The organism is Bifidobacterium sp. SO4 (assembly GCF_018555355.1).
Classification (GTDB): Bacteria; Actinomycetota; Actinomycetes; order Actinomycetales; family Bifidobacteriaceae; genus Bifidobacterium; species Bifidobacterium miconisargentati.
Genome location: NZ_JAFEJP010000002.1, coordinates 173,015 through 230,685, shown reverse-complemented (window position 1 = coordinate 230,685; position 57,671 = coordinate 173,015). Strand labels below are relative to the sequence as shown.

Here is a 57,671-nt window from a genome sequence, read left to right as displayed (position 1 = left end):
GTGGTGAGTACTCCCCTCTCGGAGGGAGCGGAGAGGGGAGCCACGAAAAACAAAGCTCTGTTATAAAACCAAGATTGACATGAATTCCATTGGGCTACCCCTCAGTCTCGCTTCCGCGAGCCAGCAAGAATAAGAGCCATGTCAATCTTGGTTGAACAGAGCCACAAACAGACTACTTGTTGAGGATGCTGGTGGCTTCGATGTCGGCGGCGATGGCCTTGGCCTCGGCCTCGTCCGGGCCGGGCACCGGGGCCATGAAGGCCTTGCGGTAGTAGCGCAGCTCGTCCAGCGACTCGATGATGTCCGCCAGCGCGCGGTGGCCGCCGTTCTTCGGCGGGCGGTTCTCATAGACCGCCGGGTACCAGCGGCGTGCGAGCTCCTTGAAGGTGCTCACGTCCACGCTGCGGTAGTGCAGGTGGCTCATGAGGCCCGGCATGTAGTGGTCGAGGAACTTCTTGTCCGAGCCGATGGTGTTGCCGGCGAGCAGCGGCTTGACGCCGTCCGGGGTGAAGCGCAGCACGTATTCGGTGACCTTCTGCTCGGCTTCGGCAAGGCTCAGACCGTGCTCCCATTCGTTGATGAGGCCGGAACGGGTGTGCATGTTACGCACGAAGTCGTTCATGTGGGCCACGGCGGCCTCGGAAGGCTTGATGACGAAGTCCACGCCCTCGTCCAGCACGTTGAGGTCGAAGTCGGTGGGCACCACGGACACCTCGACCAGCTCGTCGCCGCCGAAGATGTCGAGTCCGGTCATCTCGCAATCGATCCAGATCAGGCGCGAGTCCTTCGCGCTGTACGTTTCCGCGTCATGTGCATCCACCATCGTGGGCCGCCTTCCGTAACTATCGCTCGTAATCAGAACAGTTCAGACTATACCGCGGGGAATACATTGAATCTCAGGAACTGGGTGGCACTCCGGGAGACTCCCCTCAGTCGGCTTCGCCGCCAGCTCCACTCAGACAGGGGAGCCACAGTGAGGGAACGGCGCATACAATACAAAGGCTCCCTTTCCGTGGAGGAAAGGGAGCCTCAAGTATGGGACGCGGCGAATCACCTGCTATGTCGGTGAATCACCGGCCGTGACCGGCATCAGTTGTTGTGGAAGCCGGAGTAGTTCGGGGCCTCGGCGGTCATCACGATGTCGTGCGGGTGAGATTCGCGCAGGCCGGCATCGGTGATGCGGATGAAGCGGCCCTTCTCGCTCATCTCGGAGATGTTGTGGGCGCCGATGTAGAACATGGACTGGTGCAGGCCGCCGAGCATCTGGTAGAGCACGGCGTTGAGCGGTCCGCGGTACGGAACCTCGCCTTCCACACCTTCCGGCACGACCTTGTCGTTGGAGGTGACGTCGGCCTGGAAGTAACGGTCCTTGGAGTAGGACTTCTTGCCGCGCGGGGCCATGGCACCGAGGGAGCCCATGCCACGGTACAGCTTGTACTGCTTGCCGTGCAGGAGCACCTTCTCGCCCGGGGCTTCCTCGCAGCCGGCGAGCGTGCCGCCGAGCATCACGGAGGAGGCGCCGGCCACGAGGGCCTTGGCGATGTCGCCGGAGTAGTGGATGCCACCGTCGGCGATGCACGGCACACCGGCGGCCTTGCAGGCCTGGGCGGCTTCGTACACGGCGGTGAGCTGCGGGACGCCGACGCCGGCGACCACGCGGGTGGTGCAGATGGAGCCGGGGCCGATGCCGACCTTGACGGCGTCCGCGCCGGCGTCGATCATGGCCTGGGCACCGGAACGGGTGCCGACGTTGCCGCCGATGATCTGCACGCCGTCGAAGGCGGAGTCGTGCTTCAGGCGGGAGATCATGTCGAGGGCGAGACGGGCCTCACCGTTGGCGGTGTCGACCACGAGCACGTCCACGCCGGCCTCCATCAGGGCGGAGGCGCGCTGCCAGGCGTCGCCGAGGAAGCCGACGCCGGCGGCCACGCGCAGGCGGCCCTGCTCGTCCTTGGTGGCGTCCGGGTACTGCTCGGTCTTGACGAAGTCCTTCACGGTGATCAGGCCGGTCAGGTGGCCTTCGGAATCGACCAGCGGCAGCTTCTCGACCTTGTGCTGGGCCAGCAGACGGTGGGCGTCGTCCTTGGAGATGTTGGACGGGCCGGTGACCAGGTTGTCCTTGGTCATGACGTCCTTGACCTTGAGGGTGTCGTAATCCTCGGAGGCGATGAAGCGCATGTCGCGGTTGGTGATGATGCCGACGAGCTTGTTCTCCTTGTCCACCACCGGCAGGCCGGAGATGTGGAACTTGCCGCACAGCTTGTCGAGATCGGCCAGGGTGACCTCGGGGTTCACGGTCAGCGGGTCGGTGATCATGCCGGACTCGGAACGCTTGACCACATCGACCTGGGCGGCCTGGTCATCGATGGAGAGATTGCGGTGCAGCACGCCGATACCACCGTTGCGGGCCATGGCGATGGCCATCTCGGACTCCGTCACGGTATCCATGGCGGCGGAGAGAACCGGGGCCTTCATGGTGATCTTGCGGGTCAGCTGCGTGGTGGTGTCCACTTCGGAGGGGATGACGTCCGTCTCGTTCGGCAGCAGGAGCACATCGTCATATGCAAGGCCGAGCTTGGCGAAAATCGGGGGAAGGGGGGCGTACGCCGACTGGGCGTTCAATTCATCAAGGTTTGTAGCCATGTAAACACTATATGAATACACGCTGACCTTCACGACACGCATGGTCTATACTGCCCCGCGCAATCCGGTATTATGCCGGGTTCTTCTTACGCCGGTCGGAGTAGACCGGCTTCCGTAAGCTGCCTCCCAGTCGCCATTCTTGCCGGTTTCGGGCAGCGTTTCAGACTCCGACGCGGCAACGGCTCTCGGCATATCCGGTTCCTTCGGAGCGGCCTCGTTCTCCCCCGGCACGAGTCCGGTGGGCTGGCCCGACTCGGCCGTGGCGTGGTGGGCCTTCTTGCGCGCGGCCTCCATCGCCAGGTTCTCCGCACGCATCTCCGGGATGCGGTGCTTGAGATACGGGTACATGGTGGCGATGGTGAGCACCACTACCGCGACCGTCATGCCGATGGCCACGTGCTGTGCCTTGAAGAACAGGATCATCAGCGAGCCGAACGCGATGAGCGCCGCCCAACCCCACAGGATGAGCACGGCGGCACGCACCGAATGGCCGATCTTGAGCATGCGGTGGTGCAGGTGCATGCGGTCCGGATGCATCGGCGACTGACCCTTGGCCAAACGTCGCACGATGGCCAGGCACATGTCCAGCACGGGCAGGAACAGTACCAGGATCGGCAGCAGGATCGGCATGAAGACGGGCAGGTAGATGCTGGCGTGAATCGAGGCCGGGTCAAGGCGACCGGTCATCACGATGGAGGCGCAGGTGATGAGGTAGCCGAGCAGCATGGAGCCGGAATCGCCCATGAACAGTTTGGCGGGATGCCAGTTATGCAGGATGAAGCCCACGCAGATGCCCACGAGGCCCACGTCGATGAGTGTGGCGAGCGAGGCGTAGCTCGGCGAGGAACGGGCGATGATATAGGAGTACGCGGCGAACGCGATGCCGCCGATCGCAACGATGCCCGCGGCCAGACCATCCAGGCCGTCCACGAAATTGACCGCATTGATGGAGGCCACGATGAGGAACGCCGTGATGGCCATGGACAGGCTGGGGCTTGCGGTGACCAGCTGGCCGCCCAATGGCAGCGATATGATCTGCAGGCCGCCCCATGCCACGAACACGGAGATGAGCAGCTGTCCGGCAAGTTTGAGCATCCAGTCGAGGTCCCACAGGTCGTCCGCCATGCCGAGCAGGCTGATCATCACGCCACCGGCGAGAATCACCCACATCTGATAGCTGCCGGCGAACAGGCCGGACAGGAACGGCAGGCGGCTGGCGAAGACCATCGCCGCCACGAAGCCGATGAGCATGCCGAGACCGCCCATGCGCGGGGTGGGCACGGTATGCACGTCGCGTGCGCGGACCTCGCCCACCGCGCCGATTTCGATGGCCACATGACGGATCAGCGGGGTCACGAGCCAGGTCACACCGCCGGCGATGGCGGCCACCAGAAGATAGATTCTCATGCGCCCAGTCCCCCGCCGTTGAGGTGGAGGGCCTTGCGAATCACGTTTTGGGCGATGACGCCCTCACGCAGGATCTCGATGCCGTCACGACCGTACGGATCGGCGCGCACCACGGTGCTGGAGACATGGCCCGGCGTGGGGCCGCCGTCCAGATACAGGTTGACTTCATCTCCGAACGCGGCGATGGCTTCCTCGACGCTCTGGGCGCTCTCCTCGCCGGAACGGTTGGCGCTGGAGGCCGCGACCGGACCGGTCGCCTTGAGGATGCGCAACGCCAGCGCGGAATTCGGGATGCGGATGCCCTGCGTGCCGGGACGACCGTCGGCGGTGTCGGCCAACGTCTTCAGCGTGCAGTCCGGACGGGCCACGGCGATCGGCGAGAACGCGCCAGGCAGGAACGCGGCGGAAAGTCGGTTCAGCGGGGATGGCAGGTCAAGTCCGAGCTCGTCCAACTGGTCGACGGAGGCGAGCAGCACCTGCAGCGCCTTGTAGCGCGGGCGACGCTTGAGCCGGTAGATGCGATCGATGGCATCCGTGTTGCGTGGATCGCACGCCACGCCGTACACCGTGTCCGTGGGGATGACGACCAGGCCGCCCTCGCGTATGACGCGCGCGGCCTCGGCCAATGATTCCTCCGTGACCTTCAGCGCTGCTCCCCTACTCACGCCCTTGCCTCCGTTCGCCTGTTGATTCACAATCTATCATTGCACCATTGCGCCCGGACGGGTACGGTCGCCGGAGATGGAAGTCAAATCGTCGAACCAAATGCGAGCGACGCAGGCCCGTATGCGGTGCGGGTCATTACAATGGAGCCCGGTTTTTGTTTCCTTACGCAATAATATGGAGGACCTCCCATGAGCGACATCGCCGCCGCAACCGCCAATGCAGCCGAACCCAACGGTTCCGATTCCATCAATCCCGCCGCCGAGCTGCCGCCCGTGGAACTGCGCACGCCTCGCGCCAGCGAACACGAGGAGATGCTCGCCGGCCGCCTGTACAACCCGGCCGATCCGGAACTCGTCGCCCTGCGCGACAAGTCCGCCGACCTGTGCACGCGCTTCAATGCCACCTCGCGCGCCGACCACGCCACCCGCAACGCCATCCTCGACGAACTGCTGCCGGGTCACGGCAAGCACCTTGACATTCTGGGCCCGGTGTTCTTCGACTACGGCTGCCACACCACCATCGGTGACCGCGTGTTCGCCAACTTCAATTTCACCGTGCTCGACTGCTGCCCGGTCACCATCGGCGATGATGTGCTGTTCGGACCGAACGTCTCGCTTCTGCCGCCGATGCACCCGCTTCGTTGGCAGGACCGCAACGTGCGCGAGGCCGCGGACGGTTCGATGTACGACTACGAGTACGGCAAGCCGATCGTGATCGGGCCGAACTGCTGGTTCGGCGGTAACGTGACGGTGATCGGCGGCGTGACAATCGGCGAGGGCTGCGTGATCGGCGCCGGTTCGGTGGTCACGCGCGACATTCCGCCGCACACCGTGGCCGTGGGCAACCCCGCCCGTCCGATTCGCGAAATCACCGACAAGGACGCCTCCGCGCTGCAGTATTACGCGCTGTAGTCGTTCCTCTGGCTCCCCTCCTTGAGGGGAGCTGTCACCGCAGGTGACTGAGGGGAGCTCCATGTGGAGTTACTCCCCTCAGTCTCACTTCGTTCGACAGCTCCCCTCAAAGAGGGGAGCCAGCAGAACGATCCCGCGGATTCTGGCAAACAGAGTCAGAAAAAGCTATTTCTCCGCGAAGAGGTAACGGTCGCGACCGGTCCAGTCCTGGCCGGTCATGGCGGTGGCGAAGCCGGTGGCCTTGGCATAGGCGACCAGACGGCCGCCCTGGGTCACGTCGTGCTCCATCACCAGCGCGCCACCAGGCTTCAGCAGGCGGAACGCACGTTCGATGATGCGCTCGGGAATCAGCGTGCCGTCAGCCGAACCGCCATACAGGGCCAGTTCCGGGTCCCAGTCGCGTACTTCGGGCTGTTCGGGCACGTCCGTTTCGGGTACGTACGGCGGATTGGTGATGACCATGTCCACCGTGCCGTCCAGTTGGGCCAGCGTGGTCAGCGACGTGGCGTCGCCCAGTTCCAGCTGGTAGTTGGAGGCGATGGACGGGTATCGTTTCGCGGTTTCCGCCAGGTTCCGGCGGGTCCATTCGGCCGTGCGGGCCGACAGTTCCACGGCCCACACCTGGCTGCCGGGCACTTCGGTGACCACGGCGAGACCGATGGCGCCCGAACCGGCGCACAAATCCACCACACGCGGGTGCATGAGCCCGTGACGGGTCATCCAGTCAAGTCCGGCCTGTACCACGGTTTCCGTCTCCGGACGCGGAATGAACACGCCCGGACCAACCTTCAAATCGAGGTAGCGGAAGGGCACATGACCCACGATGTATTGCAGCGGCTCGCGCTTGGCACGGCGCTCCAGCATGGCCCCGAATCGGGCCTCATCATATTCAAGCGCGGTTCCCATGAGCAGCGCCTTGTCCACGTCACGCAGCTCCACACCAGCCGCTTCGGCCAGCAGCAGCTTCGCATCATGGTCGGGCGTTTCGATGCCGGCCTCGCGCAGTCGCGCCGCCGACTCACGAATCACATCGGAAATGATCATTGCTGGTTGGCGAGGCGTTCGGCTTCGTCGGCCTGGATGTCGGAATCGATCACGGCCTGCAGGTCGCCGTCGAGCACGGCGTCCAGATTGTAGGCCTTGTAGTTCGTGCGATGGTCGACGATGCGGTTCTCCGGGAAGTTGTACGTGCGGATGCGCTCGGAGCGGTCCAGCGAACGGACCTGCGAGTGGCGCATGTCAGCGGCCTCGGCGGCCTCCTGCTCATGCTTCATGGCCAGCAGTCGGGACTTGAGCACGCGCAGGGCGGCCGCGCGGTTCTGGATCTGCGACTTCTCGTCCTGCATGCTCACCACGATGCCGGTGGGGATGTGGGTCATGCGCACGGCGGAGTACGTGGTGTTCACGGACTGGCCGCCGGGGCCGGAGCTCATGAAGATGTCGATCTTGAGGTCCTTCGGATCGATCTCGATCTCGTCGTCGTCCTCGTCGGCCTCGGGGAACACAATCACGCCGGCGGCGGAGGTCTGGATGCGGCCCTGCGATTCGGTGACGGGCACACGCTGCACGCGATGCACACCGCCCTCGTACTTCATGGAGGCCCACACGCCGTCCTCCGGGGCGGGCGTGCCCTTGGCGCGGATGGCGATCTGCACGTCCTTGACGCCGCCAAGCTCGGTGGTGTTCTCGGACTGCACGTTCACGGTCCAGCCGCGCTTCTCGGCGTACCGGGTGTACATGCGCAGCAGGTCGCCGGCGAACAGCGCGGCCTCCTCGCCGCCGGTGCCGGCCTTGATCTCCATGATGGTGTCGCGCGCGTCGTCCGGGTCGCGCGGGATGAGCGCGGTGCGCAGCTTCTCCTCGGCGGCCGGCAGCTCCTCCTCCAGTCGCTTGGCCTCATCGGCGAAATCGGGGTCCTCGTCGGCCATCTCGCGTGCGGCCTCGAGGTCGTCCTTCACCTGCAGCCAGGACTTGTAGGCGCCCACGATGGCGCCGAGTTCGGCATGGCGGCGCCCCAGCTTGCGCAGCTTGTCCGGGTTGGACACGATTTCGGGGCTTGCCATCTGTTGTTCGATGGATTCATACTCCTCAAGCGCGGTCGCCGCCGCCGGGAACTGTTCGTCTGCCATGACGCTTCTTTCGCTTCTTTCCGTGGATGGAACCTGAACTGGAATACGTGATGAATGGTGAAGGGTGAAAAGAATACAAAAACGCCAGTCCCACGGCGGACATGCCGAAGCATGCCGGACCGAGATGGACTGGCGTGAAGAATGCTACTTGCTCCTCTTGCCGTAGCGCTTCTCGAAGCGAGCAACGCGGCCACCGGTATCGAGAATCTTCTGCTTGCCGGTGTAGAACGGGTGGCACTGAGAGCACACGTCAACGAACATGTGATCTTCCTTGCCAGCGGTGCGGGTCACGAAGGTGTTGCCGCACGAGCACGTCACCTCAACGGGGTGGTAATCAGGATGGATACCCTGCTTCATTTGCGTCTCCTAATGATTCGGGGGACCCGGGTCGCATGCCCCTATGGTATGCGTGAACCGGAACCTTTGGGATTGTACTCGCATGGGCGGACGGGCGCGCCGAAAACAGCATAAGTGGGGCCACTGGGGCTTGAACCCAGGACCGGCGGATTATGAGTCCGATGCTCTAACCGACTGAGCTATGGCCCCACGCTGGCCTTTCACCCGCGAAGCGCCGCGGAAGCCAACCTGTTCAGTGTAGCACGGGCCGCACGGAACCACACGCCCCGCATATCCGCGGGCCATCGGCAATCCCCGCACCCCGGACCGTACGGTCCAGGGTTCAACGGTCATCGTACGCACCAGACATGCGTCCGCTACTGCCCGATGTAGGCGAGCGGATTCTCGATGAACCGACGCAGGCCCATTTCGGCGGCGCCGTACAGCGAGGGATGCTCGGACACCGGCGGCACGAACACGCGGATCTTCACGTTCGGATAGCCTAGGATCTCGGAACGCAGCCGCCCTTCGAGCACGGTGGCCAGCTCGTCGCCGAAGTGCGTCCACAGGCCGCCGAGCAGCACCGTATCCACGTCCACCATGTTCACGGCGGAGGCCATGGCGGAGACCAGCGCATCGGCCGCCTCGTCCACCACGGCAGCCACCTTCGGATCGCCGGAACGCCAACGCTGCAGGAACTTCTCGATGGCTTCGGAACTGGTGGCCTCCTCGTTTTCGGCGATGCCGGCCGCCTCCACCAGCGCGCGTCGGCCGGCGAACGCCTCCAGGCAACCGTGCCGACCGCACAGGCACAGCGGCCCATCCATCGAGACGGACATGTGACCGATCTCGCCGGCGAACCCGTGCGAGCCGGTCACCACCTCGCCGTCACGCACCACGGCGCCGCCGATGCCGATGTCGGTGGACAGGTAGATGAACGAATCCGTGCGGTCCACCACGTTCAGGAAGCCCGCGCGCTCGGTGGCGTATCCGGGAATCTGGGCGATGGCGGCCATCTTGGCCTCGTTGCCGGCCACCACGTCCAGCCTGCGCACCACGTTGAACCGGGTCAGGTTCACGTTCTCCCAGCCGAGGTTGCGGGCCACGAGCAGCCACATGTCGTCAGTCACGATGCCCGGCAGGGCGAGGCCGGAGCCCACCACCTTGCAGCCGCGGCGCTTGAGCCGGCTTTCCAACGGGAAGGTCATGGCATCCAGTTTGGCGAAGATCTCGTAGGGGTTCGTGTCGGTCATGTCCGCGCTGACCCACTCCTGACCGAGCGTGTCGCCGTTGAGGTCGAGCGCCAGACAGCCATAGCCATCGGTGTTGATCTGCAGTCCGATGCCGGCGATGGTACCGCCGCGGATCTTCAGCGGCGTGCTGGGGCGGCCGTAGGTGGTGAGCACCACCGGATCGTCCTCCTGGATCACCCCGCCGTCCAGCAGCATCGAGGCCAGCAGCGACATGGTGGCCTTGGTCAGCCCGGTCTCCTTGGCGAGGTCCGCACGGCTCATCGGCCGTTGCGCGCGCAGCAGGGTGTCGAGCGTGACCGAAAGGTTATGGTTGCGCAAATCTTCCTGATTGATTCTGCGTAGTCCCGCCATGCCGCCCTGCCTTTCCGTGATTCCGCTCCCCCAGCGTCACCGAGAGCCCCTCACAAACAATACCGTCTTACGCACGCCCGACGATTGCCATCGCACGCTTCTTCGCGTGTTTCCGTTTGCAATCGCGGCTTGGAATACAGTATAGTTTAATCGTCTAACTTATTCAGCATGGCGCGTCGAATATCCGGATATATCAGTGGATATCAGGCGCACGAACCTCACCGAGGAGGAATACATGGCGAAAGTACTGGTTGCCGGCGTCGATACGTCAACCCAATCAACCAAGGTCCGCATCACGGACGCCGAGACGGGCGAGCAGGTTCGCTTCGGCCAGGCCAAGCACCCGGACGGCACCTCCGTCAACCCCGAGTTCTGGTGGGAGGCCTTCCAGCAGGCGGCAGAGCAGGCCGGCGGCCTGGATGACGTGGCGGCCCTCGCCGTGGGCGGCCAGCAGCACGGCATGGTGATTCTGGACAAGCAGGGCAATGTGATCCGCGACGCCATGCTGTGGAACGACATCAGCTCCGCCCCGCAGGCCGCAGCCCTCATCGACAAGCTCGGCGAGGCCCCGGCCGAGGACAACGAGCCCGAGGATGTGACCGCCCGCGGCAAGCAGCGCTGGGTCAAGGCTGTCGGCTCCTCCCCCGTGGCCTCCTACACGCTGACCAAGGTGGCGTGGGTGGCCGAGAACGAGCCCGAGAACGCCAGGAAGATCGCCGCCATCTGTCTGCCGCACGACTGGCTGAGCTGGCGCATCGCCGGCTACGGTCCGGTGGCCGAGGGCGAGGACGCCCATCTCGAGGCCCTGTTCACCGATCGTTCCGACGCCTCCGGCACCATCTACTACGACGCCGCGCATGACGAGTACCGCCGCGACCTCATCGCCATGGTGCTGGCCCCGGCCGAAGGCGAGGAGGCCGCCAAGGCCCATGCGGACGCCATCGTGCTGCCCACCGTGCTCGGCCCCACCGAGTCCGCCGCGGTCAAGGCCTCCCCCGCCATCGCCGGCAAGGACGTCGAAGGCGGCTGCATCCTGGGCCCCGGCGGCGGCGACAACGCCATGGCCTCGCTGGGCCTGGGCATGGCCGTGGGCGACGTCTCCATCTCGCTGGGCACCTCCGGCGTGGCCGCTGCCATCGCCGAGAACCCGGTGTACGACCTTTCCGGTTCCGTCTCCGGCTTCGCCGACTGCACCGGCCACTATCTGCCGCTGGCCTGCACCATCAACGGTTCGCGCATCCTGGACGCCGGCCGTGCGGCGCTGGGCGTGGACTATGACGAGCTGGCCGAACTGGCGTTCAAGTCCGAGCCGGGTGCGGGCGGCATCACGCTGGTGCCGTACTTCGACGGCGAGCGCACGCCGAACCGTCCGGACGCCACCGCGTCCCTGACCGGTCTGACGCTGCACAACACCACCAAGGAGAACCTGGCCCGCGCGTTCGTGGAGGGCCTGCTGTGCTCCCAGCGCGACTGCCTGGAGCTCATCCGCTCCCTGGGCGCGCAGATCAGCCGCATCCTGCTCATCGGCGGCGGCGCGAAGTCCGTGGCGATCCGCACGCTGGCCCCCTCGATCCTGGGCATGGATGTGACCCGTCCGGCCACCGACGAGTACGTGGCCATCGGCGCCGCCCGTCAGGCCGCTTGGGTGCTGTCCGGCGAGGCCGAGCCTCCCGCGTGGGAGCTCAGCATCGAGGGCGTGGAGACCGGCGAGCCCACCGAGGCCGTGTACGCCGCCTACGCCAAGGCCCGCGGCTGAGGCAGCCTTAGGCGTACGCCGATAGGATTTCCGCCATAGATACGCATCAGGCCGTCGGTCAGGCCGGCACGCGCGCATGAATATGCGACGATGTCCGACTTGGCCGGCGGCCTTCCTGTCGCCAAAGAATCGCAACGTTGAGATGCGGTGGCGGCAGTGGTCATGCCGGCGACTGACAGACACCGAACCGGCCTGCCGATCGCCGTCGCGTAAGGCGACGGCCCGCCATGGCAGCCCCGTTATAATCGAATGGTTTGCACTATTTTGGAGAACGCTTATGAATGATCGCTCACGTATGATGCTGTACGCCCTGACCGCTTTGGCCTGTGTGGTCTGGATCTGGCAGTCCGTCCAGGAATCGATGGCCGATGGCACGATGATCAGCACGTCGAACATCATCTTCCTGGTGTGCATCGGCATCGCGGCCGTCTACTGCGCGGCCAATGCGCTGATCCTGTGGTGGCGTCAGCCCGGAAAGCACGATGACGAGGAGCCGGGCGACGACGATGCCGAGGACGTCGAGGACGGCGGGCAGGACGACGAAGCGCCCGGCACCGGCGAAACCACGGAAGTCGCTGACACCAAGACGGAATCCAATTCGAAGAACAACTGACTTCCCCGCCGTTGGCTTCGTCGACGGTCCATCGGCAATCACAACATATCGAAGGCTTTTCAAGCGGCGACGGCCTGCTCTGGCGGTTGCCGCTTTACTATTGTTCACAGACCGTATCGTCCCCGCTTCATCGCGATTCGCCGCCGGCTGAGCAAACAGCCAACGACCGACGGCCAACGGCACGATCGGAGCGGCACGGCATGCGGATATACGTCATCGAAGGAGCATCATGGATTCAACCACTTTGGACATCGCCATCAGCGCGGCGCTGGGCATCGTCTGCATACCCTGCGGCACGTTCCTGGGCCTCATTCCGATGAAGGCCGACCAGGTGACCACCAAGCAGTCGCGCGCATCGCAGATGATGTGCTTCGTCATCGCGCTGGTGTTCATCGGCCTGCTCATCGCAGAACGCGATCTGGAGACATGGGCCATCGTGGCCGGACTGGCAGTCGGCTTCGCCATCGGCAAGATTCCGCCGTTCCACCAGTGGGCGTTGGCCAAGTGGCCGTTCCTGGAGCCCAAGAAGCCCGCCGGCAAGGCCAAGCGCGTCAAGAAGGCGAAGAAGAAGTAGCCTTCACTCCCCTCACATCATCAAAACCATCAAAACGGCGTTATGTATGCGGCCCAACGAAGGCCACGCATACATAGCGCCGTTTTCGATGCCCTAACCGGCGTTATGTATGCGGCATGATGGTCGAACCGCATACATAGCGCCGGTTGGGCATCCGGCGCAGCAACACGGAAAAGGGACGCCGCCTGAGCGACGTCCCTTTCGGAGGAGGAATGGGAACTACGTTCCTATCCTTGTGGGGCCCGATCCGTTGGAAGATGCGGCCCGGACCCCACGGATTGCGGGATCAGCCCTTCTTCTTCTTGGAGAGCAGGTCGTAGGCCACGGCGGCGATGACCACGAGGCCCTTGATGGTCTTGACCCAGGCGGCGTCCACACCCATGATGGACAGGCCCTGGTTCAGGACGCCCATGATCAGAGCGCCGACCATGGCGCCGGGGATGGTGCCGATACCACCGGTGACGGCCGTGCCACCGATGAAGCAGGCGGCGATGGCGTCCATCTCGAACTCCATACCGGTCTGCGCGGAAGCGGAGGCCAGGCGGGAGAGGGTGATGATGGAGGCGATGGAGACCAGGAAGCCCATGTTCAGGAAGATCTCGAAGTCGACCTTCTTGGTGTCGATGCCGGAGAGGATGGCGGCCTTGCGGTTGCCACCGACGGCGTAGACGTTACGGCCGAAGACCATGCGATTGAGCACGAAGTAGTACACGCACACCAGCACGCCGATGATTACGAGGACGATCGGGATGCCGCCCTGGGTGGCGTTGCCGGACATGGCCAGCAGGTAGGTGACGTAGCCGATGGCGAGGGCGGCGACCACGCACTTGAGGACCACGAAGCTCATCGGCTGGGCCGGCAGACCGTTCTTGACAGCCCTGGCGCGCTTGGACAGCTGGCTCCAGACCACGAGCACGATGGCGGCGATGCCCACGATCAGCGCGGTCAGCGCGTACGGTCCCACGAAGATGGTCGGCACGTAGTCCTTGGAGATGGCGCGGAAGGCGGCGTTGGAGACCGGGATGGACTCGCCGGCCACGACGGTGGCGAGTCCACGGAAGATGAGCATGCCGCCCAGGGTGGTCACGAAGCCGGGGACGCCGACGTAGGCGACCCAGAAGCCGTGCCATGCGCCGATGACCAAACCGATGGCGATCATCAGCAGGATCGCGGCCCACCACGGCACGCCGTGTTTCATGGCCAGTGCGCCGACGCCGCCGATGAAGGCGACCACGGAGCCCACGGACAGATCGATGTGGGTGGCGATGATGATCATCAACATACCGATGGCGGCGATGAGCACGTAGGCGTTCTGCTGGAACAGGGCCACCACGTTGTTCGGGTTCAGGAGGCGGCCCGCGGTCAGGATCTGGAAGACGACGATGACCAGCACGAGGGCCAGGTAGATGCCGTAGGAGCGCATGTTGCCCAGCAGCAGGGACTTGAGGCTCTGCTCCTCGCCCTTCTTCGCGGCGGGGGAAACGGTTGCGGTAGACATTTGGGGATTATCCTTTCGAAGCTTCTTTGCTTTATCACTATGCCGGCGCGTCGATCGGGCCGGCTGGCGGCGTCAGGCGAAGACCTGGTCCTTGGGCAGGGCCGTCGGGGAGGTCATGTACTTCATGAGCTCCTCCTGGTTGGTGGTCTTGGCATTGAACACACCGGTGATCTGGCCCGCGCTCATCGTGTAGATGCGGTCGCAGATGCCGAGCAGTTCGGGCAGTTCGGAGCTGATCACGATCACCGCGGAACCGGAGTCGGCCAGCTGGTCGATGATCTCGTAGATGTCGTACTTGGCGCCCACGTCGATGCCTCGGGTCGGCTCATCCAGGATCAGGACCTTGGGATCGGTGGCCATCCACTTGGCGAGCACGACCTTCTGCTGGTTGCCGCCGGACAGGTTGCCGGCCGGCATCTCGATGGTCGGGGCCTTGGTGCGGAACTCCTTGCGGTATTTCTCGGCCGTCTGCTTCTCGCGGGTCTCGTCCACCACACCCAGCTTGTTGGACAGTTCCTTGAGGCTGGCCAGGGAGGTGTTCTCACGGATGGTTTTCATGAGGTTCAGGCCGTAGACCTTGCGATCCTCGGTGGCGTAGGCCACGCCGTGGTCGATGGCGGAGCGCACGGTCGGGAACTTGACTTCCTTGCCTTCCACGAAGATCTTGCCGGAGGCGTTGGTGCCGTACTGGCGGCCGAACACGCTCATGGCGGTCTCGGTGCGGCCCGCGCCGATCAGGCCGGCCATGCCCACGATCTCGCCGGCGCGCACGTTGAAGCTCACGTCCTTGGCGACCAGGCGGTTCTCGTCGAGCGGGTGATGCATCTTCCAGTCCTCGACGCGGAACATCTCCTTGCCGATGTGGCTCTCGTGCACCGGGTAGCGGTTGGTCAGCGGGCGGCCCACCATGTCGCGGATCAGCACGTCCTGGTCCAGCGGGTGCTCGGCGTCGATGTCGATGTGGCTGATGGTGTGGCCGTCTCGGATGACCTGCACCGCGTCGGCGGAGTAGGCGATCTCGTTGAGCTTGTGGGAGATGATGATGGCCGTGATGCCCTGGTCGCGGCGCAGGCCGTCGATCAGGTCGAGCAGGTTCTTGGAATCCTCGTCGTTCAGGGCGGCGGTCGGCTCGTCCAGGATGAGGAGCTTCACGTTCTTGGTGAGGGCCTTGGCGATCTCGACCAGCTGCTGCTTGCCGACGCCGATGTTGGAGATCAGGGTGTCCGGGTTCTCGTCCAGACCGACCTTCTTCATCACGTCGTACGCGATCTTGCGCTGCTGGTCGGCATCGATCGCGATGCCCTTCTTCTTCTGGTTGCCCAGGAAGATGTTCTCCTGGATGGACATGTACGGCACCAGTGCAAGCTCCTGGTGGATGATCACGATGCCCTTCTCCTCGGAATCGCGGATCGTCTTGAACTTGCAGGTCTCGCCGTTGTATACGATGTCGCCCTCGTAGGTGCCGTACGGGTACACGCCCGACAGCACGTTCATCAGGGTCGACTTGCCGGCGCCGTTCTCACCGCAGATCGAGAATATCTGGCCCCTCTTGACCGTGATATTCACGTCGTTCAATGCGGTGACCGGGCCGAAGCGCTTTACGATATGACGCATTTCGAGAATCACGTCACCGTTTGTAGCCACAGTTACCTCCTCCGATAGTAATGTCCCTGTGCATGGTGGAGGCGCCGTACCGCAACGATGCAGTGCGGCGCCTCCTGTTCTGTGAGCTAGCGGCGGGCCGAAGCCCGCGTACTGTGCTTTTCCTTATGCCTTATGGCTTGGTGATCGACTTCCGATTCCGATCACAGGCCGGCATCGGCGGCGGAGATGTAGCCGCCGTCAACGAGGACTTCCTTGAGGTTGTCCTTGTCCACGGTGACCGGGGTCAGCAGCTGGGACGGGACGTCCTTGGTGCCGTTGTTGAAGGTGTCCGGGGCGGTCGGCTCCTTGCCGTCGACTAGGGCCTTGATCATCTCGGCGGTGGCCTTGGCCAGCTCACGGGTGTCCTTGTAGACGGTCATGGACTGCTTGCCCTGGACGATGGCCTGGACGTTGGCCTTCTCGGCATCCTGTCCGGTGATGATCGGGTAGTAATCCCAGCCGGCGGCTTCGACGGTGTTGTAGGTACCGGTTGCCTCGGCGTCGTTCTGGGCGAGCACGGCGTCAAGCTTGGTGCCGTCGTTGTAGAAGGAGTTGATGCGGTTCTCCATCTCGTTCTGGGCCTTCTGGCGATCCCAGTTGTCGATGCCGATGGACTGCCAATCGTCGGCGGAGGACGGGACCTTGCCGGACTTGGACTGCAGCACGCCGGACTTGAAGTACGGTCCGAGCACGTCCCAGGCGCCCTTGAAGTAGTAGCCCGCGTTGTTATCGGTCGGGGAGCCGGCCATGAGCTCGACGTTGAACGGGCCCTTCTGGCCGTCCTTCAGGCCGAGCTTCTGCTCGATGTACTCGCCCTGCATGCGGCCGACGTCCTCCAGGGAGAAGGTGGCGTAGTAGTCGACGGCGTCGGTGTTCATGATGAGGCGGTCGTAGGCGATGACCTTGCCGCCGTTGGCCGCGACCTGCTCGGCGGCCGCACCGGTGGCGGTGCCGTCGATGGAGGCGATGACCACGTAGTTCATGCCGTTGTTGGCCATGTTCTGAATCTGGGAGGTCTGCAGATCGGTCTTGCCGTCCGCGTACTGCAGGGTGACGTCGTAGCCGTAGCCCTCAAGCTGCTTCTTCAGGTTCTCGCCATCGATCTTCCAACGCTCGAGCATCTGCTCGGGCATGGAGATGCCGACCTTGACGTCGCCGGAGCTGCTGCTGTCGCCACCGGCGGTGGTGGTGCCGCGGGTTCCGCCGCCGCAGGCGGCCAGCGGGACGAGCATAGCAGTCGCAGCGATGACGCCGAGAGCCTTGGTCCACTTGTTCATGGGGATTCCTTTCGTCATTGATAGGAACTTTGTTTCCTCTTCCTTGCGGTCTGGCAACCATTGCCGAACCTGTTAAAAATATACCACATAGTTTTTTGGTTTAACAATTACCAATCGTTAAGTTTGGCTGGAATAAGGCCGTTTTTCGGGTGTTTGATTCACTCAGCTAACTAAATGTGAGCGGTAACAATGACAGTTTTTCAACATTCCCTCGAACTATGGAGTACGTCATCTCATCGTTGCGAAAAACGCGACACGCCGAAAACCATTCACCCCGGCCCCACGGCGGGGCTGGTTGAAACGCACCAAAATACACACGAATTACGTTCAAAATCGCACATCACCCGCAACAAAACGAAAGGCGACGGTAAATCAACATCGACGAATCCGATGGACTACCCCTCAGTCGGCTTCGCCGCCAGCTCCCCTGACAAGGGGAGCCGAGAACGGGGGCATGCCAATCTTGACTTAACGAAGCTAAACGAAAAACGCCGTCCCGCTGGATGCGCGGGACGGCGTGGGTTGCGACGGGACATCGCAAGGGTTGCGGTTTTGAATTATCGGATAATCCGACCAGGAATCCGGAAATCGGGACTCAGCGGGCGGCCTCCCCCGTCTCGAACAGCGCGAGGAATTTGGGGCGCCAGACGTAGCGCGTGGAGACCAGCACCAGCCCGGCGGCGGTCAGCAGGGCGCCGATCGGGGCGGCCACGGGATCCACGAACAGCAGGACGGCATAGGCCACGGCCAGCATGGCCAGCGAGAACAACAGCATTCGATGTGCGTGCATAGCGGTATCTCCATTGACGTTGCGCAGGTACGCAGAACGGGTACGGTTATTTAGTTCAATGATTTAACCATATACCCGTTTTGTTACATGCGCAAGTCATCCGACGTCGTTCCGCAACGGTCATCAGCTGGCCGCACCGCTTCGCCAAACGAGCACCTCATCCGTCGAATACACAGCAAGCGGGCCGCGGGCCGAGCGTTCACTGCGCACGGCGCCGGTGATGTCGCGGTCCACCACGATGGGCGAGCCGTCCGGCTGTTCGAAGTATCCCTCCACGATGCGCGGCTGGCCGAGGTCGGCGGTGGAGACCACCGGACCGGTCGCCCCGCGCACCGCTTCGGGCAGCGTGACCGTGAGCCACAGCTCATCATCGGTCTCACGCAGGCTCAAAGTACCGGCTTCACCGCACACCACGGCGTCCGGCTCCCATGAGGTGGCCTTCGCCCCGTTCAGATACGTGTTGGACGCCAGCGTCATGGGCTGCGGGATGCTACGGTACAGCTCCTCGTCGCCGAGACCGGCCTCCTCGATGCGCCTCTCGTATTCGGCGAGCGAATGTGGATGCTCCTCGAAGCAGGCGGTGCCCGTATCCACCACGCCTTCGCCGCCGGCGGCATCCGTCATGCGCTCGGCCTCGCCGGCACCGCCGATCGCCATGAAGAGGTTGTTGAGATACCGGTCGTCGCCGCCGTAGACGAAGGCCTCGCCGGCGGGGTCGGTGGAGTGCGGGAAGTGGTAGGGCGTGGATCGGTCGAGCACCTGGGTGTGGCGGATGCGGCCGGCGAACAGGTTGTTCACGAACGCCGCGCCCTGCGCGTAATCATCGAAACTGAACTCGGAGGCGAACACGTTGTTCGTGAACGTGATGGGCCCGTGGGTCACCTCGGTCATCACGTCGCGCGTGTTGCGGTAGAACACGTTCGCATCCACCACCGTGCCCTGTGCCTGCCAGTCGAGCCACATGCCCAGCACCGAATCGTGCACACGATTGCCGCGCACCACGGTGTCCACCGCGGCGTGCATCTTGATGGCGGCGACCTCCCAGCCGAAGAACTCGCGCTTGGTGCCGATCCGGAAGATGTGGTTGCCCTCGATGAGGCTGAACGCGCAGCCCATGTGCCCCACCACGCCATTCTGGCCGCAGTCGAAGATCACGTTGCCGCGCACCACATGGCCGCCGACCACGCCCTTCCTCCAGCCCACGTGCAGGGCCTTGTACACGGCCTCCTTCTGGTACTGGTAGCCGGACTTGCGGTGCGTGCGGGTCGAATCGTTGTCTCCGGTGGAGATCTCCTTGCCCAGCGAGACGGCGGAGCATTTCGCGTCGTGGATCACGTTGTCCTCGATCACCCAGCCGCGCGACCAGTGCGGTCCGATCAGCCCGACCTGGTCGGCAGTCGGCGGCGTGTACGGGCAGGCCGCGCGGCACAGCTCGAACCCGCGCACGGTGATGTAGTTGACGAACGGGCGAGACGGGTAGAAGCACGTCTCGCGCACGTTGATCTCCGTGACCTCCGCGTTCGGGTCCGCATCATGGAAGTTCGCCCAGATCGTGGTGGTTTCGGCGTCCGTCTCGCAATACCATACGTTCACCGTGGCGTCCGGGTCCAGCAGCGGCACGATGGAGTCCGTGGCCGCGTCACGCCCGGTGTCCCAGCGTTCCGGTTCGCACACCTTGTCCAGCGAGGAGACCTCGTAGAACGACTTGCCGTTGAGGTACACGTCACCCAGGTGACGGACCTCCACCTTGGGATCCGGGTAGACGGTCCAGTCGCCGAACACGGTCCCGACATACGGGTTGTACCCGCCGAAGAACGAGTTCGGGATCTCGGCACGCCACACGCCCCCGCCTTCCAGAACCCACGTGTCGATGCGTTCGGCACCGGTGATGACCGGGCGCGGCTCGTCCTCGGCGGCGCGGTAGACGATGCGGTTCGTCTCGCTCTCGCCGCCAAAGCGCGGGTCCACGGACTCCCGGTACGTGCCCGCGTGCACGATCACCTCGTCGCCGGCGCGCGCGATGGCCGCCGCCTGCCCGATGGTCAGGAACGGGTCTGCCTCACTGCCGATGCCCGCCGGGGAACCGGCCGAAGCCGAAACATGATACTGCGTCATTGCATTGCTCCTTTGCTGATGGGTGCCGACCCGACAGTGCCGATGGGCCGGCGAAAACCTATGCGCCCTCCACGGCGGCGCGTTGTTCGGGCGTCCAGTCCTCGGGCACCTGGCCGATCGCATGGCAGGGGTTGCCCACGGCGATGGAGTCGGCGGGGATGTCGTGCGTGACCACGGCACCCGCGCCGATGATGGTGTTGTCCCCGATGGTGACGCCGGGGCAGATCACCACGTTGCCGCCGAGCCACACGTTGTTGCCGATGGTCACGTCCTCATTGTGCTGCCAGCCTTCAAGCCTGGGCTTGCGCTCGATGGCGTGGTTCGGTGTGTAGATGCTCACGCGCGGGCCGATGAGGCAGTCGGAGCCGATGGAGATCGGGCCGCCACCCACGATGAGGAAGTCCATGTTGATGAACGTGCGGTCGCCGATCTTGAGGCCCAGACCGTAATCCAGGCGGATCGGCGGACGAAAGTCCACGCCTTCGCCGGCCTCCGGCACCAGCTCGCGGAACAGCCGCTCGGCTTCGGGGGTGTCCTCGAAGTAGATGCGGTTGATGCGGTCACATGTGGACTGGGCCTCGCGCGTGAGTTCAGGCAGGATCTCCGATTTGCGGTATTGCAGCCAGTCGTCCGCGAAGAGCTTCGCCACGTCCGGGTGGTCGCGCTTCAATTGTTCGAGATCATGGGCCATTGCATTGCCTCCTTGCATTGGTGTGATTTCCCCGGCTCCCCTGCCGGGAGCCGACGGCAAAGCCGAATGAGGGATGGTCCTCCGAAATTTCGTTTGAATCAAGTATCGGTTCAACGGTTTAACTATATGCGCCCGACGATATTGTACGGCTGCCGACCAGGCATCCGACGAAGCCGCCGGCCCATTCGGTGCTGAGGAATCGCGCGTCGCACTCCCCCAACGTCCGGGTGCCGGATATGTCGGCGTGCGCCATCAGCACAGTTTTGTGCAACGACCCGCTGTCCGAGGCATCGGCCGCATCGGCAACCGTTCCGGCCTCGGTCTTTGCCGATGAAGGATGAGCCACATCGCAGGCGACAGGCCGAACGGCCAGGAATCGTAATCGATTGTCATGCAGTCGCATGCCGAACCATTCGCCCGACTCGACCGTTCCCAGATCCAGCAGCGAGGTCTCGCCTCGGTCGGTGATTTCGGCCGTCAGTCCGCCCTGCTTTACGCGCATCGTGACGTAGTGCGTCGAGTCCTGATGCAGCATCAGTTCCCGGTTCGACGGGACCATCGCCGCATAGTCCGGCGCGTCCACGCGCATGAACCGGTATCCGTCACAGCCGCGAACGCCGATCAGACGATCGTCCTGTTCGTCGATGTGTTCGGCATGTCCGTCATCAGCCGAACAATTCAGCGGAACCTCGACGGATTCCACCGAGCGCAACACGCCGTCATTATCCAAAGAAACGGCGAGCGCGGCGGGCAGACGTCCCAGTCCGGGGGCGACGACCGGCCATCCGGGATCCGCAGTGTCATCCTGCTTGGCCGGACCGGCGCCCTCCAGCTTCCAGGAGACGGGGTTGCGTTCCCAGGCAACCGGCGCAACGAACGTTTCACGGCCCAGGTAGCTGAACAGTTCGCCCGGCTCCCGTCCCGGAGTTTCGCGCACACTGAGGCAAGCGAGCAGCCAGCCGGCTTGCGGGTGGCGCAGCAGGTCGGCGTGGCCCACGCATTGGACGAGCTCCGCATTGCCGAGGTGACGGTGCGTGAGTATCGGATTGCGTTTGCAGGCCTCAAACAGGCGGTCGTATTGGCCGACGACGCTGTGCTCGCCTTCGCGCGCCGGTTCGATCCACACGTCGCGCGCGGCGATGCCCTGCTCGAATCCGGCGATCGCGGCCACGAACCCTTGCGGTGCATACGTGCGCATCATCATTTCACTGTGTTCGAAGCTGGTGCCGCCCTCCGCGGTCATGAGGTACACCCAGTCGCCCATGCGGTACAGATGCGGTCCTTCCGCCCAGACCGCGTCCAATCCGTAGCCGCGCCAGATCACGGTCCTGTGGCCCTGCAGCGTCCAGTCGGACGGGTCGATGGGCTGGGCCCAGACCTCGGTCTGGCCTTCCCACTGGGGTTTGACGGCCGGACGGGTCTGCGTCCACCAGACCGTGCCATCGTTGTCCTCGAAAGTGTCCGGATCGATGCCTTCCGCGTCTGCCACCCAATAGGGCCCTTGCCATGGCCCTTCCAATGTGTCCGCCGTGATGACGAAGTTGCCTTGGGCCGCCCGGCAGTCCTCGATGTCCGCCGGTGAACAACCGGCGGCGAGCGCCCGTTCCTCATTCACGCGGGCCACGGTGCATACGATGGCATACCGTCCGCGGATGCGTCGGATGGTCGGCGCATACAGTCCGCCGGAGTCCTCCACGCCGTCGATGAGCAGCCGGCGGGCCATCGCCGCGTCCACGGCATCGCCCACGTGCTCCCAGGATGTCAGGTCGCGCGTGACGTGGATCGGCAAGCCCGGCACCAGTTCGAACGACGAATTGACCAGCACGATCTCGCCGCGCGTCTCATCCCATATCCACGAGGGATCCGGGTACATGCCCCGCATCACCGGATTGGCGACCGTGCGCACGCGCGCGGCGACACGATCGTCCTTTTCTCCGGTCAATGGCCGTGTCCGCATGCTTGGCGCTGTCATGCCCATCACTCCCCCTGCTGTTCGTATCGCGAAAAACCATCATCGGATGGACGCACCGCTATGCATGCGTCTCGATGAAGTCGATGATCGCCGCGGTGACCGGTTCGCTCCAGAAATTCCCCTCGTGTTCGCCGCCGGCCACGCGAATCATGTGGACATCATGCCCCTGCTCGCCCATGCGCCGATATAGTTTTTCGGTCTGCGCGTAGCTCACCAACGTGTCGGAGTCGCCGTGCAGCAGCAGCGTGGGAGGGCAGTCGGTGTCCGGCGTCACGATGCGGTATGGGCTCATCGCATAGGCCCTTCGCCTCGTCTCGTCATCGACTCCATCCGCATTCGCCGCACCGGCGACGCATGCCACGCAGTCGATGATGTCCGGGTTGGCGTCGGGCTCCTCGCCGTTCAGCAGCCCGAAGGCGTCGGTAGGCGCGAAGCAGGACACCACGTAATCCACGGCGTCCGAGGCGCCGGCGTTGCTGCCGTCGTCATAGCGCGCATCGCCTTGCGTCATGCCCACCAGCAGCGCTGTGTTGGCACCGGACGATGTGCCCCAGATACCAATGCGTTCGGGGTCGATGTGGAACCGTTCGGCATGCAGCCTGAGATACCGCAATGCGGATTTGACGTCGCACAGATATTCGGGGAACGGATGCCGGCCACCCTGGCTGTCGGTGTGCCCCACCGTGGCGACCACGAAACCCCGCGCGACCAGTTTCAGCAGTCGCGGCACCGCATACATCCTGTTGGGTGTGGTCCAACCACTGCCCTGTATGAACAGCACCGCCGGCAGAGTGCCGCCCTGCACGCTGGTGAGCATCGGCCCGATCACGTCCATGGTGAGACCGGGCCTGCCAGGATGATACGGCACGGCGGCGGTGCAGTCGATCTCACCGGTGAACCGGGAATCACTGCTGAGGACCTCGACGGATGGCTCCATAATCATCACCTTCTCCCCTGCTCGACGAAGTGCGCGGCTCCCGCCGTTCTGCGAGAAGCCGCGCACCGCATCATGATCATCCGTTACAGTTCCCGGTAATCGAAGTGGTCGAACACCGCTTCCTTGCCGTAGCCGGACAGGTCCACTGCGGCCAGTCCCACGAACGCTCCGGTGAAGAAGCCGCCATAGTTGCGGGCCACATGATCGTCGGAGAGCACGGCGGCGTCCAGCACGACCGGAATCTCATGCCAGGTCTCGCCGTCGAACGAGTACTCGTAGCCGTAGGTGCCGGTGCGCACCTTGGTCCGCAACCATACGGATTCGACTCCGTCCGGCACTTCGATGGCCTTGTCCTTGAGGAACGAGATGTAGGTGTCGAAGTCGTTCTGAGCGACCTCGATGACGCGCTTGCCACGTTTCTCATCCCAAGTGACGAACGCCCACGACCAGCACAGGTGGTTGTAGAAGTTGGTGAGGCCGGCCATCTGCATGTAGTTGTCCGGACTGAAGGTCACCTTGGTTTCGGCGTCGAAGTCGAATGCCTGCCAACGGCGGCCGATCAGCGAGAGTTCGAACAGGTTGGAGAGCGAACCCTGGCCGCGCAGGGTCAGCGAGCCGCCGCCCACATGCCCCATGGCTTCGGTGAACGGCACGCGCAGGGTGTTCCAGTTGGGGTCCAGCGTGTCCGAGTCGAATTCGTCATGCTGGGAGTGGCCCGTCGGTGCCTCGGTCGCAATGGCGTCCTTCGGGGCTTCGACGTAGCGTTCGCCGCCGTGGCCGCCTACCACGTACGGCCAGCCGCCCTCATCCCATTCGACCTTCTGGATGGAGGTCTCGCGGCCGAGCGTGCACCAGCCGCGCACGCCGTGGGCCGGTTCGGTCTCATGACGCCACGGGCGGCCGCACAGGGAGGCGTAATACCATTCGCCGCCGGGCGTCTCCACCAGCGCGCCGTGACCCTGCTTCTGCAGGTAGGTGTCCGGGGTGTCGAAGTTGGAGATGAACGGGTTATGCGGGTCGCCTTCGAAGGATTCGGCGTCCAGCGTGCGCGAGCGGGCCACGGATTCCTGGTGCTCGTACTGGGTGCCGCCTTCGGCGCAGAACAGGTAGTACCAGCCGTTGATCTTGTACAGGTGCGGGCCCTCCACCAGCTTCACGTCCGTGCCGCGCCAGATGGTGCGTGCCGTTTCCGGCTTCAGGTGCATGGTGTCGGTATCGAATTCGGTCAGGGTGATGCCGTCGAACTGATGGTGGTATTCGCGGAAGTCCCAGGTCTGCTGGACCAGGTACTTGCGGCCGTCGTCGTCATGGAAGAGGCTGGCGTCGAAGCCCACGCCGTTGACGCGGATCGGCTCACTCCAGGGGCCATGGATGTCCTCGGCGGTGACGAGGTAGTTCGCGCAGTCCTTGAACGCGCCGTTGACGATCTTCACGTCCGTGTAGATGAGCCAGAATTTGCCGTCCGCGTAGGACAGGTCGGGAGCCCAGATACCGCCGCCGGAGGGGTTGCCCTTCATATCCAGCTGGGAGACGCGGTTCAGCGGGCCGGGCAGCAGGTTCCAGTGGACCATGTCCTTGGATTCGTGCAGGCGCACGCCGGGCCACCAGTCGAAGGTGGAGTTGGCGATGTAGTACGTGTCGCCGACGCGGATCATCGAGGGGTCGGCGTTGAAGCCGGGAAGTACGGGGTTGGAGATTTGCATGTTCTTCTCCTCATTGAAAAGAATGGGTGCCGTGGGAAGGGCCAGGGAAGGAGGAGGATGAAAGGAATCGGCTCGGAAGAAAGACCGATCGTCCTTCCCACGGTACGGGTATGGGATGTGCCGGTTTGAGGCCCGGCACTGGCCTATTCTTGCTCGCGGTTGGCGGCGCCTTGCTCAGCCCTTGACGGCACCGGTCAGGCCGCCCACGATCTTCTTCTGGAAGATGGTGAAGCACAGCAGGGCCGGAATCATCGAGAGCGAGGTGAAGGCCAGCACCTGGGCCGTATCGACGGAGTGCTGCGAGCTGAACATCTGGACGCCGAGCGGCAGCGTGTACTTGCTCGAATCGTTGAGCAGGAACAGGGGCAGCATGTAGGCGTTCCAGCTGCTGACGAAGGTCAGGATGCCGACGGTGGCCACGCCCGGCCAGCTCAGCGGCAGTACCATACGGCCGAAGAATCCGATACGGGAGCAACCATCAAGCTCGGCGGCCTCCTCCAGTTCCTTGGGGATGGACTTGAGGAACGGCACCAGGATGATGATGGCCTGCGGCAGACCGAACGCTATCTGCGGCAGGATGATGCCCAGATGCGAGTTGATGAGGTGCAGGTTGCGCAGCAGCAGGTACAGCGGGGTGATGGCGACGGTGATCGGGAACATCATGCCGGCCGCGAACAACGAGTACAGGAACTTGTTGAGCTTGAACTCGTAGCGGGCGATCACGAAGCTCACCATGAGGGCCAGCACCACCACGCCGACCATCGTGCCGATGGAGACGATGAGCGAGTTGACGAGCTCTGACCAGAAGATGTTCGAGGTGAACACCGTCTTGTAGTTCTCGAAGTTCCACGGGTTCGGCCAGCCGGCCGGGTCTCGGGTGATCTGCGAGTTGGTACGGAAGCCGCCGATGATGATGTAGAGCACCGGGCCGACGCACAGCGCCACCAGCAGCAGCGAGAAGAAGTAGACCACGGGATTGCCCCACGGGGTCTTGGAGGACTTCCTCAGCGCGTACGGGTCATAGTTCTTCCTGCCGGTCTTGTGTGCAGGCTGGGAAACTGCGGTTGTCATTGTGAAATCACCTCATTTGCAACTGCCACGGAGCCACCATTGGCCTTGGCACGCTTGGCCGCTTCCTTCGCGGCACGCTTGGCGCGGCGCTTGGCGTCCTTCTCGTCGGTGAGAGCGCCTTCGAGGTCGCGGTTGAGCACGAACTTCTGATAGGTCAGGGCGATGACCAGGGAGATGATGAAGATCACCACGGCCACTGCGGAACCATAACCGTAGTTGTTGGCGAGTCGGCCCTCGCGAACCATGTAGGTGGCCATCGTGGAGGTGCCGGCGGTGGACGAGACGTACTGGCCCCAGATGATGTACACCAGATCGAAGAGCTGGAGCGAACCGATGATGGACATGAACGCCCAGATGCGGATGGTGGGTCCGAGCAGCGGCAGGGTGATGCTCCACTGCTGGCGCCAGAATCCGGCGCCGTCCACGCGGGCGGCCTCGTACAGGTCCTCGGGGATCGACTGCATGCCGGCGATCATCAGGATGACGGCGAAGCCGATGTACTTCCACGAGATGATGAACATCAACGTCCAGATGGCGATCTTCGGGTCGGAGATCCAATCGGCTCCGGCCAATCCCATCTTCTTGAGAATGGCGTTCAACGCACCGGTGGTCTGGAGGATCAGGCTCCAACCGGTACCCACGATGACCTCGGACACCACGTACGGCACGAAGATGAGGGTACGAATCAGGGCGCGGCCCTTGAACTTCTGATTGAGCAGCAGTGCGAAGAGAATGGCGAGCGGGCCCTGGATGACGAGGGAGGCGACCACCACGAACAGCGTGTGGCCCAGGGCTTCCTGGAAGTTGGGGTCGGTCAGGATGATCTTGTAGTTTTCGAAGCCGATGAACTGGCCGTTGACGGTCGGCTTGCCGTAGCCCTTCCACTTGAAGAATCCGTAGTATCCGGCCATGAACACCGGCAGAATCACGAAGCCGAGGAACATGATGAGGGCCGGAAGCGAAAGAATGGCGATTTCGATGCGTTTGCGAGCCTTGTCGGTCAGAACCGACTGGCGGCGCTTGATTGCTGCGCCCGCTGATGCTGACATTGGTGAGACCTTCCTTATACCTTGGGAAAAGACGGGCCGTGGTGGCGCTCCTTGGCGGACACCACGGCCCTTGGACAGTGCGTCAGGTTGATCTCTCAGCCCTTGGCGGCGGCGCTTTCGACACCCTTGACGATGTCGTCGGCGGTGCCCTTGCCGGCCATCATGTTGACCACGCCCTCGTTGAGCGCGTTGCCGATGTTCTGGCCGAACACGGTGTCAAGCCACATGGAGACGGAGGATGCCTCGTTGTAGACGGACAGCACCTGCTTCAGGGCGTCGTTGGTCACGGCATCCTGGGCTTCCTTGTTGGCCGGGATGGTGGAGAAGGCGGTGGCGTACTTCTCCTGCCACTCCTTCTCGGAGACGAAGTTGAGGAAGTCCACGGCCTCTTCCGGAGCCCAGGCGCCCACGGCCATGCCGTCGGAGCCACCCATGATGGCGGTCGGATCGCCCTTGCCGGTGTCCATGGTCGGGAAGGCGAAGTAGCCGAGGTCGGCCATCTCCTGCTTGTCCGGGGTGAGGTCCTTGATCACGCCGGGCTCCCAGCCGCCCATCAGCTCCATGGCGGCCATGTGGTTGGCGAGCAGGCCGGCGGAGGAGCTTGCGCCCTGCTGTGCCGGGGTGGTCAGGAAGCCGTCGTTGAAGGCGTCGAGGTCGAGCAGGCTCTGCACGTCGTCACCGGTGCGGGTCCAGCAGGAATCGCTGAAGTCCTTGTCCGCCTGGGCCTTCTCGAAGGTGTCGGAGGAGCACTCGCGCAGGGCGAACCAGTACCACCAGTGGGCGGCCGGCCATGCGTCCTTGCCGCCGACGGCGATCGGGGTGATGCCGGCGTCCTTGAGCTTCTGCACCACGGTCTTGAACTCGTCCCAGGTCTTCGGGGTCTCGGTGATGCCGGCCTTCTCGAACAGGTCCTTGGAGTACCAGATGCCGCCAGGGAGCACGGACTGCTGGATGCTGTAGATCTTGCCGTCGATGGTGCCGGTGGCCTCTGCGGTCTTCAGCTGGGTCTTGACGGTATCGGAGACCTTGTCGGTCAGGTCCATGGCCTGTCCGGCCTCGACCACGTCGCGCAGCTTCTGGCCGCCACGGGCCATGAAGATGTCGGGGGCGGAATCCGGATCCTGAAGGGCGGTCTGCAGCTTGCCGTCCATGTCCTCGTTCTGGATGGCCTCGATCTTGATCTCGACGTTGGGGTTTTCCTTCTCGAAGGCCTTGGCCGCGGCCTCCCAGTATGCCTTGCCGTCACCGGTGGTGGAGTTGTGCCACATGGTGATCTCGACCTTGCCGTCGGCATTGGTGCTGCTGCTGTTCCCGCAGGCGGCCATGCTCACGCAGGTGGCCATGGCCAGAACGGCGGCAGCTACGGACTTGAACTTCATTGTCGTCTCCTTTTTCATCTCGACCGACGTCACCGTCAGTCAGCGATTTACGAAAGTTTCGAAAGCCGGTCGCCGCAAAGCACACTTCTCTTTGCTTGCAGCAGACACTCAACACCGCTCGACAACCGCGTCAAATCAAGTATTGAAGAGCTTTTTCAACCCTATCGAAAACTCGCTTTGTATTTTCGATGCCTTTATCATAAGACCTTATTAGTTCAACGGTCAAACTTGATTTACGAAAGTGTTGTGTTTCCATAATCCCTTAATTTCCAACGTTTTTAGCCGTTTATACACCGAAATTATCCCGAATTGACCTATCGAAAGTTTCGAATATAATAAGAATATACTTTTCGGCAAGGTGGACAATGATGGCATCAACTGAATCGCATCAGACCAATGGCGGCACGAAGGTCAGGCTTTCGGACATCGCCAGGCAGACCGGCTACTCGCTGGCCACGGTCTCCAAGGCGCTCAACGGCAAAGGCGACATCTCGGAGACGGCCCGGCAGGCCATCGACAAGGCGCTGAAGGACAGCGGGTACGTGCGTCGGGTCTCCCCCGAGCGCAAGCAACGCACCATTGAAGTAGTATTCAAGGATTTCGAAACCATCTGGGCTCTGGAAGTGCTCAGAGGCATCATCAGGGAAACCAAACAATACGGTATCAACGTCATGGTGGCGGAAAGTGGAAATCGACAGCACCCCGATTCCTCCTGGGTGGGAGGAATTATCGAACGGCAGCCCATCGGCGCGATTCTAGTGTTCTCGAATCTCACGGACAAGGAACGCAGCACTTTTCAATCCCACAACATCCCCTTCGTGGTCTTCGACCCTTCGGGCAACCCGGCGCTGGACGACCTCTCCGTTCAGGCGGACAACTGGATGGGCGGCGTGATCGCCACCCGTCATCTGCTGGAGCTCGGCCACAAGCGCATCGGCATCATCACCGGACCGGACGAGATGCTGTGTTCGCGCGCCCGGTTGGACGGCTATTCGGCGGCGTTGGCCGAGCGTGGCATCCCCACCTCCCCCGAGCTCATCGCCGAGGGCGACTTCACCACTCCAGGCGGCTACGAGGGGGCCATGGCGTTGCTGGAGGACGAACAGAACAGGCCCACGGCCATCTTCGCCGGCAGCGACCTGCAGGCCATGGGCGTGTACGAGGCGGCGCGCCAGTTGAAGATCCGCATCCCCGAGGACCTGTCCGTCATCGGCTTCGACGACATCCAGACCGCCGCCTACATGGGACCGGCCCTCACCACGGTGCGTCAGCCCCTGCAGGACATGGCCTCCACGGCGGCGCGCATGATCATCGACACCACCGAGGGCCGGCAGATTCAGAAGCGCGTGATTCTCTCCACATCCCTCGTGGTGCGCGACAGCACGCAGCGCCTGGCCCACGCCAAGGCCTGATCCCCCTTCTTTGCGTGGATTGCGCTAGCCGAATCGCAATCCACGCGCTCCGCTCACACACGCACTCGCCCACAAACCGGAAAGCCCGTCCGAACATCTGCGTTCGGGCGGGCTTTCCAGTGGAAGGAAGGAGAGAAAGGAGAATTGAGGAAATGGAAAATCAACCATGGCGTCGCGCACGGCATGGCTTCGACGCCCGGCCGTCTGCGACTCGCGCACGGCGGCGGCACACCGCTTCCGTAGCGCATTATCGGTTTTATATTCAGTTATCGCATCTTCAGTTATCGATATTCAATTATTCGTATTCAGTTATGCAAGACACGGCGAATCGTGCCGGATGCGCGCTTTCGCAAGCCATGCGGCCCACGGCACCGCGCATCCGGTGACGAAGCAATCCGTATCAGTCAGTCATTCGAGACCGGACCCGAGTTTCACTCAACCTCGGACAGGGCGTCGATGATGTAGTTGTTGATGGTGGCCTTGACGGACTCCAGGTGATCGGACTTGGTGGCGGCGATCAGCTCGGACTGCGGCTTGTCGAGGCTGTAGGCTTCGAGGTCGGCCAGGGTGACGTTGCCGTCCTCGATGTCCTTGCCGATGCCGGAGTCGTAGGAGCTGTAGCGCTCGGCCATGAGATCCTGGATGAAGCCGTCCTGGTTCATCTTGTCGGCGACCAGCAGGCCGGCGGCGTAGGAATCCATGCCGGCGACGTGGGAGCGGAACAGATCCTCGGCGTAGAAGGAAGTACGGCGCGGCTTGGCGTCGAAGTTCAGACCACCGTGAGGACCGATGGAGCCGGCCTGCAGGACCTCCCACATCACGGCGACGGTCTCGTAGAGGTCGGTCGGGAACTCATCCATATCCCAGCCGATGAGCTTGTCGCCCTGGTTGGCGTCCAGAGAGCCCAGGAAGCCGTTCTCGCGGGCCACGCGGATCTCGTGCTGGTAGGTGTGGCCGGCCAGGTTGGCGTGGTTGCCCTCGAGGTTCAGCTTGAAGACGTCGGTCAGGTCGTGGCTGCGCAGGAACTCGATGGCGGTGGCGGCATCGAAGTCGTACTGGTGCAGCGTCGGCTCCTTCGGCTTCGGCTCAATCAGGAACTGGGCGTCGAAGCCGATTTCCTTGGCGTAGTCGGCGCACAGGTGGAAGAACTGAGCGATGTGATCGGTCTCACGCTTCATCTCGGTGTTCCACAGGTTCTCGTAGCCTTCACGGCCGCCCCAGAACACGTAGTTCTCGGCGCCCAGGCGCTTGCCGATCTCGAGGCTCTTCTTGAGCTGGCCGCCGGCGTAGGCGTAGATATCGGCGAACGGGGAGGTGGCGGCACCGGACACGAAGCGCGGGTTGGTGAACAGGGAGGAGGTGTTCCACAGCAGCTTGACGCCGGTGGCCTTCATGTTCTCCTCGATCTTGTCGACGACCTTGTCCAGGTTGGCGTCGGTCTCGCGCAGGGTGTCACCCTCGGGGGCGATGTCGCGATCGTGGAAGCAGAAGTACTCGACGCCGAGCTTCTGGAACAGCTCGAAGGCGTAGTCCACCTTGGCCAGGGCCTGATCCATCGGATCGGTGTACTTGTAGTACGGACGGTGGGCGGTGCCGGTGCCGAACGGATCAACCAGCTCCTGGTTGAAGGTGTGCCACCAAGCGACGCCGAAGCGCAGCCAGTCCTTCATCTTCTTGCCGGCAACGACCTTGTCGGCATCGTAGTAGTGGAAGGCCAGGCCCTCCTTCGGTCCCTTAGAACGACCGACGTACTCGACCTTGTCAACATCCCACAGACCCATTTGGGCGCTCCTTTGCAGTAGTGGTTCAACGGATTACGGGATTAATAGTAAACCCGTTAAACTATGTTTGTCAAATGATTGAATTAATACGGCGACGCACAGCGTGTTGCCAATGATTGCAACGGTTTTCGGCAGCTACACATAGCCACTGAGAATAGACGCATATGAAAAAGTGGACCGCATGCAGCCCGGATGCCGCAGCCCCGATTAGCGGCCGTTTCTTGCCAGGAGGCTGCACGGTCTAGCAAATTCCGGGCGGAAATCCGCCGAATCGCGGCCGCTTTTCGATAGACCGCACGGGCTCCTAGCAGAAAACGGCCGCCAGTCCGACCCGGCAAGGGCCATATGGCCCGCCGCATCCCCACGGCAGGCCATATGCGGAGCGCCCCCGATTCCCGAGCCCGCCAGCCATCCGCGTACCTCATGGCGACGAATGGCCAACGGGGTTATCCGGCCGCCCGATTCCCCTCATATCAGTCAGACAACCGGCCGGATCTCTCAACAACGTTGGCCGGCGGATGTTCCTTCCGCCGTGAGGCACACGTTACGCCCCGCATGTAAACGTTCGCAATCCCCCGCCCCGGTTTGGTGGATAAGTGGAAAACCGCACGATTCCGCCACTCCCGAATGTGCATAACCGGTCGGCCATGCTGTGGATAACCCACCATCCGGCCCGGTTATCCACCGGTTGAGCCGATGGTTGTCCACCGCCGGCACGGCCGCGCGGCCGATGCCGGCGTGTCGCTCCCCTACTTCAGGCGTTCGTAATGCCGCCGCACCAGGTCGAAGGTGTACACGGCGAGCGCCAGCCAGATCACGGAGAAGGAGATGAACCGATGCGCCGGCACCTGTTCCCCGAGCACCGCAATGCCCAGAATCAGCTGGATGGTGGGTGTGATGTACTGCGTGAAGCTCAACGTCAGGAACGCCGCATGTTTGACGCCGTACGAAGTGAGCACCAGCGGGATCACCGTGAGCACGCCGCAACCGGCAAGCATCGCCCACACCCACCACGGCTCCCCCGCCGGCACGCCGAACCGCGGCTGCACGGCGAGCGCCACGAACGCGATCGGCGTGAGCACGCCGGTCTCGAACGTCAGTGATTGGAACGGGTCGAGCGGCACGAATCGTTTGATGAGGCAGTATCCCGAATAGCTGAAGGTCATGAGCAGCGCGAGACCGGGGAACGAGCCGGTGTCCAGCACATACAAGGCACCGCCGATGACCGCGATGCCCATGGAGACCAGCCCGAGCCGCGTGGTGCGTTCGCGCAACAACACGAGCGCCAGCAGCATGTTGATGAGTGGCATGAGGAAGTTGGCGGCGCTGGCCTCGGAGGTGCGGCCTATCGAGACCAGATAGATATAGACCACCCAGTCGATGGTCACGAGCACCGCGGCCGTGACGGCCATCGCGAAGACCTTCGGCGTGCGCCACATCGCGCATACGGCCGCGACGAGCCCATGCCAGCGGCCGGTCGCCAGCATGAACACCACCATCACCACCGCCGCGGTGACGATGCGGTAGAGCATCACGTTCATCGACGGCACGCTGGCCAACGCCGCCCAGTACAGCGGGAACATGCCGTATACGAACGCCTGCGCGAGCGTGGCGGCCACGCCTTTGGGCGTCTGGACGATCTGCGGGCCGGAGGCGCGCCCGCCATCGACGGATTCTGTGCCGGTATGTTCGGTGACGTCAGGTGCGGATGATGCTGGATTCACCGGACGATTCTAACGCAACCGGCCCGTGCGGCCCGGCTTGGCTTGTCCGGCTCAGATGATGATGCCGCTGCAGTGGTCGACTTCGTGCTGGATGATCTCGGCGGTGAAGCCGGTGAACGTGGCATGGCGAGCCCGGAAGCGACGGTCCTCGAAATCCACCTCGATACGGCGGTAGCGCAGCGTGCGTCGTTCGCCGTCCAGGGACAGGCATCCTTCCTGGGTGTCGTACGCGCCATCCGTGGCGGTGATCACCGGGTTGTACATGACGGTGATGTGTCCGCCCAAGTCCTCGTCCACGAAAGCGATGATGCGCTTGTTCACGCCGATCATGTTGGCGGCCATGCCCACGCAGCGCGAGCGGTTGGCCTCCAAGGTGTCCACGAGATCCTGCGCCACGGCTTCGTCACCGGGGCCGGCCTGCTCGGACGGCATGCGCAGGAAGGAACGGGAGGTCATGATCGGACGCTGCATGGTGGCGGACTCCTTGCCGTTGGGTTGGCGCGGCGATGAGCCGCTGTGTCAGGTTAGATAACGAAAAAGGCTTCCGAATCATCGGAAGCCTTGGTGGCGACCCCGGCCGGACTTGAACCGGTGACCTCCGCCGTGACAGGGCGGCGCTCTAACCAACTGAGCTACGGGGCCGTGTGTTTCTCACTCTCGCGAGGCACGAGTGGATACATTACCGGAACATCATCCAGATGCGCAACTTCGGCGTGTCGCGGCGTGTCGTCATCTCTGGTTTCGGCACGCCCCCACTGAATCGGCATCAATGCAACCGTTTGCTTCCCAATTGGTAATTAAAGCCAATTGATGTGAACGCTCTCATTCATGCGCAAGTCACGCAATCGATGCGTCAATTGCCGCAAATCATGCGGGAAATACCACGCTACGTCTTCCGCAACCGTTATGATTCCAGTGTTTACAGCGTACCAAGACAATCAAAGGAGAGGCCATGACCACGCTTGCCATCGACATCGGAGGAACCAAGATCGCCGCCGCCGTGTGCGATGAAAACGATACCATTATTCAGCGTTGGCGCGTCCCCACGCCGATGGATGCCGATGCGATCAACCAGAACATCGCCAGCGTCTATCGCGAAGCCAACGCCGCCGGCCATGACATCCAGGCCATCGGCGTCTCCGCCGCAGGCAACGTCGGCGCCGACCGCAAGACCATGACCTTCGCCGCGAACATCCCCGCATGGCTCAACTACGACCTGTCCGAGCACATCGGCGAGCTCATCGACCACGCCGTGCCGGTCATCATCGAGAACGACGCGAACTGCGCCGGCTGGGGCGAGTACGTGCACGGTGCCGGCCAGGGCAGCAAGAACATGGTGGCCCTGACCGTGGGAACCGGTCTCGGCGGCGCCATCGTGATCAACGGCGAGCTGTACCGCGGCTCCTTCGGCATGGCCGCCGAGCTCGGCCACCTGCCGATGGTTCCGGACGGCGACCACTGCGGCTGCGGCCTGCGTGGCTGCGCCGAGCGTTACACCTCCGGCACCTCGCTGGAGAACTTCGCCAAGTCGGCCGTGCGTCGTCGTCCGCAGGACGCCAAGCGTCTGCTGGAGCTGTGCGGTGGCGACATCAACAAGCTCGAAGGCCCGATGGTCTCCCAGGCCGCCCAGGAAGGCGACGTGCTCGGCCTGTACGCCTTCAACAAGATCGGCGAATGGCTCGGCCGCACCATGGCCGCCACCGCCGCCGTGCTTGACCCGGACATCTTCGTGATCGGCGGCGGCGTGGTGGCCGTCGGCGACATCCTGCTGGAGCCGGCCCGCTACAACTACGCCCGCTTCCTGGAAGGCAGCGCCTACCGCGGCCATGCCAAGATCGTCGCCGCCACCGCCGGCCAGGACGCCGGTCTGATCGGCGCCGCCAACCTGGCCCTGCGCTGAGTTTCGGCGGGTTTCCGCGGATAACACAAGAAGCGTGCTCTTCCTTGATTTGGGGAGAGCACGCTTCTTTGCTTTTCGGCTCCCCTCTCTGAGGGGAGCTGTCGAACGAAGTGAGACTGAGGGGAGTTGTAGCGTTGAGGCTATCTCCCGTGCAACTCCCCTCAGTCAGCTTCGCTGACAGCTCCCCTCGAAGAGGGGAGCCAGTGTACCGTGTCCGTTCCAGACTTCCTGTCTCCCCTGCCCCACAACGCAAGCGGCCCGGAACCTCCTCGTATCAGAGGAAGGTTCCGGGCCGCTTGTCGTTTCAGGACTTGCTACCTATCACCGGCCGGGTTCCTCAGGTCTAAAACACGAGGAACCCGCCGGCGGACCGGCTCACTGCTGGTCGCCGAGACCGAGGTCGTCGTCACCCTGGTCGGAGTAGAAGTCGTCCGGGTTGAAGTCATCGCCGAGCTTCAGGTCGCCGAACTCCAGGTTGGAGAAGTTCAGGTCGGACAGGTCGGCGTCGGAGAAGGACGCATCGCTCAGGTCACCCTCGCCACCCAGACCGAAGTTCGGGTAGATGGTGTCGCGGATGGCCTTGTCGGGCTCCACCACGGCGTTGCGGTAACGGGCGAGACCCGTACCGGCCGGGATGAGCTTACCGATGATGACGTTCTCCTTGAGACCCTTGAGGTCGTCGACCTTCTCGGAGAGGGCGGCTTCGGTAAGCACGCGCGTGGTCTCCTGGAAGGACGCGGCGGACAGCCAGGAATCGGTGGCCAGGGAGGCCTTGGTGATGCCCATGAGCGCCGGACGGCCCACGGCGGGCTTGCCGCCGTTCTTGACCGTGTTGCGGTTGATCTCGCGGAAGCGGGCGTTGTCCACCAGCTCGCCCGGCAGCAGGTCGGTGTCGCCGGAGTCGATGATGGTCACGCGACGGGTCATCTGGTGCACGATGACCTCGATGTGCTTGTCGTGGATATCCACGCCCTGGGAGCGGTATACGGTGTGCACCTCTTCCACGATGTTCACCTGGGCGGCGCGCTTGCCGAGGATGGTGAGGATCTTCTTCGGATCCACGGAACCCTCGACCAGCTGGGTGCCGACCTTGATGTGGTCGCCGTCGGCGACCTTCAGCGGCACGCGCTTGGACACCTGGTAGGTGATCGGCTTGATGATGCCCTCTTCCTTCGGAGCGCCGGAATCGGCGTCCGGGGTCAGGATGATCTGGCGGCCGCGATCGTTCTCCATCACCTTGATGGTGCCGGCGAACTCGGTGATCGGCGCCTCACCCTTCGGGGTACGGGCCTCGAAAAGCTCGGTCACACGGGGAAGACCCTGGGTGATATCGGAAGCCGCGGCCACACCACCGGAGTGGAAGGAACGCAGCGTCAGCTGGGTACCAGGCTCGCCGATGGACTGGGCGGCCACGATACCGACGGTCTCGCCGACGTCCACCAGCTTGTTGGTGGCCAGGGACCAGCCGTAGCACTTGGCGCACACGCCGCGCTTGGACTCGCAGGTCAGCACGGAACGGCACTTGACTTCCTCCACGCCGTGGGCCACGAGGTCGTTGAGCACGTCCATGGACAGGGCGTCGTCGCGCTTGTAGAGCACGGTCTGGCCGTCAGCCGGGTCGATGACGTCGGCGGCGAGCAGACGGGAGTACGGACCACCGTCGGCGGCCTTGACGAGCACGAGGTTGCCCTCGGCGTCGCGGTCGGCCACGCGGATCATCAGGCCCTGCTTGGTGCCGCAGTCCTCCTCGCGCACGATCACGTCCTGGGAGACGTCCACCAGACGACGGGTCAGGTAGCCGGACTCTGCGGTACGCAGTGCGGTATCGGCCAGACCCTTACGGGCGCCGTGCTGGGAGATGAAGTACTCCAGCACGGACAGGCCGTCGCGGTAGTTGGACTTCACAGGACGGGGGATGATCTCGCCCTTCGGGTTGGCCACGAGGCCTCGCATACCTGCGATCTGGTTGATCTGCATCATGTTTCCTCGTGCACCGGACTGCACGATGATGGCCAGGTTGGAGGTCGGGTCGAACTTGTCCTCGACTTCCTTGGACACCTCGGCGGTGCACTCGGTCCACAGGTCGATGAGCTCCTGGCGGCGGGCTTCCTCGGTCAGCAGACCCATCTCGTAGTTGGCGTTGACCTTGTCGGCCTTGGCCTCGTACTCGGCGATCTTGGCGTCGCGCTCCGGAGGCTCGTTCACGTCGGAGAAGGCGAAGGACACGCCGGACCACGGGGCTCGGGTGAAGCCGAGGTCCTTCAGGGCGTCCAGCGTTGCGGCCACCTGCTGGGTGGAGTAACGCATGGCGATGTCGTCCACGATCTTGGACAGACGGCCCTTGGCCACCTGGTCGTTGACGAACGGGTAGTCGGTGGGCAGCGTCTCGTTGAACAGGATGCGGCCGTAGGAGGTGGCGAACAGCACGGAGCCGTCGTGGAAGCGCTCTTCCTTGGCGACCTCGGTCTCGCCCTCGCGCGGGTCGAGCACCTTGACCTCGCCCGGCTCCCAGTTCTTCGGCAGCACGAAGTTCTCCGGCAGGCGGATGAGCACCTTGGCCTGCATGTCGATCTCGTGCAGGTCGAGGGCCATCTCGGCCTCCTCCAGGGAGGAGAACACGCGGCCCTGGCCCTTGGCGCCCTCGATGACGGTGGACAGGTAGTACAGACCGAGGATCATATCCTGGGACGGCATGGTCACGGTGTGGCCGTCGGCCGGCTTCAGGATGTTGTCGGAGGCCATCATCAGGGAGCGGGCCTCGGCCTGGGCCTCGGCGGACAGCGGCAGGTGGACTGCCATCTGGTCGCCATCGAAGTCGGCGTTGAAGGCGGCGCAGGCCAGCGGCGGCAGGTGGATGGCCTTGCCTTCCACCAGGATCGGCTCGAAGGCCTGGATGCCCAGACGGTGCAGCGTAGGTGCACGGTTGAGCAGCACCGGATGCTCGGAGATGACCTCCTCGAGCACGCCATACACTTCGGTGTCGCCACGGTCCACCATGCGCTTGGCGGACTTCATGTTCTGCGCGTAGTTCATGTCCACGAGGCGCTTGATGACGAACGGCTTGAACAGCTCGAGGGCCATCGGCTTCGGCAGACCGCACTGGTGCATGCGCAGGGACGGGCCGACCACGATCACGGAACGGCCGGAGTAGTCGACTCGCTTACCGAGCAGGTTCTGACGGAAACGGCCCTGCTTACCCTTGAGCATGTCGGACAGGGACTTGAGCGGACGGTTGGACGCGCCGGTGACCGGGCGGCCGCGACGGCCGTTGTCGAACAGGGAGTCCACGGCCTCCTGGAGCATGCGCTTCTCGTTGTTGAGCATGATCTCAGGGGCGCCGAGCTCGATCAGTCGCTTCAGACGGTTGTTGCGGTTGATCACGCGGCGGTACAGGTCGTTGAGATCGGAGGTGGCGAAACGGCCGCCGTCGAGCTGGACCATCGGGCGCAGATCCGGCGGGATGACCGGGATCACGTCGAGCACCATGGCCTCCGGCTTGTTGCCGGTGGTCAGGAAGGCGTTGACGACCTTCAGGCGCTTGAGGGCCTTGGTCTTGCGCTGCTCGGAAGCGTCCTTGATCTCCTCGCGCAGTTCCTTGGAGATGGCCTCCAGGTCGAGGGACTGCAGGCGCTTCTTGATGGCCTCGGCGCCCATGCAGCCGTCGAAGTAGTCACCGTAGCGGTCCTGCATCTCGCGCCACAGATCCACGTCGTCCACCATGTCGCCGGGCTTGAGCTTCTTGAACTTGTCGAAGACGGCGTCCACGCGGGCGATCTGGTCGTTGTAGCGGGTGCGGATGGCGGTCATGTCGCGCTCGGCGCCGTTGCGCAGCTTGGCGCGGGCCGGTCCCTTGGCCTCACCGGCCTCCTCGAGGGCGGCGAGATCCTCCTCCACCTTCTTGGCACGGGCCTCGATGTCGGCGTCGCGGCGCTGCTCGAGACGCTTGATCTCGGAGTCGAACTCGTCCTGCAGGCCGGGCATGTCGTTGTGACGGGTCTCGTCGTCCACCTCGGTGACCATGTAGGACGCGAAGTAGATCACGCGCTCCAGGTCCTTCGGGGTCACGTTGAGCAGGTAGCCGAGGCGGGACGGCACACCCTTGAAGAACCAGATGTGGGTGACGGGGGCGGCCAGCTCGATGTGGCCCATGCGCTCACGGCGCACGCGGGACTTGGTGACCTCCACGCCGCATCGCTCGCAGACGATGCCCTTGAAGCGCACGCGCTTGTACTTGCCGCAGGCGCACTCCCAGTCGCGGGTCGGGCCGAAGATCTGCTCGCCGAACAGACCGTCCTTCTCGGGCTTCAGGGTGCGGTAGTTGATGGTTTCGGGCTTCTTGACCTCGCCGTGGCTCCAGCCGCGGATGTCCTCGGTGGTGGCCAGGCCGATGCGAAGCTTGTCAAATGCGTTGACGTCCAGCACTTGTTAATCCGTTTCTTTCAGAAAAAGTTTTGTTCGCGCCTTATCGTGACGATGTCGGCGTCTTGGCGTGTTCACGCTGTGGGAGCCGTCCGGGCCGGGCCCACCCGCCCGATGATGGGGCAGGCGGCGGGCCCGGCCGAGGACGGCCCGAGGGATCACTGGTACTCGGGCTCTTCGGCCTTCTGGTCTTCCTTGGCGGCCGCGTCCGGGCGGGCGCCGATGTTGAAGCCGAGGTCGTCGGTGGAGTTCGCCGGATCGTCGTCCTCGTCCTTCATGTCGATGGCCACGCCCTCGGCGTTGAGCACCTCGACGTTCAGGGACAGGGACTGCATTTCCTTGAGGAGCACCTTGAAGGACTCGGGGATGCCGGCCGGCGGCAGGTTATCGCCCTTGACGATGGCGCCGTAGACGCGCACGCGGCCGTCGACGTCATCGGACTTGGTGGTCATCATCTCGTGCAGCGTGTAGGCGGCACCGTAGGCCTCGAGGGCCCACACCTCCATCTCGCCGAAGCGCTGGCCACCGAACTGGGCCTTACCGCCGAGCGGCTGCTGGGTGATCATGGAGTACGGGCCGGTGGAACGGGCGTGGATCTTGTCGTCCACCAGGTGGTGCAGCTTCAGCATGTACATGTAGCCCACGGAGATCGGCTTGCCGTACGGTTCGCCGGTGCGGCCGTCGAACAGGGTGGCCTTGCCGTCCGGACCCACGAGGCGGTCGCCGTCGCGGTTCGGCAGCGTGGTGGACAGCAGGCCCTTGAGGACCTCGGGCTTGACGCCGTCGAACACCGGGGTGGCCACCGGGGTGCCCGGCTCGGCCTTCTCGGCGCCGGAGGGGATGAGCTTCTTCCACTCGGCCTCCAGGTTCGGGTCGAGGGAGATGTCCCAACCGGAGTGGGCGATCCAGCCCAAGTGGAGTTCCAGCACCTGGCCCAGGTTCATTCGGGAAGGCACGCCCAGCGGGTTCAGCATGATGTCCACCGGGGTACCGTCCGCCAGGAACGGCATGTCCTCTTCCGGCAGGATGCGGGAGATGCAGCCCTTGTTGCCGTGGCGGCCGGAGAGCTTGTCGCCCACCGTGATCTTGCGGTGCTGGGCGATGTAGACGCGGATCATCTGGTTCACGCCGTTGGGCAGCTCGTCGCCGTCCTCCTCGGCATCCTCGCGGGTGATCTCCTTGACGCCGATGACCGTACCGGTCTCGCCGTGGGGCACGCGCAGGGAGGTGTCGCGCACCTCGCGGGACTTCTCGCCGAAGATGGCGCGCAGCAGGCGCTCCTCCGGGGTCAGCTCGGTCTCGCCCTTCGGGGTGACCTTGCCGACCAGGATGTCGCCGGCCTCGACCTCGGCGCCGATGCGGATGATGCCGCGCTCGTCGAGGTTGGCCACGGCGTCCTCACCGACGTTCGGCAGGTCGCGGGTGATCTCCTCGGCGCCCAGCTTGGTCTCGCGGGCGTCGATCTCGTACTCCTCGATGTGGATGGAGGACAGGGTGTCGTCCTGCACGAGGCGCTGGGAGATGATCACGGCGTCCTCGTAGTTGTAGCCGTTCCACGGCATGAAGGCGATGAGCAGGTTCTTGCCCAGGGCCAGGTCGCCGTTCTGGATGGCGGGGCCGTCGGCCAGGACCGAACCGGCCTCCACACGCTCGCCGTCGTGGACGATCGGGCGCTGGTTGTAGCAGGTGGTCTGGTTGGAACGCTGGAACTTGGCCAGCTTGTAGGAGCTGGTGGTGCCGTCGTCGTTCATCACGCGGATCAGGTCGGCGGAGACGTAGGTCACCACGCCGTCCTTGTCGGCCTTGATGACGTCGCCGGAGTCGTTGGCGGCGCGCCATTCGGAACCGGTGCCCACCAGCGGGCGCTCGGACTCGATCAGCGGCACGGCCTGGCGCTGCATGTTAGTACCCATCAGCGCTCGGTGGCCCTCGTCGTGCTCCAGGAACGGAATCAGGGAGGCGCCGAGGGAGACCATCTGGCGCGGGGAGACGTCCATGTAGTCCACGGAGCTCACGGGCACATCGACTGCCTCTTCCTCGCCCACTCGGGCAAGGGCGGACTTCTGCACGAAGTTGCCGTTCTCGTCGAGCTCCTGGTTGGCCTGGGCGATCACGTGGTCGAGATCGCGGTCGGCGGTCATGTACTCGACCTCGTCGGTCACATGGCCGTTGACGACCTTGCGGTACGGGGTCTCGATGAAGCCGAACGGGTTCACGCGGCCGAAGGTCGCCAGGGAGCCGATCAGACCGATGTTCGGGCCTTCAGGAGACTCGATCGGGCACATACGGCCGAAGTGGGACGGGTGCACGTCGCGCACCTCCATGGAGGCGCGGTCGCGGGACAGACCACCGGGGCCCAGGGCGGAGAGACGACGCTTGTTCGTCACGCCGGAGAGCGGGTTGTTCTGGTCCATGAACTGGGAGAGCTGGGAGGTGCCGAAGAACTCCTTGATGGTGGCGTTCACCGGGCGGATGTTGATCAGGGACTGCGGGGTGATGGCCTCGGCGTCCTGCGTGGTCATGCGCTCGCGCACCACGCGCTCCATACGGGACAGGCCGGTGCGCAGCTGGTTCTGGATCAGCTCGCCCACCTGGCGGATACGACGGTTGCCGAAGTGGTCGATATCGTCCACATCCACGCGCAGGTCCACGTCCTCGCCGTTGCGCTTGCCCGGGAAGGTGGCGGCGCCGTCATGCAGGGCCACCAGGTACTTGATGGTGGCGATGATGTCCTCGCGGTGCAGGGAACGGTCGTTGAAGTCGGCGGACAGGCCGAGCTTGCGGTTGATCTTGTAACGGCCCACGCGCGCCAGGTCGTAGCGCTTGGTGTTGAAGTAGAAGGAGTCGAGCAGGTTCTTGCCGGACTCGGGGGTGGGGGTGTCGGCCGGACGGATCTTGCGGTACAGGTCGACCAGGGCCTCGTCCTGGGTCTCCAGGGTCTCGCGGTCGAGGGCGTCGAGCACCAGCGGGTAGTCCTTGAAGGCCTCGCGGATCTCGGGCTTGGTCATGCCGATGGCCATGAGGAAGACGATGGCGGACTGCTTGCGCTTGCGGTCCACGCGCACCTGCGGCTGGTCCTTCTTGTCGATCTCGAACTCGAGCCAGGCGCCGCGGGACGGGATGATCTTCGCGCCGAAGACCTCCTTGTCGGAGGTGCGGTCCTGCTGGCGGTCGAAGTAGACGCCCGGGGAACGCACGAGCTGGGAGACGATGACTCGCTCGGTGCCGCCGATGATGAAGGTGCCGTGCGGGGTCTGCAGCGGGAAGTCGCCCATGAACACGGTCTGGGACTTGATCTCGCCGGTGTCGCCGTTCTCGAACTCGGCGTTCACGTACAGCGGGGCGGAGTAGGTGTAGTCCTTCTCCTTGCACTCCTGCACGGTGTGACGGGGCTCCTCGAAGTACGGATCCGAGAAGGTCAGGGACATGGTCTGCGCGAAGTTCTCGATCGGGGAGATCTCGTTGAAGACCTCGTCAAGACCGGAGACGTGGGGAACGGTGTTGGTGCCGTTCTTCTCATCCTGCTCCACGCGCGCCTTCCAGCGCTCGTTGCCGATCAGCCAGTCGAAGCTGTCGGTCTGCACGCCCAGCAGGTAGGGCACATCGATGGGTTCCTTGATGGAACCGAAGTTCACGCGGTCCGACGCCTTGTGCAGATCGATGTCATGCTGGTCGGCGCGTGCGATGATGGTGGTGGTGTTCGTCGTAGCTGTGTTAGCCAATGGACGTTCCTTATCGCTCGCTTATTGAGTAATTTCCCCTGGGAGCGCCGGCATGGCCACCATATGCCTATGCGGACGCTTCATTGTCGATGGCATGCCCGCAATATGACATACCCTATGCAAAATCTCAATATTAGCGCTATGGAGCGACAAATCAAGGGGCCGGAACCTTCCCGGCGCAGGGGCCGGAAACCGAAGCGCCCCATGTCTTTCACATCCCCTACTGGACGGTGAACACGACCTTCTCGCTCTTGACCTTCGGATCGTCCTTGAGGCTCAGCTGCGCCACGTACGTGCCGGCGTTGACCGTGGGCCAGTCGGACTCGTCCGTGCATTCGGTGAGCGTGGCGTTCGCGTTGCCATTCCACTTCATCTGTTGGGAGTCCTTGTCGCCCTTGGCCATGAGCAGCAGGCGGGAGTCGGCGGGACAGACGTCGGACTTGTAGATGGTCTCGTTGCCGGAGGTGATGGTCAGGATGCGGCTCGAATCGGAGCCGTCCACCAGGCAGCTGCCCGTGCCTTCATGCACGAGCGTGGCGGTGAATTCCATGGTGCCGCCCACCGGCATGGACTGGGACTTCGAGGACAGCTGCAACGAGAGGTTCTTGGTGGAGCAGTCCTTGACGCTGCTGGTTTTCTTCGGCGTGGGCACGCTTTCGCGGGAGATCGCGTACACCTCGTCATGGTGGATCGCGGTGTTGATGGCGCTTATGCCGCGGCCGAGGCTGTAGCCGCAGAAACCGATCAGCGCCAGCACCAGCAGCAGCACCACACCCACCACGATGCGGCGGCGACGGTAGATCGCCTGCTGCTTCCTGCTGATCTTGCGCCGGCGCTTTTTGGGTGCGGGTGCGCCGGAACGTCCGGGCATGGCTGACCTGCCGGAGCCGCCCCTGACGGATTTGCCGGCCCTTCCGGCTCCGGCCTTGCTCCCCCGCGCGTTCCTCATGCCCGAATTGTTCCTCTGCACTGCCATAACGGTTCCAGTCTACGGCCGCATACCCGGACACACACGGCTATGAGGCGTTTTTCACGAGAACATCAGCCTTGCGGCAGACGCAACGCACCGTCCTGGGTCATCTCGATGAGGCCATCGTCGTCAAGGCTGGCGATGCAGGCGGCGAGCTGGGCCCGGTCCTTCCACAGCGTCTCGGCGTCGGCCCTTGCGAGCGTCGCACCGGCCGGCAACCCGCGCAACGCGGCGAGCACCAGCCCGCGCACCTGTCGGTCGGTGCCCTGGAATCGCTGGCGCGGCCGGGTGCGCCGCTCCCCCAGTCCGGGCCTGCCGAGCTTCAGGAACCGGCAGTCACGGACGACCGGACAGGCCTCGCACATGGGCGACTTGGCCGTGCACATCACGGCTCCCAATTCCATGACCGACTGGTTCCACGTCACCGAATCGCGGACGGCCTCGGGCAGCACCCGGACGGCGAGCGCGCGTTCGGCGGAATTGGCCGATCCCCCGAGCGATTCGGCGCCGAGGAACACACGGCTCAGCACACGACGGATATTGGTGTCGATCACGGCGATCCGCTCGCCGAACGCGAAGCTCATCACGGCGGAGGCGGTGTAGTCGCCGATGCCAGGCAGGCCGGTCAGCTCGTCGTAGGTGCGGGGCAGCTCATCGGCGTAATCGCGGGCCACCACGCGGGCGCATTCCTGCAACCGCAAGGCGCGGCGGGGGTAGCCGAGGCGACCCCATGCGGTGATCACGTCGGCCTTGGAAGCCTCGGCGAGCGCGCGGGCGTCCGGCCAGCGGGCCATCCAGTCGATCCAGTAGGGCACCACGCGGCTCATCTGCGTCTGCTGGCTCATCACCTCGGAGACGAGCACGCCCCACGGCGTGGTCCGGCCGAAGCGCCAGGGCAAATCGCGGGCGTTCGCCTCCCACCATGCGGCCAATCGCAACGCCACGTCGTCATGGACGGCGGCGTCGTCCGGCTCTGGTGTCCGAACGGCCGAGGTGCCGTGAACCCTGACGTGGAGCTCACGGGAATGCGGATCGGAGCGGGGCTGTACTGTGTCGTTCATCGTTCTTATTCTTAGCAGCTATGACGAACGAGGCTGAACTGAACCCGCAAACCCCAGAAAATCCGGAATCCAAGGTCGAGAAGATGTTCGAATACGGATACCGCAAGTCGAACTACGGGCCCGACGAACTGGTGACCGACGCGCATGGCAACCCGATCTCCGTGGTGGATGCGATGCTGTCCGCCGAGAAGGCCGCCGCCACCGAGACCGTGACGCCGCACCTGTGCTACTACTCCCCGCGCATCCCCGGCAACACCGGTTCGGCCATCCGCCTGTGCGCGGTGACCGGCACGATCCTGCACCTGGTGGAGCCGCTGGGCTTCAACCTGCGTGACACCAAGCTGCGCCGCGCCGGCCTCGACTACCATGACATGGCGCATGTGGTGCTGCACCCGAACTTCGAGAACCTGGTGGAGTCGATGCCGAATTCGCGCATCATCGCGTTCACGGCGCATGCCACCAAGCTGTACACGGACATCGAATACCGTCCGACCGACATCCTGCTGTTCGGCCCGGAGCCGGGCGACATCCCCGATCCGATGGACATCATGGCCGGTCCGCATGTGGCCGAGCAGGTGCGCCTGCCGATGCGCCCGTCCCTGCGCTCCCTGAACCTCACCAACTGCGCGTCCATCGCCATCTACGAGGCGTGGCGTCAGCTGAACTTCGCCGGCGGCCGCTGACGGTACCAGTCGGAACGGTCCCATACGCCCCGTACACCTATTCAGCGTACGTAAAGCGCGGAGCCACGGAGCCTTCCCTCACTTTACGTACACTGACGGGTGCGCAGCGTACGTAAAGTGAGGGAAGTCTTCACAGACCGACGGGAGTTATCCACATTTTTGGATTTCCCGGCATGTTATCCACCGGGCCGAAACAGACGGATTAGGCATGCGCCGTCCATTCCCCTACCGTGGAATGATGAAACAGCACAAAGCAGTGACCGCCGCGATTACGCAGGCGGAAAACGAGCAACAGTGCGCGGTCGGCACGACCGATTCCATCCGACGCGCATTGCGGCGGCGATACCTGAACAACGAGCTGCTGTCGCCGTACTCGAACCTGTACGCGCGCCCCGACTACTGGCAAACGTTGAATGAATGCCAACGTTCGATGCATGTCGCACGCGCATTGTCCGTGCTACATCCGAAGTGGGTGTTCGCGGGACTGACCGCCGCCGACGCATATGGTTACGACCATTCCTGGAATCTGCACCGGCGCCGTATGTTCGTAGCCGATACGACGGGCCGTCATTCGCGGTCCGTGCAAGGCACGGCATCCACCGATGCCGATGCATATCGGATCGAGCACGTTTTCATGATGTCCGTCAACGCCCGGCTGCAGTCGGGCATCTTGGTGACCGAGCCGGCGCGCACGTTGACGGATTGTGCCGTCTCACTGTCGTTCGCGCAGGCACTTCCGATTTTCGACTCCGCGGCACGGCAGCACATGGATCTGCAGTTGGTGGCCGACGCCTGCAAACGGCGCCGCGTGGATATCGCTCCGATACGCAATCTGCTGCATTACGTGGACGGTTCCAGCGAAAACGGCGGCGAATCGCAGGTCCGCGCCTATATCATCATCAACGGATTCGCCACTCCTCTACTCCAGGTGGAGGTCAACGATCCGTTGTTCCCCGCACGCCGGTATCGGACCGATTTCATGTGGCGGCTGCATGACGGACGGGTAATCGTTCTCGAGTACGACGGTATGGCGAAATATGCGGATGCGTCGATGACCGGCAGACGGACAGTCAAGCAGATACTCAGGGAGCAGAAGGAACGTGATCGTGCGCTTCGTGCCGCCGGAGTGACATGCATCCTGCACTGCACCTATGAAGACACACTGTCCAACAAACTGTTTCACATGCTCAAGGACGCCGGAGTGCCCCAAATCAGGCAATACGGCGATTACGGCACGTAGACGGACGCCCGCACACCGCACCACTCTTTCCTCCCCGTCGTCCCGCCCGCTCCGCGGACGTCGTCTCAGCGTACGTTTTCCGTGGGTCTACCGAGGTTACCCACACTTTGCGTACACTGGCATTCGCTTAGCGTACGCAAAGCGTGGGAACGTCACGTAAAACCACGGAAAACGTACGCTGAGACGACGTCCATTGTCCGGCTACGGAACGACGGCCGGAAGACGGTCAGTTCTTGAACGAATGGATCGGCGCGGGGATGCGGCCGCCGCGGGTCACGAACGCCTCGCAGCTGGTCTGGTTGACCGGCATGATGGGCGCGTAGCCCATAAGACCGCCGAAGTTGGCCATCTCGCCCACGCCCTTGCCGGCCACGGGGATCACGCGCACGGCGGTGGTCTTCTGGTTGACCATGCCGATGGCCGCCTCGTCCGCGATGAGGCCGGAGATGGTGGCCGCCGAGGTGTCGCCGGGGATGGCGATCATGTCGAGACCCACCGAGCACACGCAGGTCATGGCCTCGAGCTTTTCGATGGTCAGGCATCCGGATGCGGCGGCGTCGATCATGTTCTTGTCCTCGGAGACGGGGATGAACGCGCCGGACAAGCCGCCCACATAGCTGGACGCCATGATGCCGCCCTTCTTGACCTGGTCGTTGAGCATCGCCAGCGCCGCGGTGGTGCCGGGGGCGCCGACCTGCTCGAGACCGATCTTCTCCAGCACCTCACCCACCGAATCGCCCACGGCCGGGGTCGGGGCGAGCGAGAGGTCGATGATGCCGAACGGCACGTCGAGCCTGCGGGACGCCTCCTGGGCCACCAGCTGGCCCACGCGGGTGATCTTGAAGGCGGTGCGCTTGATGGTCTCGCACAGGAACTCGAAGTCCTTGCCCTTGGCGGCGTCGAGCGCGCGGGAGACCACGCCCGGTCCGGAGACGCCCACGTTGATCACCGCGTCGCCTTCGGTCACGCCGTGGAAGCCGCCGGCCATGAACGGGTTGTCGTCCGGCACGTTGCAGAAGGCCACGAATTTCACACAGCCGTAGGAGTCGTTGTCCGCGGTGCGTTCGGAGATGTCCTTGATGATGTGGCCGAGCAGTTCCACCGCGTTCATGTCGATGCCGGTCTTGGTGGAACCCACGTTGACCGAGGAGCAGACGATGTCCGTCTCGGAGAGGGCCTGCGGCAGGGAGCGGATGAGCAGTTCCTCGGCCGGGGTCATGGCCTTGGAGACGAGCGCCGAGTATCCGCCGATGAGATCGACGCCGACCTCCTTGGCCGCCTTGTCGAGCGCGTGGGCGATTTGGACGAAGTCCTCGCTGGTCTTGCAGCAGCTGGCGCCGACAAGCGAGATCGGGGTGACGGTGATGCGCTTGTTGACGATCGGGATGCCGTAGTCGCTTTCGATGGCCTGGCCTGTGGAGACGAGGTCCTTGGCGTAGGTGGTGATCTTGCGGTAGATGTTGTCGCAGGTCTTCTCGACCGTGTCCGCCGCGCAGTCGAGCAACGAGATGCCCATGGTGATGGTGCGCACGTCGAGCTTCTCCTGCTCGATCATCTGATTGGTCTCGTGGACCTCCATGATATTCAGCATGGTGTTTCCTTTCGGTTCGGTCCGGCGAGATCAGATGCGGTGCATCTTGGTGAAGATCTCCTCGCGCTGGCAGCGGATGCGCACGCCGATGTCATCGCCGAGATCCTCGAGATTGCCGACCATGGCGCTGAATTCCTTGTCGGAGGCGGAGTAGTCCACGATCATCATCATGTTGAAGAAGCCATCGATGATGGTCTGCGAGATGTCGAGAACGTTGACGTGATGATTGGAAAGGTAAGTGCAGACTCGTGCGATGATGCCGACGGTATCCTGGCCGACGACGGTGATGATGGCCTTGTTCATGGCGCTCCTTGGTCGTTGAAACGAAAAACGGGTGTCTTCCCAGTATAGGGAGACACCCGTTACGATGCGCGTTACGTCTCAGCGGGACAGTGCCGTCACGCGGCCAGCTTCTCGATGTCCACATGCACCGGCACGAGCTTGGGCTCGTCCTGCTGTTCCTTGAGTAGGAAGGAGCATGCCAGCACGATGACCACCAGCACCATGCCGAACAGGTAGCCGTAGCGGGAACCATCCACGAAGCCCTGGGCGGGGTTCGCGCCGCCCGCCGCCGCGTAGTTCGTCTGGCCGAGGCCGAGCAGGCAGGTGGCCACGGCGGTGGCGATGGCGCCGCACACCTGCTGCATGGTGTTCATGATCGTGCTGCCATCCGCCGCCATGTGGCCGGGCAGCGACTTGAGCGCCGCGGACTGCGAGGACTGCTGGATGAACGGGATGCCGACCATCACAATGATGTGCGCGGCGAGGAACAACATGACGGGCGTCGAAACACCGATGGCGCAGAACAGCGCGCCGCCGATGATGGTCAGCACCGAGCCGATCCAGACCAGCTTCTTCGCGCCGTAGCGGTCGAACAGTCGGCCGGCGGCCAGCGTGCACAGCGCGTTGATCACGCCACCGGGCAGCATGAGCAGGCCGGCGACGGCGGAGCTCAGGCCCATGCCGCGCTGCAGTTCCTGCGGCACCAGGTACATGAACGCCAGCGTGCAGGAGAACGAACAGCTGATCATGACGGCCGGCGTGCGGAACGCGGCGATGCCGAGCGCGCGCAGGTCGAGCAGCGGCGCGGCGATATGCAGCTGGCGGTAGGCGTAGAACGCCAGCACGAACACGCCGATCACGAGCAGGCCGATGACGACGGCCGAGAAGCCCATGTCGCTGATCAGGCTCACGCCGGCCACGAGGCAGCCAAAGCCGATGGCGGAGGTGATGATGGAGAGCACGTCGACGTTCGGACGGGTGCGTTCGATCGGCGTGACGAAGAACAGCGCGGTGCATACGATGGCGACGACGGCGACGAGAGCGAACAGCGCGAAGATCGCACGCCAGGAGAACGCGCCGATGAGCGCGCCCGCGATGGTCGGGCCGATGACCGGGGCGAACATGATGACGAGGCCCGCCACGCCGTTGGCCGCGCCGATCTTGTGCAGCGGGAACACACGCATGATGGCCGCGTACATGGTAGGCAGCACGATGCCGGTGCTGACGCCCTGCATGATACGGCCGGCCAGCAGGATCGGGAAAGTGGGCGCGATGGTGCATACGATTGCGCCGACCAGGAAGCAGACCAATGAGAACAGCACGAGCGTCTTGGCCTTGATCCACTTGAGCATGAAGCCCACGCACGGCAGCACCACGCCGATGGCCAGCATGTAGCCGACGACCATCCACTGCGCGGTGCCAGAGGAGATGCCGAAATCGGTCATCAGGTCGGGCAGGGTGATGTTCATGGACGTTTCGGACAGCATGCCCAGAAACACGCTGATGTACAGGCCGAGCATGACCTTGTGCGGGTGGTCGAAGTGCTGGTGCTTGTTCGGGACGAACGCGGAATCGTCGAATTGGGTATTACGAATGGTTGTCTGCTTTTCGGACAACGGAATCCTCTTCTGTATCTCTATGCTCGTTGCCGTTGCGCGTCGCACGCCATGCATGCCGCGGTCCACCGGCGCCCGCGGTGACTTCCGCGGGTCACGGTGTGCGGCTTCATTGGCGGGCGCCGAAAACCCCTAACGTCCGGGTCACATTCGGCAACAAAAAATCGCATGCCATCCGGCAAGTGATACGCCGGTTGGCATGCGATTATTCAAAACAGAAAGTCACCGTAATACGTTTTTCAATTTTTCGTAAGTACGGCCGCGCGTGTCGCGGAGGGCTCCCCTCAGTCAGCTTCGCTGACAGCTCCCCTCAGAGAGGGGAGCCGGAATACTGGGTATCAGGCCTCGAGAGACGCCGAAGACGCGGCAACATCCCGCAATTATGGACGGCCTTCGGCCGGCTCATCATTACCTCGGACTCGCCTATCGGCTCGTCCTCGGCCGCGGCTAGTCACAGTCCACTGGACTGTGACTACGCCTCACGGGACGCGCTCGGCGCCGCCACGGCAGCAAGCGCCCTCGGCGCGTGGAAGCCACGCTTTTCGAATTCGTCGGCGATGGCCTGGGCGACCTCGTGGCTACGGCCCTTGTCGACCAGGGCGATGATGGAACCGCCGAAGCCGCCGCCGGTCATGCGGGCGCCGTAGGCGCCGTTGTGGCGGGCCACGTCCACGGCCACGTCGAGCTCGGGCACGGTGACCTCGTAGTCGGCGGCCAGGGAATCGTGGGAGGCGTTGAACAGACGGCCCGCGGCCTCGATGTCGCCGTTGGCGAAGGCGTGCACGAAGGAGCGCACGCGCTCGATCTCGGTGACCACGTGGCGCACGCGCTTCTTCATGGTCTCGTCCGGCAGGGCGTCCAGCGTCTCCTTGAGGGCCTGGAACGGGTCGTCGGCCTTGGCGATGCCGTCGGCGGTGACGCGCAGGTTGGCCACGCCGAGGATCTTGGCGGCCTCCTCGCAGGTGGCGCGGCGCTGAGCGTACTGGCCGTCGTTGAGCTGGTGCGGGGCCTGGGTGTCCACCACGAGAAGTTCGAGGCCGTACTTGTCCAGGTCGAACTCCTGCTGGGAGACGTTCTCCAGCGGAGTAAGCTCCGGACGGCAATCGAGCAGCAGCGCGTGTCCGGCAGTGCAGCGCATGGAGGCGTTCTGGTCGAGGCCGCCGGTGGATGCGCCGGCCATCTCGTTCTCGGACTTGATGGCGGCGTTGATGAGGGTCACGCGGCCGGCGTCGGAATCGCCGTAGCCCAGGCCGTACACGTCATCGAGGGCCAGCGCGGTGGAGCAGGTCATGGCGGCGGAGGAGCTCAGGCCGCTTCCCAGCGGCACGCAGGAGACGAACGCGGCGTCGAAGCCCTGGACCTTGCTGAAACCGGCCTCGCGCAGCGCCCAGGCCACGCCGGTCGGGTAGGCGGACCAACCGTCCACGCCGCGGGCCTGGAGCCCTTCGAGATCGGCTTCGGCCACTTTGTCCGGAGCCACGTCGGAGACCACGCGCACCTTGGTGTCCTCGCGCGGGGAGAGGGCGATGAACGTGCGGTGCGGCAGGGCGATCGGCAGGCACAGGCCGGCGTTGTAGTCGGTGTGCTCGCCGATGAGGTTCACGCGGCCCGGAGCGGCCCACACGCCCTCCGGCTTGGAGCCGTACGTCTTGGAGAACAGGGCCTCGGCCTGCTCCACGCCGGCTTCATGGGAGATCGGTTCGATGAATTCAACAGCAGTCATTGGTGTTTTTCTTTCTATACGTGTTCATATATCGAGGCTCCCCTTCCTGAAGGAAGCCGCCCGCAAACGGGCTGAGGGAGCCTCGATAGTGCATCAGTCGGCGATGTCGATGTCGCCGAGCTCGTGGAAGCGCTTGGCGATGAGCTCCGGCGTGGTGTCGGAGATCCAGGCGGCCATGCCGGACTCGGAACCGGCCAGGTACTTGATCTTGTTGGCGGCGCGGCGGAAGGAGAAGAACTGCAGGTTGAGGCGGTAGTTCTCACGGCGCTTGTCGTGGATCGGAGCCTGGTGCCAGGCGGCGATGTACGGCAGGTCCATGCCCTTGCCGTCGCCCTTGTCGAAGAAGGCGTTGCCGCGCTTGAGCAGGTGCGAGTACATGGAGGCCAGATCCCAGCGCTCGTCGTCGTTGAGCTCGTCGAGGGTGAGCACGTCGCGCACCGGGGCCACATGGACCTCGAGGGGCCAGCGGGCGGCGGCCGGCACGTAGGCGACCCAGCTGTGGTTGCGCATCACGATACGTTCGCCGGCTTCGAGCTCGGCGTTCATGATGTCCTTGAGGAGGTTGCCGCCGGTCTTCTCGTGATAGGCCTCGGTGTGCTGGAGCTCCTTCTCCATCTTCGGGGCGATGAACGGGTAGCAGTAGACCTGGCCGTGCGGGTGGGCGAGGGAGACGCCGATCTCCTGGCCGTGGTTCTCGAACGGGAAGATCTGCTCGATGCCCTCCATCTTGGAGATCTCGGCGGTACGGAAGGCCCAGGCCTCCACCACCGTGCGCAGGCGGGAGACCGGCAGGTCGGCCGGCAGGCCGTGCTCGTTCGGGTCGAAGCAGATGACCTCGCAGCGGCCGGCGGCGAGCTTCTTCTCCCACAGCGGGTTGCCGTCCACGTAGGTCACGTCCTCGGAGACGCCGGGCACGCGCACCATCGACGGGAAGCGGTTCTCGAACACCACGACGTTGTAATCGGTGTCCGGCACCTCGCCGTCCTGGTACGGGTCGCCGGGCTTGCGGGCGGCCAGCGGGTTGCCCTTGGCGGTGGCACCGGGGCCGGCGGTGATCGGGCGGTTCATACGGGCGGTCGCCATCGGGATCCAGTCGCCGGTGAGCGGATCACGACGCATCTGCGGGGCGGCGTACGGCACTTCGTTGCCGTCGGCGTCCAGATGCGGGGCGAAGCGGTAGGCCAGCGGGCGCGGATCCTTGAGCTCGCGGGTCTTCGCGCCGGAGACGTACTCCGGATCGTCGTCCAGGTAGAAGAAATCACGGCCGTCGGCGAGCGTCGTCGGCGTGATGCGGATGTGCTTCTTCGCGTACTCCCCAGGGGTGTAGTTGGCGAAATCAGCCATGGGTGTCACTCACTTTCCTCATTGGTCTCGCTCTGGTGGGCCAGCACGAGTTCCTTGACCAAATCCTTTGTTTTGGCGGCGGAGTCGGGATCGAGACCGTCGTCGGTGATGACCGTGTCCACCTGATCGAAGCGCGCGAACAGGGACAACGACGTGCAGCTCCACTTGGTGTGGTCGGTCAAAACTATGGTGCGATCGGCGATGTCCATCATCGCCATATCGGTTGCGGCCTCCAGCGAGTTCGGCATGAGGAAGCCGCGGGGAATCGACACCGAGTGGGTGCCGAGGAATACGGTGTTCACGCGCAGGGAGGCCACCACCTTGTCGGCGATGGGGCCCACGAGCGAGTTGGATCGGGTGATCACGCCGCCGGTGACGATCACCTCGACGTCCTTGGATTCGAGCGCCTGCACCAGTTCGGCCACGGGGATCGAATTGGTCAGGATCGTGATGCCGCTGGACTGCTGCGATTCGAGCAGATGCTGGGCGAACACGTACGCCGTGGTGCCGCCGCCGATGGCGATCACGTCGCCGGGGGCCACGTACTTGACGGCCTCCTGCGCGATGGCATCCTTGAGCCCGATGTCCATTTGGGACTTGACGGAGAAGAGCGGCTCGCTCAACAAGGTGCTGGTGGTCACGGCACCGCCATGGACGCGCTTGAGCAGACCCTTGTCCGCCAGCTCGGCGATGTCACGACGGATGGTCATCGCTGACACACCCAGCTCCTTCGAGAGCGCGGTGATGCGTACGGCACCGCGCGTACGCAGCCTGCTCAGGATCAGGTGCTGACGTTGTGACGAAATCATACGAACATTATCGCACACAAAAACTCACAAAACAAACCGGCCTGAGCGTTTTGGGGACAAAATCCTGAAATTCTTGTACTTTTTCAGGTCAAACCATGGCGCATTCCCCCAAAATCGCGCAAAATCGCACATTTCTCAAGGGCATCGGGACACAGGACCGCACAAATCGACCCCGACATCGGTTCCACGGCGCATGACCCAGGTCCGTCCGGCATGCGGAACCCGTGAGACAATAGGAGTCATGACCTACGTTTCACAAAGCTTCTGGCATGATGCCGTCAACAAAGCCACCACCGACCTCTTCACCTTCGGCTATAAGCACATCATCAAGCCGAACTTCGTGTTCAATCATCGCCCGGACGAGGCGCACGACCAGATGATCGCCTTCTGCTCCGCGGTCAAGCACATGCCGCCGCTGCTGTGGGCCGAGCGCACGATGCTCGACTACACGGATCCGATTCTGGAGACGCAGGTGATGGGCGTGGACTTCAGCAACCCGTTCGGCCTGTCCGCCGGCCTGGACAAGAACTGCGAGATGCCCGTGCTGCTGGACAACGCCGGCTTCGGCTTCGAAACCGTGGGTTCCACCACCGCCCGCCCATGCCCCGGCAACGCCAAGCCGTGGTTCCACCGTCTGCCCGAATACGATTCGATGATGGTGCATGTGGGATTGGCCAACATCGGCTCGGACAAGGTCATCGAGCGCGCGGAGAAGGCCTGGACGCAGGCCCGCCAGATGCAGGTGTCCGTCTCCATCGCCCGCACCAACGACGCGCTGTGCGGCGATCTGGACGAGGGCATCGAGGATTACTGCATCTCGATGCGCCGGGCCGCCGGCCGCACGGCGATGGTGGAGGTGAACGTCTCCTGCCCGAACACGCACGTGGGCGAGCCGTTCACGTCCTCCCCCGAGGCGCTCGACCGCCTGTTCACCGCGCTGGACAAGATCGACCGTCCCCAGCCCACGCTGGTCAAGATGCCGTTGAACAAGCCATGGCCGGAGTTCAAGGAGCTGCTGGACGTGCTGGCCGAGCACAATGTGCAGGGCGTCTCGCTGGCCAACCTGCAGAAGGACCGCACCGGTCTCGAGATTCCGCGCGACTGGGAGGGAGGTCTCTCCGGCGGCCCGTGCGCCGTGGCCAGCACCGAACTGGTGCGCAACGTGTACCGCGACTACGGTGACCGTTTCGCCATCGCCGGCATCGGCGGCGTCTTCACTCCGGAGCAGGCCTATGCCAAGATCCGCGCCGGCGCGAGCTTGGTCATGTTCATCAGCTCGCTGATGTACCGCGGCCCGCAGCAAATCACCGTGTTGAAGCGCGGACTGGCCGAACTGCTGCGCCGCGACGGCTTCGAGCACGTCGCCGACGCCGTCGGCGTGGATGCGTGACTTCACCCATGTTTGGCTCCCCTCTCTGAGGGGAGCTGTCGAACGCAGTGAGACTGAGGGGAGCACCACGAATAACCCGTAGTACTCCCCTCAGTCAGCTTCGCTGACAGCTCGTCCCGCAATTACGGACAGGCTACGCCAGCACTCTCTTAGCTCGACTGCCGTCTCGCACATTGTCTGCAAACAGCACACCGTGCTGTTTGCTTTACGACAATGTCCTCAGAGAGGGGAGCCAAAATCACAAGGAATTAGTACGCGCCGGTCACGTACTGCGGGGCGTACGGGGCCTCGGCCGTGGGCACGCCGAGCTTGCTGGCGGCACGCAACGGCCAGGACGGGTCGCGCAACGCCGCGCGGCCGATCTCCACGGCATCCGCCTGTCCGCGTGCGAGGATCTTGGCGGCCTGCTTGGGCTTGGTGATGAGCCCGACCGCGGTCACCGGCACATCGGCCTTGAGCCGCACCTGCTCCGAGAACGGCACCTGATAGTCGGGTTTGACCGGGATGGACACGCCGGACACCATGCCGCCGGTGGACACGTCCACCAGATCGACGCCATGCTCCTTGAGTACCTTGCTCAGCGCGATCGTCTGGTCGAGATCCCATCCGCCCGCGGCCCAGTCGGTGGCCGAGACACGCACCAATACCGGCATCTCCTGCGGCACCGTACCGCGCACGGCATCCACCACTTCCACCAGGAAGCGCGAACGACCGTTCAGATCGCCGCCGTATTCATCTTCACGTTCGTTGATGAGCGGGTCAAGGAACTGGGAAATCAGATAACCGTGCGCCGCATGGATCTCGATGGCCTGGAAGCCTGCCGCCACCGCACGACCGGCAGCCGCGGCGAACGCCCCCACCAGACCGTGAATCTCGTCCACGGACAGTGCGCGCGGCGTATTCAATCCACCGAAGGCGATCGGCGAGGGTGCCACGGTAGACCAGCCACCGGCCTCTTCGGGCACGCTCTGGCCTTCATACCCCACGGCGAAACAACCGGTCGACGCCTTGCGGCCGGCATGGTTGAGCTGGACGGCGGGCACGGCACCGGCCTCGCGGATACCGTCCACGATCCAGCGCCAGGCATCGATCTGGCCGTCCTCCCACAGGCCCACGTCGCACGGGGAGATGCGTCCCTCCGGCGCCACGGCGGTGGCCTCGGCGATGATCATGCCGAATCCGCCGAATGCGCGGGAGACATAATGCTGGTAGTGGAACGGCGTGGGACGGCCGTCGCGC

At 63.8% G+C, this 57,671-nt stretch carries 42 protein-coding genes, 2 tRNA genes and 1 pseudogene (1 of these 45 cut by a window edge); 9 read left to right on the top strand and 36 right to left on the bottom strand.

What is annotated here, in order from left to right; all coding sequences use genetic code 11:
* Positions 1–172: 172 nt before the first annotated feature.
* From orn to JS536_RS02480, 4 genes and pseudogenes are all read right to left on the bottom strand, one after another.
* Complete coding sequence (gene orn / locus JS536_RS02495; protein ID WP_214355625.1) at positions 173–823, bottom strand: oligoribonuclease; 651 nt, start codon at positions 821–823, stop codon at positions 173–175.
* A 266-nt stretch (positions 824–1,089) separates the two neighbouring features.
* On the bottom strand, positions 1,090–2,643 hold the full coding sequence (guaB, locus tag JS536_RS02490; RefSeq protein ID WP_109057419.1) for an IMP dehydrogenase: 1,554 nt from the start codon (positions 2,641–2,643) through the stop codon (positions 1,090–1,092).
* A gap of 276 nt (positions 2,644–2,919) precedes the next feature.
* A pseudogene (locus tag JS536_RS02485) lies at positions 2,920–4,050 on the bottom strand (MraY family glycosyltransferase); the annotation flags it as partial.
* On the bottom strand, positions 4,047–4,745 hold the full coding sequence (locus JS536_RS02480; RefSeq protein ID WP_214355624.1) for an L-threonylcarbamoyladenylate synthase: 699 nt from the start codon (positions 4,743–4,745) through the stop codon (positions 4,047–4,049). The gene JS536_RS02480 and the pseudogene JS536_RS02485, both read right to left, overlap by 4 nt.
* A gap of 282 nt (positions 4,746–5,027) precedes the next feature.
* On the opposite strand from JS536_RS02480, the gene JS536_RS02475 reads away from it, so the two are divergent.
* Positions 5,028–5,627 (top strand): sugar O-acetyltransferase, encoded by a 600-nt coding sequence (locus tag JS536_RS02475; RefSeq protein WP_214355700.1) that lies wholly within the window; start codon positions 5,028–5,030, stop codon positions 5,625–5,627.
* Between the two features lie 165 nt (positions 5,628–5,792).
* On the opposite strand, the gene prmC is transcribed toward JS536_RS02475, so the two are convergent.
* The 5 genes from prmC to JS536_RS02450 all read right to left on the bottom strand — a co-directional run bounded on the left by prmC (position 5,793) and on the right by JS536_RS02450 (position 9,696).
* On the bottom strand, positions 5,793–6,671 hold the full coding sequence (gene prmC, locus JS536_RS02470) for a peptide chain release factor N(5)-glutamine methyltransferase (protein ID WP_214355623.1): 879 nt from the start codon (positions 6,669–6,671) through the stop codon (positions 5,793–5,795).
* Entirely contained in the window at positions 6,668–7,756 is a 1,089-nt protein-coding gene (gene prfA / locus JS536_RS02465; RefSeq protein ID WP_109057422.1) for a peptide chain release factor 1, read from the bottom strand. Before prfA ends, prmC begins: the two co-directional genes overlap by 4 nt.
* A 144-nt stretch (positions 7,757–7,900) precedes the next feature.
* Positions 7,901–8,113: a 50S ribosomal protein L31 gene (gene rpmE, locus JS536_RS02460; RefSeq protein WP_109057423.1), complete on the bottom strand. Its 213-nt coding sequence runs from the start codon at positions 8,111–8,113 to the stop codon at positions 7,901–7,903.
* Between the two features lie 115 nt (positions 8,114–8,228).
* Positions 8,229–8,302, bottom strand: a tRNA-Ile gene (locus tag JS536_RS02455).
* A gap of 167 nt (positions 8,303–8,469) precedes the next feature.
* Positions 8,470–9,696: an ROK family transcriptional regulator gene (locus JS536_RS02450; RefSeq protein ID WP_109057424.1), complete on the bottom strand. Its 1,227-nt coding sequence runs from the start codon at positions 9,694–9,696 to the stop codon at positions 8,470–8,472.
* A gap of 235 nt (positions 9,697–9,931) precedes the next feature.
* Here JS536_RS02450 and JS536_RS02445 point away from each other — a divergent pair, with 235 nt between their 5' ends.
* From JS536_RS02445 to JS536_RS02435, 3 genes are all read left to right on the top strand, one after another.
* Positions 9,932–11,452 (top strand): FGGY-family carbohydrate kinase, encoded by a 1,521-nt coding sequence (locus JS536_RS02445; RefSeq protein WP_109057425.1) that lies wholly within the window; start codon positions 9,932–9,934, stop codon positions 11,450–11,452.
* A gap of 277 nt (positions 11,453–11,729) precedes the next feature.
* On the top strand, positions 11,730–12,065 hold the full coding sequence (locus JS536_RS02440) for a hypothetical protein (RefSeq protein WP_109057426.1): 336 nt from the start codon (positions 11,730–11,732) through the stop codon (positions 12,063–12,065).
* A gap of 229 nt (positions 12,066–12,294) precedes the next feature.
* The gene (locus JS536_RS02435) at positions 12,295–12,639 is read left to right on the top strand and encodes a hypothetical protein (RefSeq protein ID WP_214355622.1); all 345 of its coding nucleotides are present in this window, start codon (positions 12,295–12,297) and stop codon (positions 12,637–12,639) included.
* Between the two features lie 286 nt (positions 12,640–12,925).
* Here JS536_RS02435 and mmsB read toward each other — a convergent pair whose 3' ends face one another.
* The 12 genes from mmsB to JS536_RS02375 form a co-directional block, all read right to left on the bottom strand.
* Positions 12,926–14,137 carry a multiple monosaccharide ABC transporter permease gene (mmsB, locus tag JS536_RS02430; RefSeq protein WP_214355621.1) on the bottom strand — a complete coding sequence of 404 codons (1,212 nt, stop codon included), beginning with the start codon at positions 14,135–14,137 and terminating at the stop codon, positions 12,926–12,928.
* A 72-nt stretch (positions 14,138–14,209) separates the two neighbouring features.
* Positions 14,210–15,751 (bottom strand): sugar ABC transporter ATP-binding protein, encoded by a 1,542-nt coding sequence (locus JS536_RS02425; protein WP_217624838.1) that lies wholly within the window; start codon positions 15,749–15,751, stop codon positions 14,210–14,212.
* A 191-nt stretch (positions 15,752–15,942) separates the two neighbouring features.
* Positions 15,943–17,058, bottom strand: a complete 1,116-nt coding sequence (locus JS536_RS02420) for a sugar-binding protein (RefSeq protein WP_109057430.1) — start codon at positions 17,056–17,058, stop codon at positions 15,943–15,945.
* Between the two features lie 595 nt (positions 17,059–17,653).
* Entirely contained in the window at positions 17,654–17,848 is a 195-nt protein-coding gene (locus JS536_RS02415) for a hypothetical protein (RefSeq protein ID WP_214355620.1), read from the bottom strand.
* 123 nt (positions 17,849–17,971) lie between these two features.
* The gene (locus JS536_RS02410; protein ID WP_214355619.1) at positions 17,972–19,963 is read right to left on the bottom strand and encodes a right-handed parallel beta-helix repeat-containing protein; all 1,992 of its coding nucleotides are present in this window, start codon (positions 19,961–19,963) and stop codon (positions 17,972–17,974) included.
* 58 nt (positions 19,964–20,021) lie between these two features.
* Entirely contained in the window at positions 20,022–20,654 is a 633-nt protein-coding gene (locus JS536_RS02405) for a sugar O-acetyltransferase (protein ID WP_214355618.1), read from the bottom strand.
* A 118-nt stretch (positions 20,655–20,772) separates the two neighbouring features.
* A complete protein-coding gene (locus JS536_RS02400) occupies positions 20,773–22,536 on the bottom strand; it encodes a glycoside hydrolase family 43 protein (protein ID WP_346427453.1) in 1,764 nt (587 codons plus the stop codon).
* Positions 22,537–22,684: 148 nt separating this feature from the next.
* Positions 22,685–23,563, bottom strand: a complete 879-nt coding sequence (locus JS536_RS02395; protein ID WP_214355617.1) for an alpha/beta hydrolase — start codon at positions 23,561–23,563, stop codon at positions 22,685–22,687.
* Between the two features lie 83 nt (positions 23,564–23,646).
* Positions 23,647–25,266: a glycoside hydrolase family 43 protein gene (locus JS536_RS02390; RefSeq protein ID WP_214355616.1), complete on the bottom strand. Its 1,620-nt coding sequence runs from the start codon at positions 25,264–25,266 to the stop codon at positions 23,647–23,649.
* A gap of 174 nt (positions 25,267–25,440) precedes the next feature.
* Complete coding sequence (locus JS536_RS02385) at positions 25,441–26,337, bottom strand: carbohydrate ABC transporter permease (RefSeq protein WP_109057436.1); 897 nt, start codon at positions 26,335–26,337, stop codon at positions 25,441–25,443.
* The gene (locus tag JS536_RS02380) at positions 26,334–27,386 is read right to left on the bottom strand and encodes a sugar ABC transporter permease (RefSeq protein ID WP_109057437.1); all 1,053 of its coding nucleotides are present in this window, start codon (positions 27,384–27,386) and stop codon (positions 26,334–26,336) included. Before JS536_RS02380 ends, JS536_RS02385 begins: the two co-directional genes overlap by 4 nt.
* Before the next feature lie 95 nt (positions 27,387–27,481).
* Positions 27,482–28,765 (bottom strand): extracellular solute-binding protein, encoded by a 1,284-nt coding sequence (locus JS536_RS02375; RefSeq protein ID WP_214355615.1) that lies wholly within the window; start codon positions 28,763–28,765, stop codon positions 27,482–27,484.
* A gap of 365 nt (positions 28,766–29,130) precedes the next feature.
* Between JS536_RS02375 and JS536_RS02370 the strand changes: the two genes are divergently transcribed.
* The gene (locus tag JS536_RS02370; protein ID WP_214355614.1) at positions 29,131–30,177 is read left to right on the top strand and encodes a LacI family DNA-binding transcriptional regulator; all 1,047 of its coding nucleotides are present in this window, start codon (positions 29,131–29,133) and stop codon (positions 30,175–30,177) included.
* Between the two features lie 431 nt (positions 30,178–30,608).
* On the opposite strand, the gene xylA is transcribed toward JS536_RS02370, so the two are convergent.
* The 4 genes from xylA to JS536_RS02350 all read right to left on the bottom strand — a co-directional run bounded on the left by xylA (position 30,609) and on the right by JS536_RS02350 (position 34,324).
* Complete coding sequence (gene xylA, locus JS536_RS02365) at positions 30,609–31,958, bottom strand: xylose isomerase (RefSeq protein ID WP_214303761.1); 1,350 nt, start codon at positions 31,956–31,958, stop codon at positions 30,609–30,611.
* A 749-nt stretch (positions 31,959–32,707) separates the two neighbouring features.
* Positions 32,708–33,682, bottom strand: coding sequence for an EamA family transporter (locus tag JS536_RS02360; RefSeq protein WP_214355613.1), 975 nt, complete (start codon positions 33,680–33,682; stop codon positions 32,708–32,710).
* A 51-nt stretch (positions 33,683–33,733) separates the two neighbouring features.
* On the bottom strand, positions 33,734–34,153 hold the full coding sequence (locus tag JS536_RS02355; RefSeq protein ID WP_214355612.1) for a peptide deformylase: 420 nt from the start codon (positions 34,151–34,153) through the stop codon (positions 33,734–33,736).
* Positions 34,154–34,247: 94 nt separating this feature from the next.
* Positions 34,248–34,324, bottom strand: a tRNA-Asp gene (locus JS536_RS02350).
* A 310-nt stretch (positions 34,325–34,634) separates the two neighbouring features.
* On the opposite strand from JS536_RS02350, the gene JS536_RS02345 reads away from it, so the two are divergent.
* A complete protein-coding gene (locus JS536_RS02345; RefSeq protein WP_214355611.1) occupies positions 34,635–35,582 on the top strand; it encodes an ROK family glucokinase in 948 nt (315 codons plus the stop codon).
* Positions 35,583–35,957: 375 nt separating this feature from the next.
* Here the strand turns inward: JS536_RS02345 and JS536_RS02340 are convergent, their stop codons facing one another.
* The 4 genes from JS536_RS02340 to JS536_RS02325 form a co-directional block, all read right to left on the bottom strand.
* On the bottom strand, positions 35,958–40,004 hold the full coding sequence (locus JS536_RS02340; protein WP_214355610.1) for a DNA-directed RNA polymerase subunit beta': 4,047 nt from the start codon (positions 40,002–40,004) through the stop codon (positions 35,958–35,960).
* A gap of 155 nt (positions 40,005–40,159) precedes the next feature.
* A complete protein-coding gene (rpoB, locus tag JS536_RS02335) occupies positions 40,160–43,723 on the bottom strand; it encodes a DNA-directed RNA polymerase subunit beta (RefSeq protein WP_214303756.1) in 3,564 nt (1,187 codons plus the stop codon).
* A gap of 220 nt (positions 43,724–43,943) precedes the next feature.
* Positions 43,944–44,699, bottom strand: a complete 756-nt coding sequence (locus tag JS536_RS02330) for a hypothetical protein (RefSeq protein ID WP_214355609.1) — start codon at positions 44,697–44,699, stop codon at positions 43,944–43,946.
* 65 nt (positions 44,700–44,764) lie between these two features.
* Positions 44,765–45,754, bottom strand: a complete 990-nt coding sequence (locus JS536_RS02325) for an A/G-specific adenine glycosylase (RefSeq protein ID WP_214355608.1) — start codon at positions 45,752–45,754, stop codon at positions 44,765–44,767.
* Between the two features lie 20 nt (positions 45,755–45,774).
* Between JS536_RS02325 and JS536_RS02320 the strand changes: the two genes are divergently transcribed.
* Together JS536_RS02320 and JS536_RS02315 are read left to right on the top strand one after the other, a co-directional pair.
* Entirely contained in the window at positions 45,775–46,437 is a 663-nt protein-coding gene (locus JS536_RS02320; RefSeq protein WP_214355607.1) for a tRNA (cytidine(34)-2'-O)-methyltransferase, read from the top strand.
* A gap of 238 nt (positions 46,438–46,675) precedes the next feature.
* On the top strand, positions 46,676–47,677 hold the full coding sequence (locus JS536_RS02315; protein WP_214355606.1) for a hypothetical protein: 1,002 nt from the start codon (positions 46,676–46,678) through the stop codon (positions 47,675–47,677).
* A 226-nt stretch (positions 47,678–47,903) separates the two neighbouring features.
* Here JS536_RS02315 and JS536_RS02310 read toward each other — a convergent pair whose 3' ends face one another.
* The 6 genes from JS536_RS02310 to JS536_RS02285 form a co-directional block, all read right to left on the bottom strand.
* Positions 47,904–49,268, bottom strand: coding sequence for a PFL family protein (locus tag JS536_RS02310; protein WP_214355605.1), 1,365 nt, complete (start codon positions 49,266–49,268; stop codon positions 47,904–47,906).
* Positions 49,269–49,298: 30 nt separating this feature from the next.
* Complete coding sequence (locus JS536_RS02305; RefSeq protein WP_109057887.1) at positions 49,299–49,571, bottom strand: ACT domain-containing protein; 273 nt, start codon at positions 49,569–49,571, stop codon at positions 49,299–49,301.
* A gap of 95 nt (positions 49,572–49,666) precedes the next feature.
* On the bottom strand, positions 49,667–51,145 hold the full coding sequence (locus JS536_RS02300) for an MFS transporter (RefSeq protein ID WP_346427452.1): 1,479 nt from the start codon (positions 51,143–51,145) through the stop codon (positions 49,667–49,669).
* A gap of 493 nt (positions 51,146–51,638) precedes the next feature.
* Positions 51,639–52,889: a galactokinase gene (gene galK / locus JS536_RS02295; protein ID WP_214303750.1), complete on the bottom strand. Its 1,251-nt coding sequence runs from the start codon at positions 52,887–52,889 to the stop codon at positions 51,639–51,641.
* A gap of 93 nt (positions 52,890–52,982) precedes the next feature.
* Positions 52,983–54,233: a galactose-1-phosphate uridylyltransferase gene (gene galT, locus JS536_RS02290; RefSeq protein WP_109057889.1), complete on the bottom strand. Its 1,251-nt coding sequence runs from the start codon at positions 54,231–54,233 to the stop codon at positions 52,983–52,985.
* Positions 54,234–54,238: 5 nt separating this feature from the next.
* Positions 54,239–55,042 carry a DeoR/GlpR family DNA-binding transcription regulator gene (locus JS536_RS02285; protein WP_033891309.1) on the bottom strand — a complete coding sequence of 268 codons (804 nt, stop codon included), beginning with the start codon at positions 55,040–55,042 and terminating at the stop codon, positions 54,239–54,241.
* Between the two features lie 241 nt (positions 55,043–55,283).
* On the opposite strand from JS536_RS02285, the gene JS536_RS02280 reads away from it, so the two are divergent.
* Positions 55,284–56,432, top strand: a complete 1,149-nt coding sequence (locus JS536_RS02280) for a quinone-dependent dihydroorotate dehydrogenase (protein ID WP_214355604.1) — start codon at positions 55,284–55,286, stop codon at positions 56,430–56,432.
* Positions 56,433–56,680: 248 nt separating this feature from the next.
* Here the strand turns inward: JS536_RS02280 and JS536_RS02275 are convergent, their stop codons facing one another.
* Positions 56,681–57,671: the 3' portion of an NADH:flavin oxidoreductase/NADH oxidase gene (locus JS536_RS02275; RefSeq protein WP_214355603.1), read on the bottom strand. Its footprint extends 347 nt past the window's final position; only the last 991 of its 1,338 coding nucleotides appear in the window; the start codon falls outside the window, past its right edge; its stop codon occupies positions 56,681–56,683.

Bases quoted from the DNA above. Each gene is read 5' to 3' on its own strand.
- orn (WP_214355625.1), bottom strand. From the start codon at position 823: ATGGTGGATGCACATGACGCGGAAACGTACAGCGCGAAGGACTCGCGC.
- guaB (WP_109057419.1), bottom strand. From the start codon at position 2,643: ATGGCTACAAACCTTGATGAATTGAACGCCCAGTCGGCGTACGCCCCC.
- JS536_RS02475 (WP_214355700.1), top strand. From the start codon at position 5,028: ATGCTCGCCGGCCGCCTGTACAACCCGGCCGATCCGGAACTCGTCGCC.
- prmC (WP_214355623.1), bottom strand. From the start codon at position 6,671: ATGATCATTTCCGATGTGATTCGTGAGTCGGCGGCGCGACTGCGCGAG.
- prfA (WP_109057422.1), bottom strand. From the start codon at position 7,756: ATGGCAGACGAACAGTTCCCGGCGGCGGCGACCGCGCTTGAGGAGTAT.
- rpmE (WP_109057423.1), bottom strand. From the start codon at position 8,113: ATGAAGCAGGGTATCCATCCTGATTACCACCCCGTTGAGGTGACGTGC.
- JS536_RS02450 (WP_109057424.1), bottom strand. From the start codon at position 9,696: ATGGCGGGACTACGCAGAATCAATCAGGAAGATTTGCGCAACCATAAC.
- JS536_RS02445 (WP_109057425.1), top strand. From the start codon at position 9,932: ATGGCGAAAGTACTGGTTGCCGGCGTCGATACGTCAACCCAATCAACC.
- JS536_RS02440 (WP_109057426.1), top strand. From the start codon at position 11,730: ATGAATGATCGCTCACGTATGATGCTGTACGCCCTGACCGCTTTGGCC.
- JS536_RS02435 (WP_214355622.1), top strand. From the start codon at position 12,295: ATGGATTCAACCACTTTGGACATCGCCATCAGCGCGGCGCTGGGCATC.
- mmsB (WP_214355621.1), bottom strand. From the start codon at position 14,137: ATGTCTACCGCAACCGTTTCCCCCGCCGCGAAGAAGGGCGAGGAGCAG.
- JS536_RS02425 (WP_217624838.1), bottom strand. From the start codon at position 15,751: ATGCGTCATATCGTAAAGCGCTTCGGCCCGGTCACCGCATTGAACGAC.
- JS536_RS02420 (WP_109057430.1), bottom strand. From the start codon at position 17,058: ATGAACAAGTGGACCAAGGCTCTCGGCGTCATCGCTGCGACTGCTATG.
- JS536_RS02415 (WP_214355620.1), bottom strand. From the start codon at position 17,848: ATGCACGCACATCGAATGCTGTTGTTCTCGCTGGCCATGCTGGCCGTG.
- JS536_RS02410 (WP_214355619.1), bottom strand. From the start codon at position 19,963: ATGACGCAGTATCATGTTTCGGCTTCGGCCGGTTCCCCGGCGGGCATC.
- JS536_RS02405 (WP_214355618.1), bottom strand. From the start codon at position 20,654: ATGGCCCATGATCTCGAACAATTGAAGCGCGACCACCCGGACGTGGCG.
- JS536_RS02400 (WP_346427453.1), bottom strand. From the start codon at position 22,536: ATGCGGGGCATGTACCCGGATCCCTCGTGGATATGGGATGAGACGCGC.
- JS536_RS02395 (WP_214355617.1), bottom strand. From the start codon at position 23,563: ATGGAGCCATCCGTCGAGGTCCTCAGCAGTGATTCCCGGTTCACCGGT.
- JS536_RS02390 (WP_214355616.1), bottom strand. From the start codon at position 25,266: ATGCAAATCTCCAACCCCGTACTTCCCGGCTTCAACGCCGACCCCTCG.
- JS536_RS02385 (WP_109057436.1), bottom strand. From the start codon at position 26,337: ATGACAACCGCAGTTTCCCAGCCTGCACACAAGACCGGCAGGAAGAAC.
- JS536_RS02380 (WP_109057437.1), bottom strand. From the start codon at position 27,386: ATGTCAGCATCAGCGGGCGCAGCAATCAAGCGCCGCCAGTCGGTTCTG.
- JS536_RS02375 (WP_214355615.1), bottom strand. From the start codon at position 28,765: ATGAAGTTCAAGTCCGTAGCTGCCGCCGTTCTGGCCATGGCCACCTGC.
- JS536_RS02370 (WP_214355614.1), top strand. From the start codon at position 29,131: ATGATGGCATCAACTGAATCGCATCAGACCAATGGCGGCACGAAGGTC.
- xylA (WP_214303761.1), bottom strand. From the start codon at position 31,958: ATGGGTCTGTGGGATGTTGACAAGGTCGAGTACGTCGGTCGTTCTAAG.
- JS536_RS02355 (WP_214355612.1), bottom strand. From the start codon at position 34,153: ATGCAGCGTCCGATCATGACCTCCCGTTCCTTCCTGCGCATGCCGTCC.
- JS536_RS02345 (WP_214355611.1), top strand. From the start codon at position 34,635: ATGACCACGCTTGCCATCGACATCGGAGGAACCAAGATCGCCGCCGCC.
- JS536_RS02330 (WP_214355609.1), bottom strand. From the start codon at position 44,699: ATGGCAGTGCAGAGGAACAATTCGGGCATGAGGAACGCGCGGGGGAGC.
- JS536_RS02325 (WP_214355608.1), bottom strand. From the start codon at position 45,754: ATGAACGACACAGTACAGCCCCGCTCCGATCCGCATTCCCGTGAGCTC.
- JS536_RS02320 (WP_214355607.1), top strand. From the start codon at position 45,775: ATGACGAACGAGGCTGAACTGAACCCGCAAACCCCAGAAAATCCGGAA.
- JS536_RS02315 (WP_214355606.1), top strand. From the start codon at position 46,676: ATGAAACAGCACAAAGCAGTGACCGCCGCGATTACGCAGGCGGAAAAC.
- JS536_RS02310 (WP_214355605.1), bottom strand. From the start codon at position 49,268: ATGCTGAATATCATGGAGGTCCACGAGACCAATCAGATGATCGAGCAG.
- JS536_RS02305 (WP_109057887.1), bottom strand. From the start codon at position 49,571: ATGAACAAGGCCATCATCACCGTCGTCGGCCAGGATACCGTCGGCATC.
- galK (WP_214303750.1), bottom strand. From the start codon at position 52,889: ATGACTGCTGTTGAATTCATCGAACCGATCTCCCATGAAGCCGGCGTG.
- galT (WP_109057889.1), bottom strand. From the start codon at position 54,233: ATGGCTGATTTCGCCAACTACACCCCTGGGGAGTACGCGAAGAAGCAC.
- JS536_RS02285 (WP_033891309.1), bottom strand. From the start codon at position 55,042: ATGATTTCGTCACAACGTCAGCACCTGATCCTGAGCAGGCTGCGTACG.
- JS536_RS02280 (WP_214355604.1), top strand. From the start codon at position 55,284: ATGACCTACGTTTCACAAAGCTTCTGGCATGATGCCGTCAACAAAGCC.